The 57,671-nt window shown below is 50.8% G+C and carries 50 protein-coding genes and 3 pseudogenes (1 of these 53 running past the window's edge); 22 read left to right on the top strand and 31 right to left on the bottom strand.

The annotated features are described in order from the left end of the window. The 3 genes from TY10_RS31395 to greA all read left to right on the top strand — a co-directional run. Positions 1 to 321: hypothetical protein (locus TY10_RS31395; protein ID WP_042162275.1), on the top strand; the 321-nt coding region annotated here is incomplete at its 5' end. 75 nt (positions 322 to 396) lie between these two features. After that, the gene (locus TY10_RS07745) at positions 397 to 822 is read left to right on the top strand and encodes a VOC family protein (protein ID WP_042162277.1); all 426 of its coding nucleotides are present in this window, start codon (positions 397 to 399) and stop codon (positions 820 to 822) included. Positions 823 to 985: 163 nt separating this feature from the next. After that, positions 986 to 1,453, top strand: coding sequence for a transcription elongation factor GreA (gene greA / locus TY10_RS07750; protein WP_042162279.1), 468 nt, complete (start codon positions 986 to 988; stop codon positions 1,451 to 1,453). A gap of 101 nt (positions 1,454 to 1,554) precedes the next feature. Here greA and TY10_RS07755 read toward each other — a convergent pair whose 3' ends face one another. Continuing rightward, positions 1,555 to 2,445: a LysR family transcriptional regulator gene (locus tag TY10_RS07755; protein ID WP_042162281.1), complete on the bottom strand. Its 891-nt coding sequence runs from the start codon at positions 2,443 to 2,445 to the stop codon at positions 1,555 to 1,557. A 114-nt stretch (positions 2,446 to 2,559) separates the two neighbouring features. Between TY10_RS07755 and TY10_RS07760 the strand changes: the two genes are divergently transcribed. Next, positions 2,560 to 3,678: a branched-chain amino acid aminotransferase gene (locus TY10_RS07760; protein ID WP_042162283.1), complete on the top strand. Its 1,119-nt coding sequence runs from the start codon at positions 2,560 to 2,562 to the stop codon at positions 3,676 to 3,678. Here the strand turns inward: TY10_RS07760 and pdaA are convergent. After that, entirely contained in the window at positions 3,653 to 4,390 is a 738-nt protein-coding gene (gene pdaA / locus TY10_RS07765; protein WP_238327509.1) for a delta-lactam-biosynthetic de-N-acetylase, read from the bottom strand. The two genes, TY10_RS07760 and pdaA, sit on opposite strands and share 26 nt — an antisense overlap. Positions 4,391 to 4,588: 198 nt before the next feature. Here pdaA and TY10_RS07770 point away from each other — a divergent pair, with 198 nt between their 5' ends. Next, entirely contained in the window at positions 4,589 to 5,041 is a 453-nt protein-coding gene (locus tag TY10_RS07770; protein ID WP_042162288.1) for a MarR family winged helix-turn-helix transcriptional regulator, read from the top strand. Positions 5,042 to 5,045: 4 nt separating this feature from the next. Beyond that, positions 5,046 to 6,281, top strand: coding sequence for an MFS transporter (locus tag TY10_RS07775; protein ID WP_238327506.1), 1,236 nt, complete (start codon positions 5,046 to 5,048; stop codon positions 6,279 to 6,281). 62 nt (positions 6,282 to 6,343) lie between these two features. Here the strand turns inward: TY10_RS07775 and TY10_RS07780 are convergent, their stop codons facing one another. Then, on the bottom strand, positions 6,344 to 6,535 hold the full coding sequence (locus tag TY10_RS07780) for a hypothetical protein (protein ID WP_042162290.1): 192 nt from the start codon (positions 6,533 to 6,535) through the stop codon (positions 6,344 to 6,346). A 113-nt stretch (positions 6,536 to 6,648) separates the two neighbouring features. Between TY10_RS07780 and TY10_RS07785 the strand changes: the two genes are divergently transcribed. The 4 genes from TY10_RS07785 to TY10_RS07800 all read left to right on the top strand — a co-directional run bounded on the left by TY10_RS07785 (position 6,649) and on the right by TY10_RS07800 (position 10,213). Beyond that, positions 6,649 to 6,978, top strand: a complete 330-nt coding sequence (locus tag TY10_RS07785; RefSeq protein WP_042162292.1) for a helix-turn-helix domain-containing protein — start codon at positions 6,649 to 6,651, stop codon at positions 6,976 to 6,978. A gap of 268 nt (positions 6,979 to 7,246) precedes the next feature. After that, positions 7,247 to 8,113: a class I SAM-dependent methyltransferase gene (locus TY10_RS07790; RefSeq protein WP_042162295.1), complete on the top strand. Its 867-nt coding sequence runs from the start codon at positions 7,247 to 7,249 to the stop codon at positions 8,111 to 8,113. Further along, complete coding sequence (locus TY10_RS07795; RefSeq protein WP_042162297.1) at positions 8,113 to 8,853, top strand: RluA family pseudouridine synthase; 741 nt, start codon at positions 8,113 to 8,115, stop codon at positions 8,851 to 8,853. Before TY10_RS07790 ends, TY10_RS07795 begins: the two co-directional genes overlap by 1 nt. A gap of 7 nt (positions 8,854 to 8,860) precedes the next feature. Beyond that, positions 8,861 to 10,213 (top strand): CapA family protein, encoded by a 1,353-nt coding sequence (locus TY10_RS07800; RefSeq protein ID WP_042162299.1) that lies wholly within the window; start codon positions 8,861 to 8,863, stop codon positions 10,211 to 10,213. A 304-nt stretch (positions 10,214 to 10,517) separates the two neighbouring features. On the opposite strand, the pseudogene TY10_RS32210 reads toward TY10_RS07800, so the two are convergent. Further along, a pseudogene (locus TY10_RS32210) lies at positions 10,518 to 10,715 on the bottom strand (MarR family transcriptional regulator); the annotation flags it as partial. A gap of 210 nt (positions 10,716 to 10,925) precedes the next feature. Between TY10_RS32210 and TY10_RS30980 the strand changes: the two are divergent. After that, entirely contained in the window at positions 10,926 to 11,093 is a 168-nt protein-coding gene (locus tag TY10_RS30980; protein ID WP_188887772.1) for a hypothetical protein, read from the top strand. Here the strand turns inward: TY10_RS30980 and gyrA are convergent. Further along, on the bottom strand, positions 11,084 to 13,540 hold the full coding sequence (gene gyrA, locus TY10_RS07810) for a DNA gyrase subunit A (RefSeq protein WP_042162303.1): 2,457 nt from the start codon (positions 13,538 to 13,540) through the stop codon (positions 11,084 to 11,086). The two genes, TY10_RS30980 and gyrA, sit on opposite strands and share 10 nt — an antisense overlap. An 11-nt stretch (positions 13,541 to 13,551) precedes the next feature. Next, entirely contained in the window at positions 13,552 to 15,522 is a 1,971-nt protein-coding gene (parE, locus tag TY10_RS07815; RefSeq protein WP_042162305.1) for a DNA topoisomerase IV subunit B, read from the bottom strand. A gap of 363 nt (positions 15,523 to 15,885) precedes the next feature. Here parE and TY10_RS07820 point away from each other — a divergent pair, with 363 nt between their 5' ends. Next, a complete protein-coding gene (locus TY10_RS07820; RefSeq protein WP_042162307.1) occupies positions 15,886 to 16,617 on the top strand; it encodes a TylF/MycF family methyltransferase in 732 nt (243 codons plus the stop codon). A 120-nt stretch (positions 16,618 to 16,737) separates the two neighbouring features. Here the strand turns inward: TY10_RS07820 and purT are convergent, their stop codons facing one another. The 12 genes from purT to leuC all read right to left on the bottom strand — a co-directional run bounded on the left by purT (position 16,738) and on the right by leuC (position 33,530). After that, positions 16,738 to 17,919, bottom strand: coding sequence for a formate-dependent phosphoribosylglycinamide formyltransferase (gene purT / locus TY10_RS07825; protein ID WP_042162310.1), 1,182 nt, complete (start codon positions 17,917 to 17,919; stop codon positions 16,738 to 16,740). Positions 17,920 to 17,984: 65 nt separating this feature from the next. Further along, on the bottom strand, positions 17,985 to 19,817 hold the full coding sequence (locus TY10_RS07830) for an ABC transporter ATP-binding protein (RefSeq protein WP_042162312.1): 1,833 nt from the start codon (positions 19,815 to 19,817) through the stop codon (positions 17,985 to 17,987). Continuing rightward, positions 19,817 to 21,598, bottom strand: coding sequence for an ABC transporter ATP-binding protein (locus TY10_RS07835; RefSeq protein WP_042162314.1), 1,782 nt, complete (start codon positions 21,596 to 21,598; stop codon positions 19,817 to 19,819). The genes TY10_RS07830 and TY10_RS07835 overlap by 1 nt, the downstream gene beginning before the upstream one ends. A gap of 291 nt (positions 21,599 to 21,889) precedes the next feature. After that, complete coding sequence (locus TY10_RS31400; protein ID WP_238327507.1) at positions 21,890 to 22,996, bottom strand: P-loop NTPase family protein; 1,107 nt, start codon at positions 22,994 to 22,996, stop codon at positions 21,890 to 21,892. Further along, on the bottom strand, positions 22,941 to 25,568 hold the full coding sequence (locus TY10_RS07840) for a dynamin family protein (RefSeq protein WP_238327508.1): 2,628 nt from the start codon (positions 25,566 to 25,568) through the stop codon (positions 22,941 to 22,943). The genes TY10_RS31400 and TY10_RS07840 overlap by 56 nt, the downstream gene beginning before the upstream one ends. A 3-nt stretch (positions 25,569 to 25,571) precedes the next feature. After that, positions 25,572 to 25,841 (bottom strand): NAD/NADP transhydrogenase subunit alpha, encoded by a 270-nt coding sequence (locus TY10_RS07845; protein ID WP_042162316.1) that lies wholly within the window; start codon positions 25,839 to 25,841, stop codon positions 25,572 to 25,574. Positions 25,842 to 25,846: 5 nt separating this feature from the next. Continuing rightward, complete coding sequence (gene nth, locus TY10_RS07850) at positions 25,847 to 26,548, bottom strand: endonuclease III (protein WP_042162318.1); 702 nt, start codon at positions 26,546 to 26,548, stop codon at positions 25,847 to 25,849. 133 nt (positions 26,549 to 26,681) lie between these two features. Beyond that, positions 26,682 to 29,177, bottom strand: a complete 2,496-nt coding sequence (locus TY10_RS07855; RefSeq protein ID WP_042162320.1) for an S-layer homology domain-containing protein — start codon at positions 29,175 to 29,177, stop codon at positions 26,682 to 26,684. A 56-nt stretch (positions 29,178 to 29,233) separates the two neighbouring features. Next, positions 29,234 to 29,788: a GerMN domain-containing protein gene (locus TY10_RS07860; RefSeq protein WP_042162322.1), complete on the bottom strand. Its 555-nt coding sequence runs from the start codon at positions 29,786 to 29,788 to the stop codon at positions 29,234 to 29,236. A gap of 20 nt (positions 29,789 to 29,808) precedes the next feature. Then, positions 29,809 to 31,257, bottom strand: a complete 1,449-nt coding sequence (locus TY10_RS07865; protein WP_042162323.1) for an N-acetylmuramoyl-L-alanine amidase family protein — start codon at positions 31,255 to 31,257, stop codon at positions 29,809 to 29,811. Between the two features lie 227 nt (positions 31,258 to 31,484). Further along, positions 31,485 to 32,084, bottom strand: coding sequence for a 3-isopropylmalate dehydratase small subunit (gene leuD, locus TY10_RS07870; protein ID WP_042162326.1), 600 nt, complete (start codon positions 32,082 to 32,084; stop codon positions 31,485 to 31,487). A 30-nt stretch (positions 32,085 to 32,114) separates the two neighbouring features. Beyond that, entirely contained in the window at positions 32,115 to 33,530 is a 1,416-nt protein-coding gene (gene leuC, locus TY10_RS07875) for a 3-isopropylmalate dehydratase large subunit (RefSeq protein ID WP_042162329.1), read from the bottom strand. Between the two features lie 212 nt (positions 33,531 to 33,742). Here leuC and TY10_RS07880 point away from each other — a divergent pair, with 212 nt between their 5' ends. Next, a complete protein-coding gene (locus TY10_RS07880; RefSeq protein WP_042162331.1) occupies positions 33,743 to 34,633 on the top strand; it encodes a LysR family transcriptional regulator in 891 nt (296 codons plus the stop codon). Between the two features lie 276 nt (positions 34,634 to 34,909). On the opposite strand, the gene TY10_RS07885 is transcribed toward TY10_RS07880, so the two are convergent. After that, entirely contained in the window at positions 34,910 to 35,704 is a 795-nt protein-coding gene (locus TY10_RS07885) for a carbon-nitrogen family hydrolase (RefSeq protein ID WP_042162333.1), read from the bottom strand. A gap of 132 nt (positions 35,705 to 35,836) precedes the next feature. On the opposite strand from TY10_RS07885, the gene TY10_RS07890 reads away from it, so the two are divergent. The 9 genes from TY10_RS07890 (at position 35,837) to TY10_RS07930 (ending at position 45,080) form a co-directional block, all read left to right on the top strand. Continuing rightward, positions 35,837 to 36,277 (top strand): hypothetical protein, encoded by a 441-nt coding sequence (locus TY10_RS07890; protein ID WP_042162335.1) that lies wholly within the window; start codon positions 35,837 to 35,839, stop codon positions 36,275 to 36,277. Positions 36,278 to 36,428: 151 nt separating this feature from the next. Further along, positions 36,429 to 37,619: a pyridoxal phosphate-dependent aminotransferase gene (locus TY10_RS07895; RefSeq protein WP_042162337.1), complete on the top strand. Its 1,191-nt coding sequence runs from the start codon at positions 36,429 to 36,431 to the stop codon at positions 37,617 to 37,619. Positions 37,620 to 38,005: 386 nt separating this feature from the next. Continuing rightward, a complete protein-coding gene (gene proB / locus TY10_RS07900) occupies positions 38,006 to 39,112 on the top strand; it encodes a glutamate 5-kinase (RefSeq protein ID WP_042162418.1) in 1,107 nt (368 codons plus the stop codon). Positions 39,113 to 39,160: 48 nt separating this feature from the next. Further along, the gene (locus TY10_RS07905; RefSeq protein ID WP_042162339.1) at positions 39,161 to 40,411 is read left to right on the top strand and encodes a glutamate-5-semialdehyde dehydrogenase; all 1,251 of its coding nucleotides are present in this window, start codon (positions 39,161 to 39,163) and stop codon (positions 40,409 to 40,411) included. Between the two features lie 52 nt (positions 40,412 to 40,463). After that, entirely contained in the window at positions 40,464 to 41,345 is an 882-nt protein-coding gene (gene proC, locus TY10_RS07910; RefSeq protein ID WP_042162341.1) for a pyrroline-5-carboxylate reductase, read from the top strand. A 2-nt stretch (positions 41,346 to 41,347) separates the two neighbouring features. Continuing rightward, on the top strand, positions 41,348 to 42,568 hold the full coding sequence (locus TY10_RS07915) for a 2,3-diketo-5-methylthiopentyl-1-phosphate enolase (protein ID WP_042162420.1): 1,221 nt from the start codon (positions 41,348 to 41,350) through the stop codon (positions 42,566 to 42,568). After that, complete coding sequence (locus TY10_RS07920) at positions 42,568 to 43,227, top strand: 2-hydroxy-3-keto-5-methylthiopentenyl-1-phosphate phosphatase (RefSeq protein ID WP_042162344.1); 660 nt, start codon at positions 42,568 to 42,570, stop codon at positions 43,225 to 43,227. Before TY10_RS07915 ends, TY10_RS07920 begins: the two co-directional genes overlap by 1 nt. Before the next feature lie 69 nt (positions 43,228 to 43,296). Continuing rightward, positions 43,297 to 43,947: a methylthioribulose 1-phosphate dehydratase gene (gene mtnB, locus TY10_RS07925; protein ID WP_042162346.1), complete on the top strand. Its 651-nt coding sequence runs from the start codon at positions 43,297 to 43,299 to the stop codon at positions 43,945 to 43,947. A gap of 146 nt (positions 43,948 to 44,093) precedes the next feature. Further along, positions 44,094 to 45,080: a MerR family transcriptional regulator gene (locus TY10_RS07930; RefSeq protein WP_052350432.1), complete on the top strand. Its 987-nt coding sequence runs from the start codon at positions 44,094 to 44,096 to the stop codon at positions 45,078 to 45,080. Between the two features lie 54 nt (positions 45,081 to 45,134). Here TY10_RS07930 and TY10_RS07935 read toward each other — a convergent pair whose 3' ends face one another. The 12 genes and pseudogenes from TY10_RS07935 to panC all read right to left on the bottom strand — a co-directional run. Next, positions 45,135 to 45,815 carry a DnaD domain-containing protein gene (locus TY10_RS07935; protein WP_081735158.1) on the bottom strand — a complete coding sequence of 227 codons (681 nt, stop codon included), beginning with the start codon at positions 45,813 to 45,815 and terminating at the stop codon, positions 45,135 to 45,137. A gap of 22 nt (positions 45,816 to 45,837) precedes the next feature. Further along, on the bottom strand, positions 45,838 to 47,043 hold the full coding sequence (locus TY10_RS07940) for an acetate/propionate family kinase (RefSeq protein ID WP_042162425.1): 1,206 nt from the start codon (positions 47,041 to 47,043) through the stop codon (positions 45,838 to 45,840). Next, positions 47,043 to 47,920: pseudogene (locus tag TY10_RS07945) on the bottom strand (3-hydroxyacyl-CoA dehydrogenase family protein). Before TY10_RS07945 ends, TY10_RS07940 begins: the two are co-directional and overlap by 1 nt. Positions 47,921 to 48,091: 171 nt before the next feature. Next, positions 48,092 to 49,589, bottom strand: a pseudogene (locus TY10_RS07950) (AAA family ATPase). After that, the gene (locus TY10_RS07955) at positions 49,582 to 50,127 is read right to left on the bottom strand and encodes a hypothetical protein (protein WP_052350433.1); all 546 of its coding nucleotides are present in this window, start codon (positions 50,125 to 50,127) and stop codon (positions 49,582 to 49,584) included. The pseudogene TY10_RS07950 and the gene TY10_RS07955 overlap by 8 nt, the downstream one beginning before the upstream one ends. Before the next feature lie 117 nt (positions 50,128 to 50,244). Then, a complete protein-coding gene (locus TY10_RS07960) occupies positions 50,245 to 50,835 on the bottom strand; it encodes a cell wall elongation regulator TseB-like domain-containing protein (protein ID WP_042162348.1) in 591 nt (196 codons plus the stop codon). After that, complete coding sequence (locus TY10_RS07965) at positions 50,836 to 52,143, bottom strand: amidohydrolase (RefSeq protein WP_081735159.1); 1,308 nt, start codon at positions 52,141 to 52,143, stop codon at positions 50,836 to 50,838. Next, the gene (locus TY10_RS07970; protein WP_042162349.1) at positions 52,124 to 52,780 is read right to left on the bottom strand and encodes a redox-sensing transcriptional repressor Rex; all 657 of its coding nucleotides are present in this window, start codon (positions 52,778 to 52,780) and stop codon (positions 52,124 to 52,126) included. Before TY10_RS07970 ends, TY10_RS07965 begins: the two co-directional genes overlap by 20 nt. Then, positions 52,777 to 55,653 (bottom strand): ATP-dependent DNA helicase DinG, encoded by a 2,877-nt coding sequence (dinG, locus tag TY10_RS07975; protein ID WP_042162351.1) that lies wholly within the window; start codon positions 55,651 to 55,653, stop codon positions 52,777 to 52,779. The genes TY10_RS07970 and dinG overlap by 4 nt, the downstream gene beginning before the upstream one ends. 292 nt (positions 55,654 to 55,945) lie before the next feature. Then, entirely contained in the window at positions 55,946 to 56,446 is a 501-nt protein-coding gene (locus TY10_RS07985; RefSeq protein ID WP_042162355.1) for a hypothetical protein, read from the bottom strand. Between the two features lie 129 nt (positions 56,447 to 56,575). Continuing rightward, positions 56,576 to 56,959: an aspartate 1-decarboxylase gene (gene panD, locus TY10_RS07990; RefSeq protein WP_042162357.1), complete on the bottom strand. Its 384-nt coding sequence runs from the start codon at positions 56,957 to 56,959 to the stop codon at positions 56,576 to 56,578. Next, on the bottom strand, positions 56,952 to 57,671 hold the 3' portion of the coding sequence (gene panC / locus TY10_RS07995; RefSeq protein WP_042162359.1) for a pantoate--beta-alanine ligase. It continues 177 nt past the right edge of the window; only the last 720 of its 897 coding nucleotides appear in the window; its start codon lies beyond the right edge, outside the window; its stop codon occupies positions 56,952 to 56,954. Before panC ends, panD begins: the two co-directional genes overlap by 8 nt.

Below are 57,671 nucleotides of genomic sequence, written 5' to 3' on the forward strand. Positions count from 1 at the left end.
AAGTTGATCCCTGTTCGTATAATAATATTGACGATAACGGCAATCCTTTCAGTCGGGGTTTATCATTTATTGGAGGGTTCGATTATTTGGGTTGGCATGATAAATGTGTTGATTACCATTATTCTTTGTAAGTTATTTAAAACTTCTGTTCCTGTTGCATTTGGAATTTCGTTAATGCCTCTTATTTCTACACCCTGGGCGAGCTGGTGGTTTCCAATCGGTGTTTTTGTTACTACAGGTGCTCTAATGTGTATCTCGGTAACCTATCGTCAGTACAAAAGAACATTGGACATAAAACAGAGCTCAACAACAACTCGTTAATCAGACACTCGATATACGCATTAGAACATGCTACAATAGGCGTGCCAGTCCAATTAACGACAGGGAGTGAATGGAATGTCAATTGACGTTTATCTGAATTTCAACGGAAATACCCGTCAAGCGGTCGAGTTTTATGCAGAGGTGTTCGAGACGGAATCTCCTTCGATCATGACTTTCGGAGAAACGCCTCCAGATCCGAACTATCCGCTTCCAGAGGAAGCGAAAAACTTGGTTATGCATACGAGATTGAACATTATGGGCAGCAATGTCATGTTCTCCGATGTATTCCCGGGCATGCCCTATACGGCTGGCACCAACATCAGCTTGTCTATCGTCAACAAAGATATCGAGCTGCTGAAGTCGCTGTTCCATAAGCTGAAAGAAGGCGGAACGGTCGGAATGGAGCTGCAAGAAACGTTCTGGTCTAAACTGTACGGGAACTTAACGGACAAGTTTGGAATTCAGTGGCAAATCAATCATGAAGACAACGGAAACGGCTAAACAATAACCCCAGCGATTGGTCGGAACCCCCGATTGATCGCTTTTTTTATCCCCCTTGCCCTTCTTTCCAGAATGGTTAATAACTTTTTTCAATCTTTTTCGCATCCCCGGACTTTTTAGTGTAGAATTGATCTATTAAAACGTTAGGGGCTGTTTGGAACATATGTCTAATGAAGTTTTATTGACCGCGGAAGGCTTGAACAAGCTGGAGTTAGAACTTGAGGAACTCAAAACAGTCAAACGGGCGGAGCTCGCGCAGCGTCTTAAAGTAGCGATCAGCTATGGCGACCTGAAGGAAAACAGTGAATACCACTCGGCCAAGGACGATCAGGCTTTTATGGAGACGAGAATTCAGACGATTGAACGGATGCTGAAAAAAGTCCGTGTCGTCGAAAGCTCCAGCACGTCCAAGGTACAGATTGGCTCCATCGTCGTGTTGAATGACATTGAGATGGCGGAAAAAATTGAATACCGAGTCGTCGGCCCTGCAGAAGCTGATGTATTGGATAATAAAATATCGTATGAAAGCCCCCTTGGCGTTGCCTTGATCGGGAAATCGGTCGGTGATGAGATTAATGTCTCGGCTCCGGTGGGCACGATTAAATACGAATTACTCGAAATTAAAGTTTAATTCCTACAGCAGCACAGAAAGAAAGCGAAGCCGGTTATTTACCTGAACCCGGCTTCGCTTTTTCGTATTTCTATGATTGACGCCTCGATCTTGATCCTTAATCAATTCATAAACAACTCAATAAAATGCCGGGCGCTTTTGGATAAATACCGGTCCTTAAGCCACAATATACCGACATCTGATTCAAAGTCGGCATCGGCGATGGTGAGCATCTTAATCGTAGGCAGCGGGAAAGAAGCCATAACCGATTTCGGGAAGACAGTCGCGCCGATACCAGCCGCTACGAGCGCCATAATAACGGCAACACTAGAGCATTCGCATATGACATTCGGCTCGAAACCATGCGACCTGGCTTCTACCATAACCTGATGATGCATACCGGTTGTCCGGTCTGTTTTCAAGGTAAGAAACGGCAGCCCATCCAGCTCTCTCATATTCATCGTCTGCTTTGAAGGATCGTCCACCCAAGACGTCGGCATAACGGCTACGTAGGGGTCGGATGGCAGCTTTAGCACGGACAACGGCTTCATCTCCGGAGATGATTCCAGAGGCAGCCGCGCAACGATCAGCTCAATGCTGCGTCGTTCCAGCTGAGAGCCAAGCAAGTAATGATCGCCTTCGGCGATTTTGAACGTAACTTGCGGGTACAGCTTGCGGAAACGCTCGATCGTCGGCGGCAGCAAGGAGATGCAAGAAACGACGGAGCCTATGGCGAGCACACCCTGCACGCCTTCGTCCAGCTCCTTCACTTCTTTAAGCGTCTCACCAAACTGGTGAAGCAGTTGCTCGGCCTTGTCTCTCAGCAGCTCGCCCGCATGTGTCAGCAGCAGACCTTTCCCGCTCCGGTCGAACAGCGTGACGCCAAGCTCTTCCTCCATTAGCTTCAATTGCCTACTAAGCGGAGGCTGCTCCATGTTCAGCGCTTTGGCTGCTCTCGTAATTTGTCCCTCATTTGCAATTGCCAAAAAGTAACGCAGCTGCCTTATATCCATCTCTACCTCCACCCCATACCTATAAGGTATGGCTCTCCGATAAAACTGATATTTTTAATATACCTAATGTAATGTTACGATTCAACTAAGTATCTGCAGAGGAGATGTTTTGGAATGAATGCAAACATCCGTATCGAACTGTCCACGAATAAAAAGCAAAAGCCGGAAGTGTCAGAGCTAGGCTTCGGCAAATACTATACCGATCATATGGTGATGCTAGATTATGACGCATCCATCGGCTGGCATGACGCTCGCGTCGTTCCTTACCAACCGATCACCCTTGACCCTGCCGCTAAAGTTTTTCATTACGGACAAACTGTATTCGAAGGACTTAAAGCTTATTTAACGTCAGACGGCGCTATCCGCTTGTTCCGTCCGCGTAAAAACTTCGAGCGGTTGAACCGCTCCAACGAACGACTCAGCATTCCGCATCTCGACGAAGAGCTTGCACTGGAAGCGCTTAAGCAGCTCATCTTGACCGACCGGGAATGGATTCCATCCGCAGAAGGCACTTCGCTGTACATTCGTCCTTTCATTATTGCAACGGAAGCTGCGCTTGGCGTAAATCCTTCCACGCAATACAAATTTATGATCATCATGTCGCCTGTTGGTTCGTATTATGCTGAAGGTATTCATCCGGTTAAAATTTTCGTCGAATCCGAATATGTACGAGCTGTAAAAGGCGGCGTAGGCAACGCAAAAACCGCCGGCAATTACGCGGCGGGATTGAAAGCGCAAGAGAACGCTACGAAGCATGGCAGCTCGCAAGTGCTATGGCTCGACGGCGTTCACCGGAAATATATCGAAGAGGTCGGCAGCATGAATGTCTTCTTCAATATTAACGGAACAATTGTAACACCAGCGCTGAACGGCAGCATTTTGGACGGTATCACTCGCGACTCCATCATTCAACTGCTGAAGCATTGGAACATTCCGGTTGAGGAACGTACCGTTTCCATCGATGAGATTGTTGAAGCGCATAGCAACGGCTCCCTTATTGAAGCATTCGGAACGGGAACCGCTGCCGTTATTTCGCCAATCGGCGAATTGCTCTGGCTTGGTCATAAGCTGTCGATCAACAACGGCCAGACCGGTGAGCTTTCTGCCAAACTGTATAACAATTTAACGGGCATTCAAAAAGGGACGGTAGAGGATCCATTCGGCTGGATTACTGTACTCGATGACCGGGAAGCAACCGGCGTATCCGCTAACGCTCAGTCCCATAAGTCTTAGTCTCCATCTGATCTAAGCTTTTGAACACATAGCCTTGCTTTTTGGCCTCTTCTATAATCGCACCGAGCGCTCCGGCATTATCCTTCGATACCGTGTGCAGTAAAATAACTGCGCCAGGATGAAGCTGCTTCATGACTTGCTCGTAGGCGTAGGAGGGGCCTTTTTGGCTATTCACATCCCAATCCTTGTAGGCGACGGACCAGAATACGTTCGTATACCCCGAATCCTTGCTCACCGCAAGCACATTGTCGTTAAAAATACCTCTCGGAGGCCTTAAGTACGACATCATCGGCTGACCGGTCAATGCGGTTACCCCCTCCTTCACCTTTTCTAATTCACTTCGAATCTGCTCCGCTGACAATTGCGTCATATCCGGGTGGCTCCAGGAATGGTTGCCAACCAAGTGGCCTTCAGCCGCCATCCGTTTCACCAAATCCGGCTGATCCTTCACATAATGTCCCGTTACGAAAAACACGGCAGGCACCTGCTTTTCTTTCAGCACATCAAGCACTTGAGACGTAAATCCATTCTCATATCCGTTGTCAAACGTTAAATACAGCTCTTTTTGCTCCGTATTTCCCAGAAAGATAGCACCATGCTTCATGACGATGTCTTTGAATCCTTCTTCATTAATCGAAGGCAATTGTCCGCCGACACTTTTTTTGAAGCCGAAATGAAAGGCGCCAGAAGCGCCAAACGCCGTTCCCACCATTAATACAAATACAAACGCTGCAATCCAGAAGGAACGGAGCATCGTGTTTGCCATCTTGATCTTCCCCTTTACCATGAATGTGTTTCCTTTACTTTTCCCCACGCCGGCTCTTTGTATAAATGGCTGATGTCATTGACAAATAAAGTTGCCTCACTTATAGTTGTTTAAACAACTAAATTAGAGGTGGAGATAAATCAGATGCGGCAACAAGGGCTAGACCATTCCCTCGGATTTGTAATGGGCATATCGTACCGCAGAATGAACCAATTGTTCATGACGCGCATTAAATCCTTTGACCTCACACCGGAGCAATGGTCGGTGCTTTATCGAATTAGAGAGCAGGACGGCATGATTCAGAAGGATATTGCTGAGAAATCGGGCAAAGACAAGCCTACTACGACCCGAATTTTGGATTCGCTCGAAGCGAAAGGTTATGTGACGAAAAAAATCGGCAAAAACGACCGGCGTTCCTATCATGTGCATATTACCGAAGCCGGTATACAAGCTGCTGACGAAATTGCGCCAATTGAGTATCAAGTACTGCGTGATGTATCCGGTGTGTTAACCGATGAGGAGTATGCGCTCATGATCAGCATGTTGAACAAGCTAAGCATTCAGGCAGCAAGCTTGCTTGAACAGGAAAAGGAGTAAAAGAATGAATGACATCATGAACACACATCAAGAAAAACTGTGGACGAAAAGCTTCATTGTGCTGACTGTCAGCTACTTATTATTGTTTCTGAGCTTGCAGATGCTGCTGTCGCCTTTTCCCGCTTATGCCAAAGAGCAGTTTCATCCCGGAAACTTCACACTCAGCCTCGTGACCAGCTTATTCGCTTTGTCCGCTATTGCAACCCGTTTTGCGACGGCCAGCCTGCTTCGTTTCGTACATCGCAATACGATTTTGCTCGCTGGCATCGTACTGGCGGCATTGACTACATTTCTGTATCCCTATGCATCTACGATGACGCAGCTCCTTGTGCTGCGCGTGCTTTTCGGCATCGGCTTTGGGATGACTAGTACGGTGCTTCCAACGCTCGTCTCGCAAATCATCCCGCGTAAACGGCTTGGCGAAGGTGTCGGCTACTTCGGCCTATCAACAAGCATAGCCATGTCCATCGGTCCGATGATTGGCTTATCAGTCATTAGAGACTACGGATTTGAGACCCTTTCAGCAATGGGCACCATCGCAGCCTTTGCGATTATCCCCTTGCTGCTTCTTACAAGAAGTATTCCTGCGCAATCGGAAAATCCAAAGCAGCAGATGCAGAGCATAGTTACGGCATCAATAAGCAGCAGCGGCAAGGCGAAGAAAGGCAAGATGCTCATTCCGGCTTTGCTGAACATGCTCATGTCTGTTTCCTATGGCGGTCTGCTTGGTTTTTTGGCGCTGTTCGGCCAGGAGAAGCATCTAGACGGGATTGGCTTGTTTTTTCTGTTCATTGCCTGTACCGTACTTATCATCCGGCCAATTTCAGGCCGTATATTCGACCGCAGAGGTCCAGCTCTCGTGCTGATACCTGGTGCAATCATCATTATCGCAAGCATGCTTATTCTTTCCTATGCCAATTCGATGCCGCTTGTTATTGTATCCGCCCTGCTCTACGGACTTGGCTTCGGCGCCATCCAGCCGACTACACAGGCCTGGATGCTTCGTGAAGCTTCACCGGAGCGTCACGGTACGGTTAACAGTCTCTACTATAATTCAACGGACTTTGGCGTTGCCGCTGGTTCCATGCTGCTCGGCATTATTGCATCGGCTTCCAGCTATTCGATTATGTACAGATACGCCGCTTGCGTGATGGTTTTGTTCCTTATCGTCTACTCTATCCAGCATATAGTGAGCCGGAGAAGCAACAACAGCAGCCATTCTGCTGCAGTTGGCAAATAAACGAAAAAGGCTTGAGAACAGATCAATGAAGATCCAGCTCAAGCCTTTTTTGCTTCTGTTGTCTATTCCAGCTTGTCCAACCGATAGGTATAGCCGCAAAATTTACATTTGAACAGAACACTATTTTCCCAAATAATATAGGTCATTCTGTCGTCGTCTTCAAGCTCTATATACTCTCTTCCGCTTTCATCGCTGTCTCCCGTTGCGAACAAAGCGGTTTGATTGCCGCATTCACATTCAAACTTCATTACCATTAAAAAAACCTCATTTCTTAATCATAATTTTAGATAAGGCTTGACAACGATACAATTCGTATCATAAATTACTAATAGTAGGTGTATTTATAAACGTAAGGAGCTATGGGAAAATGACGACGATGGGAGATCGCTTAAGGGAGCTTCGCATTCGCAATTGCTTGTCGCAAGAAGCCGTTGCCCGCATTATCGGTATTACCCGTTCCGCCTACAGTCATTACGAGATCAACAATCGGCAGCCCGTATACGATACGTTGATCAAACTCGCCGGCTTTTTCCATGTGACGACAGACTATATTATACATGGCGATTCCCGCGAGAACCAGCATCATGACGCTCCGGCGGATACGATTGAAATCATTCGTCTATTGAACAACATGGACCATACGAAACGCAAGCAGTCAATTGATAAAATGATGGATGTCATCCGCGAGGCCGAATAGCCGTTGTCGCCAGTCGACGCGGCTTCCTGGGCTTTCCTCGTAGAACACCCTCGCCCCTTTAGATACATATTGTATCAAATTGATTTTCCTCTTCTTTCTCAACCTTCCTTTATCCAATCCGTACCTGTCATTTTCTTTCAAAAAAAGGCTATGTAATTTGCGAATAAATGCCTGCTTTCAATTGATTCATCCTTCCACCTTCGCTATAATTATCTGATGACCTCATTATAATACAAAAAAATTGCATTTAGGAAGGATTGCTATATCCATGTACGTTGCAGATAAATGGAATGACTATGAGCTGATCGATACAGGGGCGGGGGACAAGCTTGAGCGTTGGGGCTCCCATATTTTACGCAGGCCTGACCCGCAAATTATTTGGCCAATCAGCAATGAAAGCGGCTTGTGGAAGCAAGCAGACGGCCACTATCACCGCAGCTCCTCCGGCGGCGGCCAGTGGCAGATGAAGCCAAGCCTGCCGGAACGCTGGACCATCGCTTACGGCGATCTGAAATTCCACATTAAACCGACCAACTTCAAGCATACCGGCTTATTCCCTGAGCAGGCCGTCAACTGGAGCTGGATGATGGACAAAATTAAAAACGCAGGACGGCCAATTCGCGTCCTTAACCTGTTCGCATATTCGGGCGGAGCGACCGTAGCCGCTGCGGCAGCAGGCGCCGAAGTCGTTCACGTTGACGCTGCTAAAGGCATGGTTCAGTGGGCCAAGGAAAACGCCCAGCTATCCGGCCTGGAGAACGCTCCGATCCGGTACATTACCGATGACGTCTTCAAATTCGTTCAGCGCGAGCAGCGCCGCGGACGCCAATATGACGCCATCATTATGGACCCTCCTTCATACGGCCGCGGACCTAACGGCGAGACGTGGAAGCTGGAAGAGAATCTATACCCGTTCGTTGAGTTTTGTACATCGATTTTGTCGGACAATCCTCTGTTCCTGCTTATCAACTCCTATACGACAGGCCTCTCTCCATCCGTGCTTCACAACCTGCTTCATATGACGATGAAGGGCAAATACGGCGGAGAAATTAACTGTGGCGAAATCGGCTTGCCGATCACAGCATCCGGACTGAATCTGCCATGCGGCATTCTGGGCCGCTGGGAGTCGAAGTAATGGCAGCCGCTAAAGCGCCTTTGCCATCCATAGAGGTTCTTTACGAGGATAACCATATGCTTGCGGTCGTCAAGCCGCCCGGCATCCCTTCTCAAGAGGACGAGTCGGGCGACCCGGACATGCTGACGCTAATTAAGGAAGACTTGAAAGAACGCCATAACAAGCCGGGGAATGTGTTTCTCGGCCTTGTTCATCGGCTGGACCGGCAAGTTGGCGGTGTCATGGTTTTTGCCAAAACATCCAAAGGCGCTTCCCGGTTGTCGGAATCGGTGCGCAACCGCAGCTTTGGCAAAACCTATATGTGCGTCGTGCATGGTTCTCCTGCTGCCGCCAAGGCACAGCTGCGCCATTATATCCGCAAAGACGCGAAGCGCAATCAGGTGACGGTATTTAACGCTCCTGCCGCTGAAGCAAAAGAAGCAATTCTCGATTACGCTGTCATCGCCAGTCAAGGCAGCCGCTCACTCGTTGCAATCAGACTGCATACAGGCAGACCGCATCAAATCCGCGCCCAGATGGCGCATATCGGCTGTCCGCTCCTTGCAGACCGCAAATACGGCGCTCCGGCTACCAGCGGAGTATCAGACCCGGCACTATGGTCAACCTCTATTTCCGTGCCTCATCCGGTCAGCAAAGAAAGCATGCTTTTCCGCTCGCTTCCTTTCGGCTCGGCAGCATGGACGTGGTGGACACCTTCCCAATTGGAGCAAGCGGCCAATTGGTTCATACAGGAAGGATGAATTGTTGATGCGCCGAAAGCGACAACGAAAACCTGTTTTTCTCAGCTTTATCCTCCTGCTCCTTGCGGCAGCAGGAGTTTCTTTTATCATCATCGCTACACTGATGGACGATACACCTGCAAAGCCTGCGAGCGGCCAAATAGCCGACTCCGCATCTCCGGGCGACAGACAGCCAGATGCCACTTCAACGATAGGGATACAGGAGCCTGAAGCTACCGCAACCCCTTCGCCCGCCATTACACCATCTCCATCACCATCACTACCCCCATCACCAACAGTTTCGCCTTCTCCGTCGCCTCCGCCAAAACCAGAATTTGCAGAAGCGGAATGGATTGCAGTGGGCGACGTGATGATGCATAAACCGCAAGTTCCCGGAGCTTATGACGAGAAGACCAAAACTTACAATTTTAATTCTTATTTCACATTAGTGAAACCGATTCTATCGCAGGGTGACTGGGTGCTGGCCAATCTGGAGACTCCGGTGGCAGGAAGCTCTTACGGCTATACCGGGTATCCAAGCTTTAATGCACCGGTCGAGCTGCTGGAAGCACTGGAATACGCAGGCTTTAACATCTTGACGACAGCAAACAATCACTCGCTCGATAAGGGCGGCAAAGGGCTGCTGCGCACGCTGGACAACTTGAAGAAATACAAGTTCGCGATTAAAGGAACAGCAGCCTCACAAGCAGAAGCTAATAAGAATGTGATCATCGAAAAAAACGGTATTAAGATGGGGCTGCTCTCTTATACTTACGGAACGAACGGCATCCCGCTTCCGCAAGGGAAACCCTATATGGTATCTCTAATTGATGAGAAGAAGATGATAGCGGATATTGCCAAAACAAAAGCAGCCGGCGCCGATTTCGTTACGATTGCTCTCCACTTCGGAATTGAGTATCAGACGCAGCCTAACGATGAGCAGAAAAGGCTGGCTCGCAAGCTCGTAGCTGCTGGGGCGGACATAATAGCGGGTTCCCACCCCCATGTCATACAGCCTTACGAGGTGCTGGAGACGACGGATGAAGAAGGCAAGACCAGACAAGGACTCATCATTTATTCTATGGGCAATTTCATCTCCAACCAACGCGAAGAGACGAAGGATTATGGCATTATCTATAAAGTACTTATTCGTAAAAATATCGCGGATCACACGATCCAGTTTGGCGAGATTGAAACCATTCCTACGTGGGTTCATCGCTACCAGCCGGACAACAACTATCGCTACCGTATTCTGCCGGTCGAGCAGACATTAGAGGCATTCGCCACCGGTACGAAAGACGAGCTGCTCTCTGCTGCTGATTATAATGCGATGGAGAGTACGCTGAAGCAGCTGCGTAAACGAATGTCCGCCATGAAATAATAGCTGTAAACAAAAGCCGGCCCTCCGGATACAACCCAACAGGGTTGATCCGGAGGGCCGGCTTTTGTTTCGGGCAGCTTTTACAGGCTGCTGCCTTTATGCGTTTGCCACTTTCGCCCAGCAAATAAACGAGCAGCTGCTGATTGTGGGCCGATATCCGGTCCAGCGACTCCTCAAACAGCTTGGAGCGGATTTCTCTGCCCCTCTCTGCCTCAGCTCGTCCCTTATCCGATACGGACACCCACACGATCCTGCGGTCATTGTCGTCGCGCGTACGCACAATCAGCTCATTGCGTTCCATCCGGTCCAGCAGCGTCGTAATCGCCGCTGGCGTCGTGGATAAATGCTGCAGCAAATCGGATGGCTTCATCGGCTCAAATTGCAGCATCAGTTCGAGCACGTTAAGCTGGCCTTCTGTCAAAGGGGCCAACCCTTCTTCCAGACTCATCTTCCACTCTCTCGTCAACTTCGTCCATAATCGAGTAAATTCTTCAGAAACCATACCGACACCCGCTTCCTGTCCGATTTTCTCCTTATTCCCAATTATACCAAACGCCAATGTCGAATAAAAGGTTAACCCGATTAATAATTTGAGTCATTAATCGCGATAGTTCCGAACGTTTTGACAAGACTAGACATACAATGAGCATAGGCGATCTCCCTATTTGTCAATGTATTGTATACCCCAACGCCGGATTAAAGGAGTGATCCCATGGAAGAGCACAAAGCGGAAATCATTCGGAAAATAAAAGCTTACGGCATAATAAAAGACCCGCAATGGCTGGACCGCCCGGATGAGCTGGTGCCATTGTGGGTCATGCTTGATGCGATGGTCAAATTGATCGAGCGCTTCGATCCGCCGAACCGTCCTTACGATTGATGGGACGAGAGCGCCGGACGAATAATGATCGAATCGATCGTGTCATTCTTCTCTACCGGTACCAGCAGCTTGCCGATTGACTTGCGGTCTTCGATCGGTGCTTTCTCCGTCGAGGCCGACAGATGTGCACCAGACGCCGTAAGCGCAATGATATCGGAGGCTTCCTTGCAGTACAATGCGGCAACGAGCACATCGCCGTTTGGCTTCACTCGTTTGCCTTCTTTGAATTCGAAGGTCTGTACACCTTTTCCGCCCCGGCCCTGGACTGGATAATCAAGCAGCAGCGTCCGTTTGGCGTAGCCAATATCGGTTACGACGAGCAGCTCGCCTTCATCATCTGCGACCCATTCGGCTGCAACAAGCTCATCATCATCCTTGAGCTGCATACCGCGAACGCCTGCCGCCACGCGTCCCATCGGGTTCACTTCGCTCTCTGTGAAGCGTATGCTCATCCCCTGCTTGCTGACTAGCAGCAGTTGCTGTGCACCGTCACTCACCTGCACGCGTATAATTTCGTCGCCGTCCGCCACCTTACAGGCTGTAATGGCCGTAGAACGCGTCGTCATATATTCCTTCAACTCTGTACGCTTAACCTGCCCGCGCTTCGTTACGAAGACGAGAGACACCTCAGAGGCGTTGAAATCCTTCACCGGGATAATGCTAATAACAGAATCATCCTTCGGAATCGGTACGATATTGACAATCGCCGTACCGGTATCCTTCCATTTGAACTCTGGAATTTGATGGACAGGCAGCATATAGTATTGGCCTTTCCGGGTGAACAGCAGCAGGTTGTCAATCGTATTGACTTCGTACAAGCTGCTGATCATATCGCCTTCCTTGACGCCGGCATTCTCCAGATCGCCGCCGGAGCGTGTGAAGGACAGCATGCTCGTCCGCTTCATGTAACCCTCGCGGCTAAGCGTTACCAGCACATCCTCTGGTGTAACGAGTACTTCCAGATTAACTTTAAGCTCTTCAACCTCACCGCGAATTTCGCTGCGGCGGTCGATGCCGTATTTATCGCGGATTTCAATAAGCTCTTCCTTGATGACGGACAACAGCTTCTTCTCACTATCGAGTATCGAACGGAAGTAAGCGATGCGCTTCATCATTTCCTTAAGCTCTTTCTCCAGCGATGTAATCTCAAGATTGGTCAGGCGATAGAGCTGCAAGGTAAGAATCGCGTCAGCCTGACGCTCACTGAACCCGAATTTCTCGACCAGATTGTTTTGTGCGTCCGCCCGGTTTTTCGATGCTTTGATCGTCGCAATAACTTCATCAAGCAGATTCAGCGCTTTAACAAGACCTTCAACGACATGCGCACGGTCTTCCGCCTTCTCCAAATCGTATTGCGTCCGGAACGTTACAACTTCCTTCTGATGCTCAATATAAGCGCTTAATATTTGCTTAATGCCAAGCTGCAGAGGCGCCTTGTTAACGATTGCAACCATGTTAAAGTTATATGTCACCTGCAAATCAGTCTTCTTCAGCAAGTAAGCCAGTATGCCGTTCGCATCCGCTTCTTTCTTCAACTCGACTACGATTCTGAGGCCGTTGCGTCCGCTTTCGTCACGAACCTCGGCAATGCCCTCTACCTTCTTCTCCAAGCGGATATTTTCCATGGCAGTAACGAGCCTGGATTTCACGACCTGATACGGAATTTCCGTAATCGTAATCTGCTGGCGTCCGCCGCGCATATCTTCGATTTTCACTTGGGAACGAATATAGATCCGGCCTTTTCCCGTCGCATAAGCGTCGCGAATGCCTTCTTCGCCCATAATAACGCCGCCCGTAGGAAAATCCGGCGCCTTTATAATCGTCATCAGCTCTTCCAGTTGAAGGTCGGGACGATTCATAATTGCGATACAGCCATCGATAACCTCGCGCAAATTATGCGGCGGAATCTCCGTAGCAAAGCCGGCGGAAATGCCGGATACGCCGTTCACGAGCAAGTTCGGATAACGCGACGGCAGCACGACAGGCTCTTTGGTCGTGTTATCGAAGTTGTCCTTGAACTGGACGGTTCGTTTCTCAATATCGCGCAGCAGCTCCATTGCGATCGGCGACAAGCGAGCTTCTGTATAACGCATAGCTGCAGCCGGATCATCGTCCATCGAGCCCCAGTTGCCATGGCCGTCTACGAGGACATGGCCCATTTTCCAAGGCTGCGCCATCCGTACCATACCTTCATAGATCGAAGAATCGCCATGCGGATGATAGTTGCCCATTACGTCGCCGACCGTTTTCGCTGACTTGCGGTATGGCTTGTCCGGCGTGTTGCTGGAATCGTACATTGCGTATAAAATCCGGCGTTGAACCGGCTTGAGGCCATCCCGAACGTCAGGAATGGCGCGGTCTTGAATAATATATTTCGAATAGCGTCCGAATCGGTCACCGACGACCTCTTCCAAATACGCCGGTAAAAACTGTTCGAGCATACCCATGTCGTTGCCCCCTATTCCTCATACTCCGTGAAGTCGACATTTTCCAATATCCACCGTTTGCGCGGATCGACCTTATCGCCCATCAAGGCGGAAACCCGGCGCTCCGCTTTCGCTGCATCTTCAATCTGCACCTGCAGCAGCGTGCGCGTCTCGGGATTCATCGTCGTCTCCCACAGTTGATCCGGATTCATCTCACCAAGTCCTTTATAGCGCTGGAGCTCAAAGCTTTTGCCAAATTCCTTCAAGTAATTTTGCAGCTGCTCGTCCGTCCAGGCATAACGCACCGTTTCCAGCTTCCCGGACTTGCGGGAAATTTTGTACAATGGCGGCTGCGCGATGTAGATCCGGCCTGTATCAATAAGCGGCTTCATATAGCGGTAAAAGAACGTCAGCAAGAGCACTTGGATATGCGCGCCATCCGTATCCGCGTCGGTCATAATGATAATCTTGTTGTAGTTGCATTCCTCGACGTCAAATTCCGGACCAACTCCTGCTCCGATCGACGCGATAATGGCTTTGTACTCGTCATTCTTCAAGATGTCGAGCAGCTTCGCTTTCTCCGGATTCATCGGCTTGCCCTTAAGCGGCAGAATCGCCTGATATTTCGAATCACGGCCTTGCTTCGCTGAACCGCCAGCCGAATCGCCTTCGACGATAAACAGCTCATTACGGGTAAAATCCTTCGATTGCGCCGGAGTGAGCTTACCGTTCAAGTTGGAGCTTTCGCTCTTTTTCTTCCCGCTGCGAATTTCCTCACGGGCTTTACGAGCCGCCTCACGCGCCTTTGAAGCCTGTACAGCCTTCTTGAGCAGCGATTGGGCTACCTGCGGATTTTCCTCCAGGAAAACCTGCATTTTGTCCGTTACAACCGCATCTACCGCACTTCTCGCGGAAGCGCTGCCGAGCTGATCCTTCGTCTGTCCGACGAATTCGACTTCGCCCATCTTGATGTTGATGACAGACATCATCCCTTCGCGCAAATCATTGCCCTCCAGGTTTTTATCCTTTTCCTTCAGCAGCCCTGCTTTGCGGGCATAATCGTTCATGACGCGCGTATACGCCGTCTTGAATCCGGTCTCATGCGTACCGCCGCCGCGTGTCGGAATGGAGTTGACGAAGGAAGCGATCGTTTCCGTATAGCCGTCGTTGTACTGCAATGCGACTTCGACCTCAATGTCATCCCGCTCGCCTGCGAAATGAATGACGTCATGAAGCACGGTTTTGTCTTCATTCAAATATTCGACGAATTGTTTGGCGCCGCCCTCGTAATGAAACACGTCCTGTTTGCCGCTCCGGTCGTCTTTAATCGTCACCTTCAAGCCAGAGTTGAGGAAGGCGATCTCCTGCAGACGTTCTGCCAGCGTATCGTAGTTGAGGGAAATCCCATTTTGAAACACGCGCACGTCGGGCTTGAACGTTACCTTCGTCCCGGTCCGGTTAGTTGAACCGACAACTTCAAGTCCGGTTACAGGCTCGCCGACATGCTCCTTGCCTTTTTTATCAACCCAATACTCGAAACGCATTTTATGTATTTTGCCGTCACGGAAAATTTCAACCTCCAGCCACTCCGACAACGCATTCGTTACAGATGCGCCTACGCCGTGAAGACCGCCGGACTTCTTATAGCCCGAACCGCCGAACTTTCCGCCTGCATGAAGAATCGTATAAACGACCTGCGGGGTTGGAATGCCTGTTTTGTGCATGCCTGTAGGAATGCCCCTGCCATTGTCGTGAACCGTTATAGAACCGTTTTTATGTAAGGTGACGTCAATAGCCGAACAAAATTTGGCTAAATGCTCGTCCACCGCATTATCGACAATTTCCCAAACGAGATGATGCAAGCCTGAACTGCTGGTGCTTCCGATATACATGCCCGGCCGTTTGCGCACAGCCGTTAATCCTTCCAGAACCTGTATATCATCAGCCTCATAATTGCGATCAGCCGCTGTAGAATTCGGGGAAAAATCAAGTTGTTCTGCCATAGGGCCTGGCCCTCCTTATTTATTGCGTTTCCATACTTCAAGTATTTTAATGCAAATTGTCCTGATTAGTAAAGACATCTTCGCGGACAAAGCAGGTAAGAATCGCCCGAATCCTAAGCCCGGTAAGGGATAGAAAGATTGATAAATTCAAAGGCAGCCCTTAGGAACGCCCGTAATCGGCGGGATTCAACCTGCTGTAAGCATCAGTTTTTCCGTAAAATCAAATTATAAGCATGCCTTCCTTCACGCTGCTCCTTCATTTGGATGATTTTGGGTATCGCCTCCTGTGGCGGATGCACACACCACCCTGCTCGCCCCTCAATATATTAGGTCTAATAAGACAATGTGAGGAGCAAGCGATCAATGACGAGTGATGCGGGAACGCAATTATATTTGGAACTGCTGAAAAAAACAATCTTATTCGAAATCTGGCTGGAACATGAAGGCGGCAATGCAACCCCTACGAACCGCTGGGAAGGATTGGATTGGCCTAAGATTGCACATAGTATGATCGGCAGACTGCGGATGAATCAGCTTCATGATGCGATGAATACAGTTTTGCGGGAAGGCATTCCAGGCGATTTCATCGAAACGGGTGTATGGCGTGGCGGCGCTTGCATCTTTATGCGCGGTTTTCTGAAGGCGCATGGCATGAATGACCGTCGCGTATTCGTCGCTGATTCGTTCGAAGGGCTGCCAGCGCCTGATCCGCAATATCCGATTGACGCCACCTCTACCTTTCATACCGAAGACTTCCTCCGTGTATCCTTGCCGGAAGTAAAGAACAATTTCCGCAAATACGGCTTGCTTGACCGGCAAGTGACATTTCTGAAAGGCTGGTTCAAGGATACTTTACCTGTCGCTCCGATCACCCGGCTGGCGATCGCAAGGCTTGACGGCGATATGTATTCCTCTACAATGGACAGCTTGAATAATTTGTATCCTAAGCTCTCTATCGGCGGATTCCTCATCGTTGATGACTACTCAATCGGATACTGCGCTGCGGCCGTCCATGATTTCCGTGCCATTCACAACATTACCGATCCCATTATCCCGATTGACATTACCGGTGTCTACTGGCGTAAGACCAAATAAATACCCGTTATGGCCTGACGAACCCCAAACTTAAACAGCAGAAAAGCCTTCCTTCCACGCCTTATGCGCGGATGTGAAGGCTTCTTGTTTGTGTAGCTGGGACAGCAGCGGGCCGCTGCTTTATTCCTTGTATTCAATCCGCAGCGATTCCGCTGCCTGGCGTGCAACGTCACGTGCTTGATCGGTGTCTTCCGCTGTACTCAAAGCAACCGCCATCCGGCGGCCGACCTTCGTCTCCGGCTTGCCGAACACGCGGACCTGTGTATTTGGCAAAGCCAATGCTTGTTCTATTCCGCCGATACGGAAATCGGTATGCTCCCGGTTGGCTTTAAGCGTATGGGAAGCACCCGGCGACAGCAGCCGGATGGTCGGGATCGGAAAGCCGAGAATGGCCCGGACATGCAGCGCAAATTCCGACAAATCCTGCGTTGCCATCGTCACCATTCCGGTATCATGCGGACGAGGCGACACTTCGCTAAACAGGACGCCCTCTCCGGTAATAAACAGCTCAACGCCATACAGGCCATGGCCTCCCAGCTCATCCGTAATGCGCTGTGCGATTTGTTCCGCTTCTTCTATCTGCTGGGTCGTCATGGCATGCGGCTGCCAGGATTCGATATAATCCCCGTCTTTCTGCACATGGCCAATTGGGGCGCAAAAGCTTGTACCAGATACCGAACGAATCGTAAGCAGCGTAATTTCCGATTCGAACGTAACAAAGCCTTCAACGATAATCCGCTGCTTTTTGGCACGTCCGCCTTCCATTGCATACTGCCAGCAAGCGTCAATATCTTCCTCTGTCCGGCAGACGCTTTGGCCTTTGCCGGAGGAGCTCATAATCGGCTTAATCACGCAAGGCAAACCGAGCTCCTTCACTGCTGTCCTCAGCTCGTCCAAGGAATCGGCAAAGCGATACGGCGCTGTTGGCAGACCCAGTGTCTCCGCCGCAAGCCTGCGAATGCCTTCGCGGTCCATCGTCAGTCTCGCCGCGCGGGCTGTAGGAACAACACGGAAGCCTTCCTGCTCCAATTCCAGCAGCGTTTCCGTTGCAATAGCTTCAATCTCCGGCACAATATAATCCGGACGCTCCTCTTCGATAATGCGTCTAATAGCTGCCCCGTCAAGCATATCGGCGACATGATACCGATGCGCAGCCTGCATAGCCGGTGCATTCGCATACCGGTCGACCGCGATCGTCTCGACGCCTAACCGCTGCGCCTCCAGAATGACTTCCTTACCTAGTTCTCCTGAGCCTAACAGCAGCATTTTACGAGCTTGCGATGACAATGGTGATCCATACATAACGAAAAAGAACCTCCCGGAAGTTTTAGTTCCATTGTGGAGGTTCTTTTTGCAAAAATCAATAGTTATGCCGACAAGAATCGATATTGCGCTTCGATCAAACCGTTATATACGCCGCCTTTGGCGATCAGCTGATCATGCGTGCCTTGCTCAACGATACGGCCGTGATCCAGTACAACAATTTCATCAGCGTTGCGGATCGTAGACAACCGGTGAGCGATCATGAAGGACGTACGTCCGGCCAGAAGCGTCTTGAGCGCCTCCTGGATATGAAGCTCCGTTTCTGTATCGATGCTGGCCGTTGCTTCATCGAGAATGAGGACGCGCGGATCGGAGAGCAGCGCCCGTGCGAAGGACAGCAGCTGTCTTTGCCCCATGGACAATACGTTGCCGCGTTCTTCAACTTCGGTGTCATAGCCATCCGGCAGACTCATAATGAAATCATGGGCGTGAACCGCTTTGGCTGCTTCTACAATTTCGCTGTCCGTTGCATCCAGCCGTCCATAGCGGATGTTATCACGAATTGTTCCAGCGAAGATGAATGTATCCTGCAATACAATACCAACCTGCGAGCGCAAGCTGTCGATGGTCACGTCACGAATATCTTTGCCATCAATAAGTACGCGCCCTTCCACCGGATCATAGAACCGGCAGAGCAGATTGATAATGGTACTTTTACCCGAGCCTGTATGGCCGACAAGCGCAATGGACTGACCCGCTTTCACGTCGAGGCTGATACCTTTAAGTGCCGGCCTTCCCTTCTCATACTCGAACAGGATGTTGTCGAACTTCACGTCGCCGCGAATACTGAGCAGCGGCTTCGCTGTACCCTGCTCGCCTACGGTCGGCTCCTCATCGATAAATTCGAAAATCCGCTCCGAGGAAGCCATCGCAATCAGCAATTGGTTGTACATTTGCCCCAGACGGTTGATCGGATCCCAGAAGTTGCCGATATAGTTGGCGAAACCGACGAGCACACCGATTGTAATTTCATTCGATTGAATGAGATGCGCACCGTACCAGAACAAGATAAGCGTACCGATCGCAGAGGTCACCTCAATAACCGGACCGAACATCTGGTTAAGCGCCGATGCTTTGTTCCATGATTTTAAATTGTCTTCATTCATATTTTCGAAAAAGCTCATATTGTCTTTCTCTTGCACGTAAGCCTGTGTAATCTTCATGCCTTGAATACTCTCATTAAGGTGAGCATTAATACGGGACTGCTTCATCCGCACCGTCTGCCAGGCAAAACGGATTCGTTTGCGGAGTGCTGTCGACACAATGAACATGAGCGGCACTGTAATCATAATCGCCAGCCCCAGCTTAAAGTTCCATACGAGCAGGATGATGACGATACCGACGAGCTGAACACAGTCCATAAGCAGGTTGACAACGCCGTTAGTGAACAAATCCTGCAGCGCATTAACGTCATTCGTTACCCGGACGAGGACAGACCCGGCAGGACGCTTGTCGTAGAAGCGGAATGAAAGCTTCTGAATATGCTGGAATAAATGATGACGCAGGTCATAAATGACCTTCTGTCCGATAATGTTCGTGTACTTGATCCGATACGTATTCGAAGCCCATTGCACGACGAACAGCAAGAGCATAATCCCGGCAATCCAATAAAGCTTCGGAAAGCTTGTCGGCCCATTGCCGTTGTCAGGCGCGATCGCTTGATCGATCGCCAGAATGACGAGCGCTGGAATGCCAAGACGGGTAAGTGTACCCAGAATCATCATTATAATGACGGGAATAAGCTCTTTCTTATAAGGGCTCATATAGACGAGCAGGCGGCGAACCTGCGCCCAGTTAAACGGCTTTTCAATCGCATCATCGTCTTTGTAAATAAATCTGGCGTTTTTATCGTTTACATTCGATTTATTGGCACTCATTATACGCTGCTCCTGTTCCGCTCCGACTCTGAGAGCTGCTGATCGATATAAGGATGATCCGCATATTGAATATTGTAAGTATCACGGTATGGCCCTGCTTGCTTCAGCAGCTGCTCATGCGTGCCGCGCTGTACAATATGGCCTTCATCGAGAACGATGATCTCATCGGCATGGCGCAAGGAGGATATCCGGTGGGCGATAATAAACGTCGTGCGTCCCTCCATCAATTCCTTGAAGCCTGCTTGAATTTCATGCTCCGTTTCCATATCGACTGCGCTTGTCGCGTCGTCGAGGATCAGGATGCGCGGGTTTTTAATCAAAGCGCGGGCGATGGCGATCCGCTGCTTCTGGCCGCCGGATAAGCCCATGCCGCGTTCGCCTACGACGGTGTCGTAGCCAAGCGGAAGCTCCATAATGAAATCATGCGCTTTCGCCATTTTCGCCGCTTTAATGATTTGCTCCTCGGTCACATCGCGAACGCCGTAGGCGATGTTGGCGCGAATGGAAGCCGAGAACAGGAATGTTTCCTGGAATACGGGTGCTATCTGGCTGCGCAGGCTTTCCGTATCCATATTGCGAATGTCGATTCCGTCAAGCGTGATGGTGCCGTTCTTCACATTATAAGCACGCATCAGCAGCTGAATAATTGTCGATTTCCCGGAGCCCGTAGCACCAAGAAAGCCAATAACCGAGCCTGCTGGCGCATCAATCGATACATCTGTAAGAGCTGGTGATTTATCCGGATAATTGAACGTTACACGGTCAAACCGGACATGTCCTTTAACGGCTTCACTTTCAAGCACGATAGCATGCTCGATGTTTTTCACATGGACATGCTCGTTCAGCAGACCAAGCACCCGCTCGCCGGAAGCTTTCGATTGCGTGTAGTTGTTAATATGGAAGCCAATGCCCCACATCGGTCCGATAATGTACCAGATCAAGCTAAAGAAGGCTACAAGCTCGCCGAGCTTCAGGTCGCCTCTCATTACGTAGGAGCCGCCTACGATGAGCAGAATCACAACGCTCAGGTTGGCGAACAGCTCCATGTAAGGGAAGAACTTCGCCCATATCGTCGCTGCGCCAATCTGGTTCGTCTTGTAAGCTTCGTTGCGTACCGCAAACTTCGTTACTTCATGCGGCTCTCTTGCAAAAGATTTAACCGTACGAACGCCGGTGATATTTTCCTGCACCGCGGTCGTCAGGTTACTCATCGCTTTCCGCATTTCACGGAAGGCAGGATGAATGTTCTTCTCAAACCGGATGGCCGAGAAGGCAAGCAGCGGAATCGTCACTAGCGTAATCAGTGTCAGCTGCCAGTGAATGGACATCATCATGGCTCCGCCGAACAGCACCATTAGTACTACGTTCAAAATTTGTGCAAAGCCAAAACCGATAAAGTTGCGGATGGCCTCCAGATCGGCTGTCAGTCTCGACATCAAATCGCCTGTTTTCGCTTTATCATAATATTGGAAAGAAAGCGTTTGTAATTTGTCGTAACAGGCGTTTCGAAGACGAAGCGCAACCCGGTTGCCCAGCCGGCCGCCAAAAAATCCGTGCAAAAATTGCATAAAGCCTTTGAAGGCAACGACGGCAACGACGGTTAAAGCCAGAGCCGGCACCTTTTCAAACTTGCTTTCCTTGATGACATCGTCGATAAGAATGCGAAGCATATTCGGATAGACTAGACCGAGCGCAGTCGCACACATCAGACAGATGATGGAAGTCAGCAGAAACTTTCGTTCTACCCAATAAAATCGCTTTAGCTGTCTAAAGACGTCCAAGTAAATCCATCTCCCCGTTCTATTTTTGATAAGTATGAGTTGAATATTATCAGCATCATCTGGGAGGAGCAAACTGTAGAAATTTCCGAATATTTGACTATATGAGCCCAATTTGGCGAATAAGAACAGTGATAGGGGTAATGCTCCCAAATCGTCCAAAATCGTCCCTTAGGTGTGTGTATTGCTCCATTTTTGCACAGGATCACACTGTCTACAAAAAAATGAATCCGGCTGCTCTCGCGAGCAGCCGGATTCATTAAGCGAATAACGATATAGATATTGAAAGATCGTTTACATTTGGATATCAATTAATTGTTGATGCAGCGTCTGCAGCTCTTCGACGTTCGCATTATCCGCCAGCGATTTTTGCATGCCCGCTGCAAAACTGGACAAATCGGATAACAGAGCGTTACCTGCGGCGGTGGCCGCTTGCGACCACCACTCGCCATAAAGCTCCGTCCAGCTCTCACTGTGAGCATTCATCCACGCTTGAAGAGCTGGCGTTACGAAAGGCTCCAGCTCCTTGCGGAGCGTCGCTTTGCCTTCGCCTTCAAAAAACTGGCGAGGTGATTTGAAACGGCTCCACAGCCATTTGGCGTCAATAGCAGCCGAAGGCGTCCATTCTGCAACCGCATCCGGCGTCGGCAGGGTCGCTGTTTCATATGGAATGCCGGAATAGCCGTTGATGAGCGACTCCAGCTTTTCCGAGCAGCCCGCATATTGTTTCTGCAGCAGGCTGTTCAGATTGCGTTCCATACGAAGGGTAGTCGCCTGCAGCTCCTGCGACAGCTCCATTTGTACAAGACGCTGGAGCTCCAGCCATGACGTCCATATCATTTTACGCAAATCGCGGCCGTCATCCTGCAGTGTCGAGGGGTTGAACGCATAGTTGTAAAACTCCCCAAAGCGCAGCTGGATACGCTGCACGACGTAGTACAGCAGCTCGTTCAGCTCTTGCGTCAGCTGAGCAGGCGCCGCTGCTGTCTGGAACGCATCGACGGTTGCTCCCGCTTCGGTCTGTCTCTCTGCAAGCAGCGCGCTTTCCCGCTGACGGGAAGCTGCATCCCCTGCCGCACTGTTCAACCAGCCTTGCACCGTCGCAGCAGCTCTGGCAATTTCCTGCTCAGCTGCGTCGACGGCCAGCTTCCCGAGATCATTTTGTACAAAATGAAGGAATGATTGCTCGAATGCGGCAACGCCGGATTGCTCCAGCTTGCCTTCGTCTCCCGCTTGTTTTGCGTCCAAGGCATCCAGACTGGATACCGGGAAGAGACGCGGATTGCGGATGCCATGCTGCAGCAGGTTTTGTCCCACATGCTTCAGCACGCCCTGCAGCTCTTCCTCATCTGCAGCCAAGTCGGCGGCGTTGACGAGGGAAAAACATTTTATCCAATTCAAATTGATCCTTCACGCGGCCAAGCTGCATCAAAAACTGCCGGTCCGCTTGTGAGAAGGCATGATTATAATAGGTCACGAACAATACCGCGTCCGCATTTTTAATATAATTGAAGGCTACACCGGTATGTCGGGCATTGACGGAATCCGCTCCCGGCGTATCAACGAGTACAATCCCCTGCCGTGTCAGCGGGCAATCGTAATAGAGCTCGATCTCGCTTACAAAGCAGGAACGGGATTCCTCCGCTACGAACAGCTCGTATTCCGCCTGCGATACTGTCAACGACTGGCCAAGCTGCCCTTCGTGACGTTCCCAGCCAGTTCGAGCAGCACGCAGGAAGCTGTAGTGCGGTCTGCCGCCAGCATGAATAGCGTCAGGCGACAACTTGTCGATCGCACGCATAATCGCCGAAGCATCCGGCAGCGCGCCGGACGACGCATCCTCGCCAAGCAAGTTGAGCGAGTAGCGCAAATCCTCGATGATAGCGTCGCGCGACTTCATCACGACAGTTGCGGTGCCATGCTCGTGCTCCGCCGTAGGCGGCACGAGCCGGTTGATCGCCGCGGTCGTCGGATTCGGCGAGACCGGCAGCGCCGGCTCGCCGATCAGCGCATTCGCGAGCGAGGATTTGCCCGCGCTGAATGCGCCGAACAGCGCAATGGTGAACCGGCTTTGCTGCAGCCGGTTCGCTTTGTCGCGCATAGCGCTGCCTGCAGCTGCGAGCAGCGCATGCGGCTCCAGCAGCGCAGCCGCGCGCTGAAGCCGCTCTGCGGCGCCGCGCTGCTGCGCAAGCGCCGCTCCGCCGGCGAGCGCTGCGCCTGCGCTGGCGCGTGCAGCAGCGCTTGGCTGCGCGTGCACAGCTGCCGGCTTAGTCAGCGGCGCTTGCGCAGCCGCTGCTTCTGCGGCTGGCGCCTGCACTGACGCGGCGGCAGCACTGCGGGCTGCGCTTGGCGCCGGCAGCGCCGGGCGTGGCGCCTGCGGCGGCAGCGCCTCAGCAAGACGCGCTGCGTGCGAGGCAGCAAGCGCGTCCAGCGCATCCAGCTGCGCCAAGGCATCCGCTTGCGAGCCTAGCGCGGCAAGCTGCTCCTGTGCAGCGGCAGCTGCTGTCTCACTCGACGTTGCCGCATACTGGATTAACTCATCGACCAGTTCAAATGCGCGTTTGCGGTATAAGCCCTTCACTTGGCTCTCCAGCTCACGGGAATAGGTCATCGTATATTCATTGCCGAATACCGCGCCAGTATTAACAAGATCAATCAGCCATTGCGGCTGAGGCTGCCAATCGAACTTTTGTTCAAGCAGCGGCTCCAGCCGTTCAGCAGCAAAACCAATTCCTTCGGCTGCCTTGCGCAAATAGTCCTTCACATGCCAATCGATAGCTGCGTTCACCTGTCCGCTGAAATCGGTGCGGAAAGCTTCCAGCCGCCGCTCCTGCTCTGCAGCGGTTTTCGCGCCTGCAAACAACAGGCCGGCTTTAAAGCCCGGCTTGCGGCTCTCTAGAAACGCATGCGCTTTGTCACGAATCGGCGCTGGTGTAATGATCGCGCTATCGATCAGCGCTTGCAGTTCACGCCGGAACTCTACGCGAACATTGTCCGGTTCGGCTTTAAGCCGCACCATTTCAGCCCGAAGCCCGGCAATTTCCGATTGCACAAGTGCTGCCGCTTCTTCGCCTCCGGCCTCTTCAAGCAGACGCTCACGCTCCGGCTCCGCTTTCAGCTCCAGCGTCTTGGCATGCTGACCCAGCAGATGCCGCAGCGAGGCATCTACACTATATGCGGCCAGGGGCTCGCGAAGCTCAGCCAAGCGGCTCAGCAGCGTCAAGAGCTCATCCCATTGCTGATGAGGATGATCCGGCTGGCGCAACGACAAATAAACGATCCCTGCCGGCTCAAGATGCCAAGCCTGGAACGCTTCTGCTACGCTGCTTCGATACTGTTCGAAAGAAAGCTCCTGTTCACGATGCTTGTCAATCTGATTCACGATAAAGTATAAGGGCTTGCCCCAGTCTTTCAACTGTTTGGCAAATGCGAAATTAATCTCTGATTGGACATGGTTATAGTCCATCACATAGAACACAACATCGGCCAAATGAAGCGCCGATTCCGTAGCCATCCGATGTGCGTCATCCGTCGAGTCGATACCCGGCGTATCAAGCAGCACGGTATGATTGCCTAAGCGTTCCGTCGGATAGGTTATCGCAACAGAAGCGATGCCTTCCCCGTCCTTGCAGTAAGCGTCAAGCTCATGCAGCGGGACTTCTACCTGCTTGCTGGTTCCATTTTGAATTTGTACGATACTGGCCTGCGCCTTTTCCCCTCCACGAATCGAGACGACATTCGCGCTCGTCGGAATCGGGCTTGAAGGCAGCAGCTGCGCACCGCACAGCCTGTTGATCAGCGTTGACTTGCCGGCGGAGAAATGGCCGCAAAAAGCAACAGTAAGCCGACCCTCGGTCAGCTTACTGTTTAGCTCCAACGCTTGGCTGGCATGAAGCGCATCTCCAGCTGCAGCCATCTGGTCTGCTGCAAAGTCGATAGCATCTGCCATGCTTTTGAGCGTCGTTTCTACCATGGCTTATACAGCTTCCTCTTCGGCAGGCAGGCAAATTTCGAAGACATTGCCATGCTGCAAAATCATAATGTTACGTTCTTTCTCCTTCATTACAACTACTTCAGGTTTTTGGCGCATGCGCTCAATATATTGGTCTGGCACGTCGCCGGAGCCGCTAACCGTAATTCCTTCTACAAGAATATCTTCGTTCTCTTGAGGCGGGGATTCCAGTACCTGCTCGTAAATATCGGAGAACAGCTCAAAATTGTTCGTGTAAACGGAAATGCATTTCATCGTCATCATCCTTCATTGGCTATTTTCGGTTTCATTGCCTTATTTTTAGTTTTCTTCACGATGCCCGGCTTCATACGTTTCTGGCCTTCCTTGCATAAATCCAGCAGCGGGCAAATCGGGCATTGCGGATTTTGCGCTTTGCAGTGGTATCGGCCGAAGAAGATCAACCGATGATGCGTTAGCGTCCATTCGTCCATCGGCACCAGCTTCATCAGCTTCTTTTCCACTTCCAGCACTGTATCATCCGGTTTAGCCAAAGCAAGCCGTTTTGATACCCGTTCCACATGGGTGTCGACTGCAATAGCCGGTACGCCGAATGCATTGGAGACGACCACATTGGCTGTCTTCCGGCCTACGCCCGGAAGCTCGGTCAGTTGTTCGTGCTTGGATGGCACGTCGCCGTCATACTTGTCAATTACAATGCGGCATAGCTTCTGTATGTTGGAGGCCTTGCTGCGGAATAGGCCAATTCTCCTAATATCCTGCTCTAGCTCCTCCAACGGTACAGCCAAATAATCTTCCGGTTTTTTATACTTTTCGAACAGAGATACAGTCACCTTATTAACGGTTTCATCCGTACACTGCGCGGAGAGCAATACCGCAATCGTAAGCTCGAATGGATTGCTATGACGCAATTCGCAATGCGCATCGGGGAACATCTCTGCCAATGTATCCAGTATATGGCGCATCTTCTGCTTCGCATTCATCGTCCTTCGCTCCCCCATCCAAACACTATCGTTCAAAGTGTAGCGAAATTTGTCACGGTGCGCAACCATTATAAGCGTTAAATAAAGAAAAAAACTGCCCAAATGGGCAGTTTTTTCACATAACCTTACGATTTTACACTTTTTTAATTTCATAGGCCTTATTGCGGAACCCATAAACGACGATGGTATCCCCGCTTTTCAGCGTACTGATTGCGATGTTATCGCCTTTATAGGTCACCTTTGTTTCCTCTGTTACCCGGAAGAAGTTGGCATTGTCAGCCGAGGATGTCATTAGAGTCCACAGCGTGCTGTCTGCAGCACTATACGAAGTGAATGTACGCTGCTCGCCTACCGCAACGTTCACAATAACAGTGTCGCCTGCATCCAAGTACACTTCAACGATGTCTCCCGCTTGCAACAGCGACAGATTCGCAGCCGAGCTTGTTCCCTTGTTTACTTTGAAGCTGGCGCCTACCGAAACAGACTTCGTCGTACCGTTCTTAAAGCCAACAACGAAGCCTGTTGTGTTGACGGATTGAATCGTTCCATACGTATATTCAATTGCTTTCACGTATTGAATCGCTTTTCCGATATACGCAACGTTAATATTCGTGCCAAGCGAAAGCTTGTCCACAGTCAGCTTCGTGCCCTTTTCATCGGTAATATCAATACCGGACAGGTCGAGATCGCGAGTTGCAGAACCAACACCCGTCGATACAGTTACTCTCTTATTTTGGCTGTTAATCGAAGTAACTGTATATTGGTACGTTTTATGCAATTGAATCGTCGACGCCCTCGTTTGGTTAGAATCCAGAAGCGCTGTTACCGTGTCTCCAACTTTTAGATCAGTCAGTGTACCGTAGGACTGGCCGCCAAGTTCAACTGTAGGACCACTAACGTAAGGTACGCTTACAATTGACTTGCCGTCATTCAAACTGAGCGTGCTGCTGGACGTATTAATGGAAGTAATAACGCCAGTCTGCTTATAAATAAATTGAACAGAAATTGCAGCTTGTCCCGATGCGTTAATGTTGAGCTTCCGCCCTTTAGTCAAATATTCAGCTGCATCGGCTACCGAGATCGCTTTGCCGTTATAATCGATTTTCGTTTTGTCATTCAAGTAAATAATAGAAGCATTTTTGCCGGTAGCATCAATGATAACCATCATCTTCTTGTCCGGCGAATAGCTTTCTACCGTTGCGCCGTTCAACGTTTCTACATTCCGGTTCACGACCTTCACAGCTGTAACGCGGTCATTGTCATTGATCGTTAGCTCGATTTCATCGGCTTCCTTCACCAGATCATCGAGCGTCGCTGAGCTAATGCCAGGGATCGTCACATCGACCTTGCTGGCCAAAAACTTAGTGACGGGCTGTTTGTTGGCGTCCACATACGTAATAATCGTATTGTCCGCGATGAAAAACTGGCCCTTTACCGTTCCAGCTCCAGTCTGCTGATCGGCAACCAGCTTCACGGCCAGACGTTGATCACGGAATTTATCGAGCGTAATCGTCAGGCTGCTGTCGCGTTTCAGATCAGCAAGCTTAATCGTATTGCCTGATACGTCGAGAATCGTCAGATCGTCGCCAAAATTGATTTTAACCGGCTCGTCATTGATCCATACGTAAATATATTTGCCCGCCGCGTTCACGCGATCCAGCTTGGCTGTAATCGTCTCGATTTGCTGCTCATCGCTGAGAGACTCCAAATAAAGTGCTTTGCCAGATTTCGCAATCACAGACACTTTCGTATAAAGCTTAACTGCGGAAGCAGCTATCGCTGTATCACTATCTGCACGGTAGAACAACGTATCCGAACCAACCGTATAGGTCTGCTCAGTTCCTCCGTTATATACGGTAACAGAGCTGCTGCTCAGCTTCGTCACGATACCGCTGATTTGTCCTTCGTATTGTACAGGGAATAGAGCTTCAGCGCGGCTGAACAATGCTGCCAGACTCATCCGGTTGACAGGTGCCTTCGGATCAAATTTATCGGCAGTTACACCCTTTACCAGCCCTAAAGATACGCTTGCATTCACATAACCGCGATAGTTCGAAGCGATTTGACCATCATCATTGAACGAGGATTTCGTATTGGCCAGTTGAAGCGCTTTGTTGTTCTCTCCGATAGCGCGGACAAGCAGCTTCGTTATCCATTCTCTGGAAGCAGCAATGTCGCCCCAGCCTTTGCCACCGTTGCCAGCAGCGATAGCAAACTCTTCTTTCTCGTCCAAAATGCCTTTATCCAATGCTAGCTTTACATACGGCTTGAAATAAGCGCCGACTTTAAAAGTATCGGGGAACGTCACCGTGCCTCCGACCTGCACTTCGTTCTGAAGTCCGGCAAACCGCAGTGCCATTACAATGGCTTCCTCTTGCGTCACGCTTTTGGCCGGACGGAACTCCGAAGTACCATTTACCGTCACATAACCGTTAACGATGCCTTGCAGCGCAAGCTTGGCAATATGCTTCTCTGCCCAGTGACCGGCACTTACGTCTGTGAAAGGAGTATTCCCGACCGCTGCGGCATACGCCGATTGAGCGGGAAGAATGGCCGGTACACCGCCGGCAAGCAATGTGAAGGCTAACGCGCTAGCTACTAATTTTGTACGGGAAGATTGCGATGGCATGAATAAATTTCCTCCTTATAATATTCCTGTTTCTATAAACGATTGCTCTATTTTATCTACTCTTGTGCAGAACGAACAGTTGGATGCTCCAGCTCGATATGCCCCATAAGACTCTCGGCAGGCTGGCCGTCTACCAGCAAATCATAGGATTGGACAAAATCAAACTGGAACAGCGTTTGCTCCAAGTTGTCGAGCACCATAGCTTCGCCTGGCGCTCCTAGTCTTGCCTCATCCGGTAAGTGGATGTCGACGGTTACCAAGCCGTTCTCCAGCTTAACCGACAATAACTCGATCGGCTTCCATAACGATTGGGCTTCGCCTTCACCTTCCGCTTGCAAGGCTTTAACGGCTTGTTCCACTAAGTCGGCATCATCGCTATAAGCAATATCCGCTTGCTGCTTAATCGCAGCGTTAAATTCTTTATCGGCAAAATAGACATCAATCTTTGCCTCTTTTTTAGCCGGTTCCGTAGGCTCAGGCGTTACGGTTGGTGTTGCCGTCGGCGCTTCTGTCGCAGCCGAACCGCCTTTTGTAGCGGAATTGCCGCCGCATGCCGTTGTAATAGCTGCCAGCAGCAGCAGTGGCAGTACCCATTTGATCGGTTTACGCATGATGTTGCTCACTCGCTTTCTTATGAAAGTTTCAAGTACTCTTTAATGCCCGCTACGATCGCCTGCGCCATTTTAGTCTGGGCAGCATCGCTGAACAATGTGTTAGAGTCCGACAGATTGGAGAGGAAGCCTGCTTCCAGCAGCACGGCCGGCATTGTGGTCTCCCGGATTACATGGAAACTTTCCTTCTTCACACCTCTGTCCTTGAGGCCTGTCCCTTTCGCGAAATGCTTGTGAATAACGTTTGCGAATGCTTTGCTGTCTTCGCGATAATAATAGGTTTCCGAGCCTGTAACATCCGATTTCGGATTGCTGTTCGCATGAATGGATAAGAATAAGTCCGCTTTATTGGTTTTTGCAAACGTTACTCGATTCGCAAGGGTAACAAAATTGTCATCCGGGCGGCTGAGCAGCGGCTTAATATTTTTCTCTTTATCGAGCAGCGCTTTCACCTTCAACGATAAAGCCAAATTGAATTCTTTCTCCCATTTGCCGGTCAAAATACTTTTCGCACCTGGATCGGTACCGCCATGGCCAGCGTCTATAACGACGTTGTATACCTTGTTCGTTGGAGGATTCGGGTCCACTGGCGTTGTTGGATCGGTAGGTGTTGTCGGATCAGTAGGCGTTGTTGTCGTACCATCCGTCATGCTAATGCGCAGTTCATTGGTACCCGGCGTCAGCTCAACACCTGCATCGGCTGACAAATCGAGCACAATACGCGCTGTTGTAGGACTGTTGGAGAATACAGAATATCTGATTTGCGTCAGTGTGGCATGTCCCGTTACCGGAATTTTACCTTCAGCACCGCTAAATTGTGCGGCTAGCTCATCTGAATACCCTACATTAGGAAAATCAATAACGATCCGCTTAGGATTGTCCAGCTTGAACGGCGTCTTTGCCGTTGCCGTTCCTTCATAGTTCACTACGATACCGTTCATTCCATCATACAAGACGGAAGTCAGCTTGCCTGTAGTGCCAGGCGGCGGATCTGTTGGCGGCGTAGAAGGATCCGTAGGATCAACCGGCTTATCGTCCTTGTACAAGTACACGGACTTCGAGTCGTTGTTCCATACGACCTTAATGCCAAGATTATCCCCGATGAAGCGGAGAGGGATAAGGGTATTCCCTTTCAGCACGACTGCAGGCGTATCCATTTGCACTTTTTCGTTGTTTACCAATGCGATGCTGTCGTTGATCTTCAAGATGATTTCGTCAGTTTCACTATGTATGATGACTGTCTGCGACTCTTCCATCCAGGTTACCTTGTAACCAATGCTTTCGGATACAAGTCTGATCGGAACAATCGTATACCCTTTTTGAACGATCTGTGGATCTACTGTAGGCTTCAACAGCTGATCATTCAAATACAGCTTCGGTACTACAGCCGCGCTAGCGGCTTGTCCGACGCCGGCAAATAAAGTGAACAATACCGACATAAACAACAAAACGGGTACAAACTTCTTCATTTTCCACCTCGATGACTGAAATTGCCCGCATCGAATGTGATCATTCGACTTAACCAGACAATTTTTAGACGCATGGCGACAGAAAAAGTTGCGTACTTGGCCAATGTTTTAGGTTTTTCTTTCCTGTATCGGAAATCGCTGCGCACACTGGTTCCTTACCCAGTATTTAACGATTATAAACAAAAACGGCCCCCTAATTGGGGGGACCGTCTTCTCATAGCTGCGTATTAACCAAGCTTAGCGGCACGTTTTTGCTCATAGGCCGTAATTTTATCTTCATGCTTCAGCGTCAGGCCGATGTCGTCCAAGCCTTGCAGCAGAAACTGGCGGCGATGCTCATCAAGCTCAAACGGAAGCTCCAGACCGTAGTCGTCAGTCAGACGTTTGTTTTCCAGATCGACAGTCAGCTTGTAGCCGTCGTTTTTCGCTGTGCGCTGGAACAGGTCTTCGACTTGCTCTTCGCTCAGCTTGATTGGCAGAATGCCGTTTTTAAAGCAGTTGTTGTAGAAAATATCCGCGTACGAAGGCGCGATTACAACTTGATAGCCGTAGTCCAAAATCGCCCAAGGCGCATGCTCACGGGAAGATCCGCAACCGAAGTTAGCGCGGGAAATCAAGACGGAAGCGCCTTGATAGCGCGGTTTGTTCGGTTCGAAGTCAGCGTTTACTTCACCGTTTTCGTGAAAGCGCCACTCGAAGAACAGATATTGGCCGAAGCCGCTGCGCTCGATGCGTTTCAGAAATTGTTTAGGAATGATAGCGTCCGTGTCGACATTCACGCGGTCGACCGGGGCAACGATGCCCGTTAGTTGTTTGAATGGTTCCATATCGGTAATACCCCTCTCTCACACGTTCAATTAGTTCAACACTTCGGATTTAACGTTCCAATCGCGCACATCAGTAAAGCGTCCGTTAACCGCTGCAGCTACTGCCATTGCCGGCGATACAAGGTGCGTACGTCCGCCGCGGCCTTGACGGCCTTCAAAGTTACGGTTGGATGTCGATGCACAGCGTTGGCCCGGTTGAAGCACGTCCGGGTTCATCGCAAGGCACATGGAGCAGCCCGCTTCACGCCATTCAAATCCAGCTTCGACAAATACTTTGTCGAGGCCTTCTTTTTCCGCTTGGATCTTAACGCGGCCAGAACCTGGAACGACGATAGCCGTTACACGGTCGCTGACTTTGTAGCCTCTAGCGATTTCGGCTGCAGCGCGAAGGTCTTCGATCCGGCCATTCGTACAAGAACCAATAAAGACATAATCGATTTCGATTTCAGTCATTGGCGTGCCTGGTTTCAGATCCATATATTCAAGCGCTTTTTCTGCAGCTTTGCGCTCGTTTTCCGTAGGCAGATCTTGAGGGAATGGAACTTTGGACGTGATGTCCGTACCCATGCCCGGGCTTGTGCCCCAAGTTACTTGCGGGATCAGTGAGTCAACGTCGAAGTCTACGATTGTATCGTAGGATGCGCCCTCGTCAGTCGTCAGCTGCTTCCACTCTGCAACTGCCTCATCATAGTTAGCCGGCGAGTACTCGCGGCCTTTCAGATAATTGAAAGTCGTCTCGTCCGGTGCGATCAGACCAGCGCGCGCGCCGCCTTCGATCGACATGTTGCAGACTGTCATACGCTCTTCCATTGTCAAAGTGCGGATTGCTTCGCCTGTATACTCGATTACGTAGCCAGTAGCAAAGTCAGTACCGTATTGTGCGATAACGCCCAAGATCAAGTCTTTTGCCGTTACGCCTGGTTTCCGGCTGCCTTTGAAGCGGACTTCCATCGTTTTTGGCTTCGATTGCTGCAAGCATTGCGTAGCCATAACATGTTCAACTTCGGAAGTGCCGATACCGAAAGCAAGAGCGCCAAATGCGCCGTGTGTCGAAGTGTGGCTGTCGCCGCAAACGATCGTTTTGCCCGGGTGTGTCAGGCCGATTTCTGGGCCCATAACGTGAACGACACCTTGGTCGATGTTGTCAAGGTCAAACAGCTTTACGCCAAAATCTTTACAGTTTTGCGTAAGCGTGTCGATTTGTTGCTTGGAGATCGGATCTGTAATATTGTAACGATCTTTCGTCGGTACATTGTGATCCATCGTTGCGAAAGTCAGGTCCGGGCGGCGCACTTTGCGGCCCGACATCCGAAGTCCTTCGAAAGCTTGCGGCGAAGTTACTTCGTGCACCAGCTGCAAGTCGATATAAATGATGCTTGGCTGGCCTTCCTCTTGATGAATGACGTGATTGTCCCAAATTTTCTCAAACAGTGTTCTTTTCGTCATTATGTTCACCCCGTCTTATCAATGTTTCTCTTTAGCTTTTATTAAGATGGAACTAGCATAGCATTTCTTTCTTGATTGATCTAAGATATAATATCTATAACGTTTATAGGTATCAACTATAGCAGTTGTGTAAGCACGTATGGATGAGAATACCCCATCTATCAGTGAGAATAGAGAGAAAACTTATTTTTGAAAGGGAGAATATTTCCACCATGGAACTTAGACAACTTCAGTACGTCAAACAGATTGCACTCGAAAAAAACTTCTCCCGCGCCGCCGAAAAGCTGCATATCGCCCAGCCCTCTCTGAGCCAGCAGCTATCCAAGCTTGAGCAGGAGCTCGGCGTGCTTCTATTCCGACGCACCACCAATTCCGTCGAACTTACCCAGGCAGGCGAGGTTTTCATTACCAAATCGCAGACCATTCTCGATGCTGTCGAGCAATTAAAGCAGGAAATGGACGATATGGCGCAAATGCGTCGCGGCCGGCTGGTCGTTGGCACGATGCCTATTACAGGTGCGCATATTTTGCCGCTCGTGCTGCCTGTGTTTGGCGAGCTGTATCCGCAAATTGAGGTCGTGCTGATGGAGGAGACCTCAGCGCGGCTCGAACAGCTCACCGCAAGCGGAGGCACCGACATCAGCCTGCTCTCCTTGCCATTGGAGGACTCCTCCCTGGCCTGGGAAGTATTAATGGAAGAAGAAATATGTCTGGCTGTACCGCCTCAGCATCGTCTTGCTGGAACTAGCGCACCTCTGAAAATTAAAGAGCTGAAGGAAGAATCGTTCATCGGCCTCAAAAAGGGGCAAGGCTTCCGGCAAATTACGGTCGAGCTCTGCCAGCGCTCTGGTTTTACGCCAAATATCGTTTTCGAAAGCAGTAACATGGAGACGATTCAATCATTAGTCGCCGGCGGCATGGGCGTCGCCTTCGTGCCCCGCATGCTGACCCGCTACCGGGGGAGCGAGTTCGCCCCCGTCTACTTGCCGCTGGCTGACAACCCTTCACGTACGCTAGTCATCGCTTACCGGAAGGGCCGCTACCTCTCGAAAGCAGCCGACGCCTTCATCCGGACGATGAACAGTACGATGAGCCAGTATTAGAGAGCTGCAAGTAACACTTAATGTAACTTGCTCCAGCTAGGAAAATAACGAATCAGCTTCGCTAAATAGCGGAGCACCGCTCGCACCCAAACTATCATCACTACCGGCCAACTGCACACGAATGAAATAACCAACTGTTTGTTACCCAACACACCTATTGAGCCAACTAACTTTCTACTATCTCCTCCCCCACTCCCCAAAAACACAAACGAGGTTCTCCCTATACTGGAGAACCTCGCAACCTCGCTCAGAACGAACTTCAAGCCAAACAACAACTTAATAAAGCTTCGGACGGCGATCCTCGAACACTGGAATTTTCGCTCTCACGGAATCGACTAGCGACAGGTCAATATCGGCGTAAAGGATCGCCTCTTCCTCGCCGCCCTCTACGATCGTTTCGCCCCATGGGTCAAGCACCATGGAATGGCCGAAAAACGACGTTTCGCCGCTGGTTCCTGTACGATTGCAGGCGATAACGTACATCTGATTCTCAATGGCTCTGGCCGTAAGCAAAGTACGCCAATGATGAAGTCGCGGATGCGGCCATTCCGCTGGAACGAACAGCAGCTTGGCGCCCTCCAGCGCAAGCTTGCGGGACAGCTCAGGGAAACGAATATCGTAGCAAATCATCATGCCGGCTTGATGGCCTTCAATTTGCAGCTGGCCAAGCTTGTCGCCTGCAGCCAAATACTTTTCTTCCTCCATAAGACGGAACAGATGGATTTTGGAATAGTCGCCAATTTCCCGGCCTTCCCGGTCAAAGGCAAAAATCGTATTGTACACGCCATCAGCCTTCTGCTCCGCAATAGAGCCGGCAACAACGTAGACGCCATGTTTTAGGCTGAATGCCGAAATATACGCTTTAGTCCGCTCTCCCTCTGGATCTGCTAGTTCATTGATTTCTGTCAACGCATAGCCGGTATTCCACATTTCTGGAAATACGATCACATCAGGCTTGCCCGGACCGGCAACCGCCTCCTCCAGCATTCTTGAAAGCTTCGCGAAGTTGGCTTCCGGCTGTCCAACCTCGATATGCATTTGCAGAAGCGCGATCCGCAATGATGATGTCATGGGTAAAAACTTCCCTTCACAAAACATTATTATTTTTCCCTAATGATACCCTCTCATGGTTCTCTGTCAAGTTGGGAAATCTAACTTTTGATGCCCGACCCGAATCCCCCACTTAAAAAAGGAGAGATGTTCATGCCGTTCAAACGTTTGGCAGCGATGCTGCTTGCAGTAAGCATGATGTTTGGCTTTGCAATGTCTGTATCTGCGGAGGCTGCGAATGAAGAACCGTTCAAGCCTGTTCAAGTATTTGATGTCAAAGCAGGTAAAGTTGTAAAAAGCGTACCGAATGACAAGCAGTTCCAAAGCTTTGCTCATAGCTGGATTGCTTCGGTAACGGGTCTGGCCCCGCAGCTCAAAAATGATGATACCTGCAGCTATGTATACCGGATACCGCTGGAGAAGCCGGTCACGATTAAAGTAAACGGCATTAAAGTTGCCGCGGAAGATGTTTTCCTCTTTTATTGCGATGATAAACCGCCGCTGTTGCTCGTATTTGACGAGCAGCGCAGACCGTATTTGCTGCTGTTCAGCGCAGACATTAAACCTTTTATCCAAAAAATCGGGCTGCCTTAAGCTGGATTGATCTAACAGCGAGATTGCGGATACCGCTGATGCCATTCCCTCTCATGCCGACTAATATACTCGACATAAAAGGTTTTCGCATGCTACATTAAATTCAATGTCGATCTTATGAGAGAAGCAACTATTTGTGGAGTGTGAGGGAATGGAAACGCAAATCGGACAACATACAATTAAACCCGCGGAGCGGATGACGGGATTGCCGACGCAATTTTTCGCCAAGCTCGTAGCTAAAGCTAATGCCCAAGTCGCGAAAGGCCGCGACGTCATTAATCTGGGCCAAGGCAATCCGGATCAGCCGACTCCCCCGCATATTGTGGCAAAGCTGCAGGAGGCAGCAACTAATCCGTTATATCATCGCTATCCGCCGTTTAGCGGTTTTCCTTTTCTTAAGGAAGCTGTAGCAAAGCGTTATAAAGAAGATTACAACGTAGATGTAGATCCGGCGACTGAAGTCGCTATCCTATTCGGGGGTAAAACAGGACTGGTCGAAATTAGCCAATGCCTGCTTAATCCCGGTGACGTCTGCCTCGTGCCCGATCCCGGCTATCCCGACTACTGGTCTGGTGTCGCATTGGCAGGAGCGGAAATGCGCTTCATGCCGCTGACTGCTGACCGGGACTTCCTTCCGGATTACAACGCCATAGATGAAGAAACGTTGAACCGGGCTAAGCTGATGTTCATGAATTATCCGAACAACCCGACTGGTGCAGTTGCTACCCCGGCTTTTTACGAAGAAACGGTTGCTTTCGCCCGCCGGACCGGCGTCGTTGTCGCAAGCGACTTCGCTTACGGCGCAATTGGCTTTGACGGCAAACGGCCGATCAGCTTCCTGCAGACACCGGGCGCCAAAGAGGTTGGGGTCGAGTTCTATACGCTGTCTAAGTCGTATAACATGGCTGGCTGGCGAGTAGGCTTTGCTATCGGAAATCCGCAAATCGTCTCCCTGATCAATTTGATTCAAGATCATTACTATTGCAGCCTGTTCGGCGGTATTCAAGAAGCAGCGGCCGAAGCACTTACCGGCCCGCAGCAGTGCGTAACAGAACTCAATGCGACGTACGAAAGCCGACGCGAAGCGCTGTTTGGCGCACTTGACCGTATCGGCTGGAAAGCGGAGCGCCCAGGCGGCTCCTTCTTCTGCTGGCTTCCGGTTCCGGAAGGCCATACTTCGGAATCCTTCGCTGATCTTGTGCTGCAAGAAGCCGATGTCGTCGTTGCGCCTGGCGTCGGCTTTGGCACAAATGGCGAAGGTTATGTCCGCCTTGGCCTCTTGACCAGCGAAGAAAGAATCGTCGAAGCCGTCGAGCGGATCGGCAGGCTTGGACTGTTCTAAACGCCTTGTTTTACTAGTAAATATCGCGTAATTGCTTCATCTGCCTTGCTTTACAGCAATGCCGGATCATGATATGCTATTCCTTAATTAAACATGTAACGTGATGACGGGAATAGTAAGCTTGAATAGGTCGTGAACAGAGAGTAAATTCCTTAGGCTGCAAGAATTTACCCCGATCGCTCGCCGAACCAGCCCCTGAACGGTCGGCGATGAGCCGGACAGCGCCTCCTGTTACGAGGCATTAAGCAGGACTGCACATCTATGCCTATCGCAAGCCGATAGCTGCATAACGGCAGTCAACAAAGGTGGTACCGCGGAAGCACAGGCTTTCGTCCTTTATGGACGAGAGCCTTTTTATTTTGTCAGGAAATGGGATGAGACAGATGATGCCGGAACGAATTGTTGTAAAAATCGGAAGCAGCTCGCTTACTTCCGATGAAGGCGGCTTGAACCGCGAACGTATTGCTTACTTCGCCTCAGAGCTTGCTGCCCTGCATGCGCGAGGCACAAGCGTCATATTGGTAACGTCCGGCGCCGTAGCCGCTGGCTTCCGTCAGGTCGGGTACCCTGCCAGACCGAAGGCTGTTCATGAAAAACAAGCTGCCGCAGCAGTCGGTCAAGCGCTCCTGATGCAAGCCTATCAGGAGGCAATGAGTCAATATGGCATCGTTGCCGCGCAAATCCTGCTGACGCGCGCGGACTTCTCCAACCGCAAGCGCATCTCTAATGCGTTAATGACGATTGAAGAGCTGCTCCGGCTGCGGACGATACCGATCATCAACGAGAACGATACGGTATCCACTCATGAAATTGTGCTGAAGTTTGGCGACAACGACTACTTGTCTTCTCTTGTTGCTGCGATGACCAAAGCCGGCCAGCTCGTCATGATAACCGACATGGACGGCCTGTACACGGAAGACCCGCGTAAAAATCCGGAGGCCGTCAAGATCGAGCGGGTCGATCAGATCTCCGAGGAGATCATGAAGCTGGCCGGAGACTCCGGCTCCTCCGTCGGCACCGGCGGCATGCGCTCCAAGATCGAAGCGGCGAGAATCGCGATGCGCGGCGGCGTACATGCCTTTATCGGCAAAGTGCAGCAGCCCGGAGATTTGGCGCTTGCCGTTGCAGGAAACGGCAGAGGCACCTACTTCGATACGCAGCTTGACAGCTTGCCGATGAAGAAGCAATGGCTGGGCTTCCACTCCATGCCGAAGGGTAAAATCATCGTCGACAACGGCGCTGAGCACGCGCTTCTAAGCGGCGGCAAAAGCCTCCTCCCTGCCGGCATCCGCGACATTGAAGGAGAGTTCCACCCCGGTGATGTAGTCGAGGTGGTTGGCGAAAGCGGCGAGACGATCGGACGCGGCGTCGTCAGCTATGCGGCTTGGCAAGTGCAAGCGGCTGCTGGACTAAGCACCGAGGAAGTACGGCGCCGGGTGGATGTCGCCCGCATCGAGGTCATCCACCGGGATGAATGGATTTCATTGCGATAGTTATTATGAATACTTACGAATTCAACATAAAGAGCGGAGGTTTTCGATATGATAAGCGAAGTTAGACAAAAAGCGACGTTAGCCCAGAATGCAACAGGACTCATGAACAAAGCAACCACCGAACAGAAAAATGCAGCGCTGAACGCAATGGCTGATGCTCTAGTAGCGAATCAGGCGTCCATCATCGAGGCAAACGGCTTGGACCTTCAAAGAGGACGGGAGCAAGGCACAAGCTCCTCCCTGCTTGACCGTCTTTCCTTGAATGAACAGCGGGTAGCCGCTATTGCAGAGGGATTGCGGGAAGTGGTGGAGCTGCCAGATCCAGTCGGAGAGCTGTTGGAGCAATTTGACCGTCCAAACGGTTTGCGCGTGGAGAAAAAAAGAGTACCGCTCGGCGTTATCGGCATGATCTATGAGGCTCGCCCTAACGTTACGGTAGACGCAGTTGGCCTATGTCTCAAAACCGGCAACACCGTTGTACTTCGCGGCGGCTCGGCAGCACTGGAATCCAATCGTGAAATTGTAAGAGTGCTGCGTGAAGCTTTGACTCAGACGGCCCTCCCATCTGACGCGATTCAATTAATTGAGGATTCCGACCGCGCTTCAGTCAATGAGATGCTGAAGCTCAACGGCTTGCTTGACGTCGTTATTCCACGCGGCGGCGCTTCGCTGATCCGCAATGTGGTCGACAATGCAACGGTTCCTGTCATCGAGACGGGTGCGGGCATCTGCCACACCTACGCCGACAGCAGCGCCGACTATGGAATGACAGCTAATATCGCATACAACGCTAAGGTGCAGCGCCCTTCTGTCTGCAACTCCATGGAGACGCTTATCCTTCATGAAGCATTTGCCGAGCGCCACCTCGTTCAGCTTGCCGATAAATTTACGGCAGCTAACGTCGAACTCCGGGGCTGTGACCGGACGCTAAAGCTGCTTCCACAGGCAGTACTGGCTACCGAGCAGGATTACGCGACCGAATACAGCGACTATATTATGAATATTCGAATCGTCTCGAATCTGGACGAAGCTCTGGATCATATCCGTAAGTACGGGACGAAGCACTCGGAATGTATCGTGACGGAAGATGTGAAAAATGCTGAACGCTTTCTGGAGGAAGTAGATGCGGCAGCGGTCTATCACAACGCCTCCACCCGCTTCACGGACGGATTTGAATTCGGCTTCGGCGCAGAGATCGGCATCAGTACGCAAAAGCTTCATGCACGGGGTCCAATGGGACTGCCTGCCCTTACTTCAACTAAATACCGCATTTACGGCAACGGACAAATACGCGGTTAACCTGATGCGGACATGACATACACACCTGAATAATCAGATGGAGGTTGCCACCATGGCAGAATCAGCAACAAACGGCGCAGCGGCTGCGATCCAGTCGCTGCAGCTCAGCTTCTATGGAGCCGGCTCGATGGCCGAGGCCATTATGCGCGGCATTTTGAATCAAAACTTAACTTCGCCTTCCCAAATCTCGATGCTTAACCGTTCCAACACCGAAAGATTGCGCGAGCTGTCGCAGCGTTACGGCATCGCAACGACGCTGGAAGGTTCGACGAACGAAAACTATTTGCAGCAAGCAGACGTTATCTTTCTGGCGATGAAGCCTAAGGACGCTGTCGCAGCTATCGAAGGAATCCGCCCTTACGTCAACGAGAAACAGCTTATCGTTTCCGTTATTGCCGGCATATCGATCACATCGATTGAAAAGCTGCTCGGCGGGCAAATTCCGATCGTCCGCACCATGCCGAATACATCCAGCACTATCGGCCTTGGCGCGACTGGAATCAGCTTCTCCAGCACTGTATCTGAAGAACAGCGCCAGCTCGCGGAAACGATTTTCCAATCGGTTGGCATTACTGCTGTTGTTGAAGAGCCGCTGCAAGATTCGATTACAGGCGTGTCAGGCAGCGGTCCGGCTTATGTCTATTACTTCATGGAAGCTATGCTCGCTGCTGCTGAGAAGCTTGGACTCGCGCCGGAAGCCGCTAAAGATCTGGTTATACAAACGGTGCTTGGCGCCGCTGAGATGGTCCGGACGACTGGCGAGGAGCCAGCGGAGCTGAGACGCAAAGTAACGTCGCCTAACGGCACGACGCAAGCCGCCATTGAGACGATGGCTGCCGGCCAATTAGCCGAGACAATCATTAAAGGCATGCTCCGCTCTTCAGAACGCGCTGCAGAATTGGGTGCTGAAATCGAAAGGAGCATCATGAAATGAGTATGAGTCAAGTATGTATCGCGACTTACCGAAGCTTTGATGACAAAGCGGATTTTCATAAAAAAGCGCAATCCATTGCCGTTGGCCTGACGGTAGGCAGCTGGACGGATTTACCGGAAGCCCGCAAAGCGGAAATGGAAAAACACTTGGGCAAAGTGCTGTCGGTCGATGTTCATGAACCAGCCGGCGGTGAACGTTATGCCGACATTCGCATCGCCTACCCTGACATTAACTTCAGCCGCGATATCCCTGCGCTGCTCGTTACGATCTTCGGCAAGCTTTCCATGGACGGCAAGATTAAGCTGATCGATCTGGACGTATCGGAGCAATTTCAATCGGCATTCCCGGGCCCGGCCTACGGCTTGCAAGGTGTCCGTGATTTGCTTAGTGTACATGACCGCCCGCTGCTGATGAGTATTTTCAAATCGGTAGTCGGCCATGATCTGGCCAATCTGGAGGATCAGTTCTTCAAACAGGCTCTCGGCGGCGTCGATTTGATCAAGGACGATGAAATTTTGTTCGAAAATCCGCTGACCCCGCTGGAGAAACGCGTTGAAGTCTGTATGGCAGCTGCACAGCGCGCGCAGCAGGAAACAGGACAAAAGCTTCTCTATGCCGTAAACCTTACGGGGCCAACCTCACAGCTCGCGGACAATGCCCGCAAAGCGATCAATGCAGGCGCCAACGCCTTGTTGTTCAACGTGCTGGCCTACGGCTATGATGTATTGCATGAGCTGAGCAAAGACAGCTCTATCAACGTTCCGATCGCCGCGCATCCGGCTATGGCAGGCGCCTTCTACCCATCGCCGCATTACGGCATCGGTGCGTCGGTGCTGCTTGGCAAGCTGATGCGCCTAGCAGGCGCTGATCTCGTTCTCTTCCCTTCCCCTTACGGCTCGGTTGTAATGCCGAAGGAAGAGAATCTTGCAGTCAAGGATGCACTGCTCGCACCGTCGGACAAGCTGCGCACAAGCTTCCCTGTTCCGTCGGCAGGCATTCATCCGGGGCTCGTTCCGCTTATTTTACGCGACTTCGGCACCGACGTTGTCGTAAACGCTGGCGGCGGCATTCACGGCCATCCGATGGGCACAGCAGCCGGCGGTCAAGCGTTCCGCATCGCGATCGACGCTTCGCTTAACGGTACGCCGCTGCGCGAGGCAGCGGCAAAGCCGGGCAATGAGCCGCTGCAGGCGGCAATTGACGCATGGGGAGTAAAAGAATAATGACAGCAACCAAGAAACGCATCATCTTCTGCGACTTTGACGGTACCATTACGGTGAACGACAATATCATAGCTATCATCCGCCACTTCAACCCGCCGGGCTGGGAAGCGATCGCTACTAAAGTCATTGGTCAAGAAATTTCCATCCGCGACGGAGTCGGGCAAATGTTCCGGCTGCTGCCCTCTTCGATGCAGAAGGAAGTTGTGGAATTCGGCATTACGAATGCCAAAATCCGCGAAGGCTTCGCTGATCTGCTGGCTTACTGCAAAGAAGCGGATATCGAGTTTTATGTGACCAGCGGCGGCATCGAGTTTTTCGTCTATCCGATTCTGGAGCCGTTTGGCATTCCACAGGATCATATCTATTGCAATGGCAGCGACTTCAGCGGCGAGCACATCGAAATTACATGGCCGCATCCTTGCGACGGCAACTGTACCAATGATTGCGGCATGTGCAAGACGACGATCATGCGCCGTTTCCCGGATAGCGATTACGAGCGAATTCTCATCGGAGACAGCGTTACCGATTTTGAAGGAGCAAAGCTGGCAGATACGGTATTCTCCCGTTCTATTCTGACTGAGAAATGCCGTGAGCTTGGCTTGCCGCACTTCGAATTTCAAGATTTTCATGACGTGATTAAGCAGTTGAAGCAAGCCTAGCATTCTGCCTCTCTGCAGCGGAGAGGCATACACATAGAGTTGGATTTCAGGAAGGACGGTCATTCTAACATGGCTTATCAGAACGTAACTTTGGAACAGAAGCAACAAGCATTCGCGGAGCTGCGCGACGTGAAGGGACTATTCGCTTCACGCGGCTGGTTTCCGGGTACAAGCGGCAATCTCTCCGTTCGAGTCGGCGACTTTGCGGCTGATGATTTTCAATTCGCTGTAACCGCCAGCGGCAAGGACAAAACCGTCCATACGCCAGAGGATTATTTGATCGTTGATCAAAACGGCAAGCCGGTCGAAGCGACGATTCTGCGCCCTTCGGCTGAAACCCTTATTCATACAGAAATTTACCGTTTGACGGGTGCAGGAGCTATTTTCCACATTCATTCCGTCTATAATAGCATCGTCTCCGAATGGTTCTGGGACCGCAAAGCGGTTCCGGTCAAAGCGGTAGAGCTGATTAAAGGGTTGAATATCTGGGAAGAAGACGCTGAAATCGACATTCCGATCGTTTCCAACTTCGCAGAAATTCCGCGAATCGTTCCGGAAGTGACGGAGCGTCTCAATGCGAAGATTCCCGGCATTCTGCTCCGCAACCACGGTATCTATGCTTGGGGCGCCAATGCGTTCGAAGCAAAACGCCACTTGGAATCTTTCGAGTTCCTCTTTGAATACGTATACCGCCTAGAGCTTCTTAAAGGCAATAAATAAAACGACTCGGCCCCTATCGCATTCCTGCGTTAGGGGCCGAGTTCGTTCTTTGCACGGCAGTGCTCCCTCCAATCAAAACATTCAACCATTGACCTTGACGCTGCGTTAATGTATATAGTGAAGGAAAGAAAAGGCGGTGAGCTGGAATGAAAGTACATGTAGCGGCCAAACAGCTTGGCGTCACGCCTCGCGCATTGCGCTTTTACGAAGAAAAAGGGCTGCTGAAGCCGAGAAAAGAAGAAGAAAACGGCTACCGCGACTATAGCGAGGACAATATCAATCAGCTGCGCTGGATCATTGCACTGCGGGAGCTGGGTCTTCCCGTTACAGCCATCGGCAAAGTGCTCGAAGCCTTGGCTCTGGACGTCGAACAGACTGATCCGGCTGGCAGTGACAACTTTATTCGCCAAGCCGATGAGGTGCGGGCCGAGCTGTATGCCGAATGGATCGAGCAAGGACGGCGGCTGCAAGCGCTCGACAGATCGATAGCGGTCTGGCGTTCACAGCAGTCCGCCCCAGATCTTGAGGCAGCTGAATCAAGCACGCTGCAGCTCAAACAATCCCGAATCGAGCGGATGACCTGGAGCGACCGGTGGCATTATGATGAGCTGGCTCTTGTTCATGGCCAAGACGCTCCTCTCGCAGCGCTGGCCAGTGAGCTTACTCTAAAGCAATACGAAAACGCGCTGCTCCAAATTGTCGAATGGCTCGATCCCAGGCCGCAGGAGTCAGGTTTGGAGCTGGGGGCGGGAACTGGCAACCTGACAGCGCTCCTAATCGCTCAGGGAGCTGTTGTGACGGCTATAGAGCAATCACAGGAAATGCTCGCCGTGCTGCGCGCACGGCTTCCAGCAGCAGAGCCTCGTCTTGGCAATCTGCTCACGCTGCCGGTCTCTGGTCCCTCTTACCGCTTCATCGCCTCCAGCTTCGCTTTCCGCCATCTGGAGCCTAATCAGCTGCTTCTTGCCCTAATAGAAGCCGACCGCGTTCTGCTGCCCGCAGGGAGACTCGCCATAGCCGACCGCCACGATACAGTCTCCCCGCTTCGACGCTGGCTGGAAGAGCATAACTACTCCATCGTTACCGAAATATTGGATGGCGGCCTTATGCTGTTATACGCAGTAAAACCCTAGCCAATAGGCCAGGGCTTTACTGCAGTGTTACTATTATACTTGTGTTGATTATTACTAACCGCGACCGCCTCTGAATTTCTGGGTGAACGCTCTCGCCTCATCCACATTCGTTACGCGATTACGGCCCCATTCGAACAAAATCCGGTCTATATAGCGTAAGTTAAGCTTGCCCGCAAAAACGGCTTCCTTCAGGGCAAAGCGGATTAGCTCGTCCGGATACCGGTCCTGATCGAGCCAAGTGCTGATCGTCTCGCATTCCATCGGCGACAGCAGCCGTCCGAATTCCTGCTCATAGACGGAGAACAAATTTTTCGGATCAACAGACCGCTTTGGCGTCTTGCGCTCCGCCCGTCTCGTGTCCCGCTTCTCGCCTGCAGCCCATTCCGCTGCCTTCAGCAGCCAGCCGCTCCAGTTGTATTGCTCGGATTGAATGCCGGTCTCCGCATCGATCTGATCGTCGATTGCCAGAAACCCTTCCTTCATCAATTTCCCCAAATGCTGCTCCGCCTTCTGACCCGTTATGCCAAGCCTGTCAGCGAGTTGGACAGGTGTCGGGAATTCGATGCCTTCATTGTCCCTGAACAGCATCAGCTGAAGAAGAAGCATCGCCTCCGTGTCGGACAGTCCCAACTGGCGATAGGAACGCAGCAAAAGCGCCGACACCTGAATGCCGCCTTCATTCAATACGGCAGCCATTCCCCTCGAGTACGCTTTCCACATATCGTCATTGCTCACTGTCCTCAGATCCTCTCTATTCCTATACTGTTGCTTGCACGATCCGGTACGTGTCACGCGCAATGATCAGCTCTTCATTCGTCGGAACGACCAGAACCTTGATGCGCGAGCTATCTGTCGAGATGTAACGGGGATGCTTGCTCCGTTCTGCATTGCGGTTTTCATCCAACTCTACGCCAAGGAACGTTAGACCTTCACAAACCGCCTTCCGCAATACAGCGGAATTCTCGCCTACACCTGCAGTGAAAATCAGCGTATCCAAGCCATTCATAGCCGCAGCGTAAGCTCCGATATATTTGCGCATGCGATATGTGTACATGTCAAAAGCAAGCTGGGCGTTACGATCGCCGTCTGCTATAGCCTCCTGCACCTCGCGCATGTCGCTGCTGACGCCCGAAATCGCCAGCATGCCGCTATGCTTGTTCAACATGGAATTCACTTCGTTCAGCGTCAGCTCTTCCTTATTCATAACATAAGGAACGATAGCCGGATCAAGGTCGCCGCTTCGTGTGCCCATCATCAGACCTTCAAGCGGTGTCATCCCCATGCTTGTATCGAATGATTTGCCGTCTTTAATAGCCGTACAGCTTGCGCCGTTGCCGATATGACAGGATACGATCTTAAGCGATTCAAGCGGTGCACCAAGAAACTCGGCAGCCTGCTCGCTTACATACTGATGCGATGTGCCGTGGAAGCCGTAACGGCGCACTTTATGGCGGCGATACAGCACCTTCGGAATCGGGTACAGATACGATGTTTCCGGCATCGTCTGATGGAAGGCCGTATCGAAGACAACGACCTGCGGGATATTCGGCATATTCGTCTCCACTGCCAAAATCCCCATCATATGAGCCGGATTGTGAAGCGGCGCCAGATCGAACAGCTTGCGGATCTCCAGCTTCACTTCATTTGTAACGAGTACGGAAGATTTGAACACTTCGCCTCCGTGTACAACGCGATGGCCTACAGCCTGAATCTCGCTCATCGATTTGAGTGCGCCGTATTCCGGATGCATAAGAGCCGCCAGCACTTTTTTAACCGCGGAGACATGGTCCAGAATTTCATCAACAGTGCGTACCTCCGGCTTGTCAGCCGGCTCATGCGTCACAATGGAGGAGTCCATTCCGATTCGCTCGACACGGCCGCTTGCCAGTACCGATTCATCTTCCATATTGTACAGCTGATATTTCAACGAGGAGCTCCCGGCATTAATTACGAGTACTTTCATCATAGCAGTCGGTCTCCATCCTTATCGTATTTGAAAAAGCCTACGCCTGATTTAGCGCCCAGATGTCCTGCGCGGACCATTTTCTTCAGCACGATGGACGGACGGTATTTCAGCTCGCCGTATTCGCGGAACATGCGCTCAAGCGCTGCCAGCACCGAATCGAGACCGAAACGGTCAGCCATTTCGAACGGTCCGTGCTGGAAGGAATAACCGATGCGCATCGCGCTGTCGATATCCTCTGCTGAGGCGACCCCTTCTTCCAGAACGTGAAGCGCTTCATTGATGAAGAGGCAGATCAGTCTGGAGGTGACGAAACCTGGTGACTCAAATACCATAACGCCATTTTTTGTTAATAACGTTCTCCACGAAAAAACTTTGTACGGGCAAACGTATCCTCAGAAGTTTTCAATCCACGTACAATCTCAACCATATTGATCTTGAATACCGGATATATGAAATGCAAGCCAATGACCCGTTCCGGGCGGCTGGCTACGCTTGCGAGCTCCGTCAAACTGAGCGTTGATGTGTTGCTGGCCAGAATGACATCAGGACCGCAAATGCGGTCAAGCTGTTCAAACACCGCTTTTTTGCTATCCAAGTCTTCTGTAATGGTCTCGATGACCAGCTCGCAATCCGTTAAGCCGTCGTAGCTCTCGCCAAACTGGATACGATTGAAGATGGACTTTTTCTCCGCTTGTGTGAGGGCCCATTTCTCGATCTGCTTGTCCAAGCTTAGTTCGATCATTTCCTTGCCGTATATTAATCGTTCGGATGATATTTCGATCAGGTAAACATCCAACCCGTTTGATGCGAGCATCTCGGCAATGCCTTGGCCCATTGTGCCGGCACCGATTACTCCAACTTTTTTAATTGACATAGTTCTCTCCTTGTTTGGCTTTATCCTCTCGCAGCTGCTTTCGTCCGCAGCTGTGGGGTAGCCTTTATCTTCATCTTCTTTCCCGGCATATATATGCCACCTTTCATTATAACGAATTTTAGTAAAAAAAGAAGGCAGACGGGGCGTCTGCCTTCAAATTGTTGAAAATAGTTACGCGCTTTGCGACAGTTTGGTGAGCAAGCTCCGGAAATCGTCACCGCTTATCGTTTCTTCACGTATAACCACATCTAACGCATCAACAAAAACCTGCCGTTTAGCTGTTAGCATTTCCTTCGTACGGGCCATCAACTCGTCCAGAATCGAGCGGTTAACTTTCGCCCAGCTTTCCGGCGTCATCATCTGTGCATCGATAATGCCAAGCTCCGTCAAGCCCGATTCCACAAGCGTCCGCACAATGCTCATGGCCTGTTCGAAATCGTTACGAGAACCCGTGCTTCGTCCGCCGTAAAAAATCTCTTCCGCGGCAGCCCCGCCTAGGGCGATCATAATTTGACTGTCCAAAAAATCTCGCGTATACAAATATTTATCCTGCTGCGGATTATGCCTTACATAGCCAAGCGCCTGTCCGCGCGGCGACAATGCCACCTGCGATACGCTGCCCGGGCGTACAAGCTCCGCTGCAATGGCATGTCCAAGCTCATGCAGGGCGACGCGCTCACGCTCTTCTTTTGTCGCTTCGCGGTCGGTCTTCTCGCCCATCATCACCTTATCGATCGCCATCGCCAAGTGCTGCTCGCCAATAAGCGCGCTGTCTTCGCGCATCGCATAGATCGCGCCTTCATTCATGACGCTCTCCAGCTGCGCGCCAGAAAATCCGAAGGATTCGGAAGCTATGCGCTCCAGATCAATAGCCGAATCAAGCGGCTTGTTCGCTGCGTGCAGCTTCAGAATATGAAGCCGGCCTTTCTTATCTGGCAGCTCTACGCCGATATGGCGGTCGAACCGGCCCGGGCGAAGCAAAGCGCTGTCAAGCATTTCCTTGCGGTTCGTTGCAGCGATAATTAAAATGCGCGGCGCTTCATCCGAACGAATACCGTCCATTTCTGTTAGCAGCTGATTCAGCGTCTGATCATACTCACGATGCTGCCCGCCATCCCGTTTACCGCCGATAACGTCGATCTCATCGATAAAGATTACGGCATTGCTTTTGCCTGCATTTTTTCGCCTTCTGACGCGCTTCTTTGAACATGTCGCGGATACGCCCAGCACCGACACCAACATACATTTCAACAAATTCACTGCCGGAAGCAGCCAGATAGATAGAATCCGTATACGTAGCCGCCGCTTTCGCCATCAGCGTCTTGCCTGTTCCGGGAGGACCCGTCAGCAATATGCCCTTCATTGGACGAATGCCCAGCTTCTTAATTTCCTCATGCTTAACCAGGAAGTCAAGCGCCTCGATCAGCTCCGATTTGGCGCGTTCCTGTCCGCCGATCTGTTCAAAGCTCATCGTAGACTTGGAAAGTTCCATTCTTTGCTTACCGCCCTGTGCGGCAGCCATACGGCCTCGTCCCCGATAAGCAAACGCAACGCCCGCTGCCAAAGCAGCGAGCAGCAAGAAAGGCATCACATTAACACCTGCTACAATCAAGAACACCAGCAGCACAGGCACAAAACCTATTAGCAGCTCCATCCAATATTTACGCATGAGCGGACACCTCCAGCATCACTGGCGTACGAGGCAATACGACATACTTACGGTTGGCGCCGTCCATAATCGTAATATAGACGTTATTTTCATCCATCTCCGTATTCGTAGTTATACCTGCGTGCTCCTCTGAAATCCGGTTCATCGCTTTCGGAATATCCGAGTATGCCTTCGTCTCCATCGCCTGCGCGACGTCAAACAGAACGGTCGACCACAATTTGTCCAGCTTGTCATTCGATTTCGCATTATCTATATTCAGCTTTAGCTCCTTGCTGCCGATTACGTCTTTTCCATTCTGCTGTATGGCATCATATACCTGCTTCAAGCTGGCATCCGGTTTGAGCGTCAACGAGATCGATACGCGATCCCGGTCGATAACTGGCGCTTGCGCCGATTCAATGCCCGCTACACCTTGAACCGCTTTATCCAGTGGCGCTTCCAATGCAACTTTATTATAGAGCAGCCAGCCCCCGAACAAGACGAGTGCGGTAGCCGCAGCAGTAAGCAATACGGGAATGATTTTAATTTTATGCAACAATGAAAAATCCCCCTTCCAACGCAATATGTTATACGACGCGTATATCATTTCTGCTATACGAAAGTATATCATGGTTTGACGTTGATTAGGGGGTGTAAAAACAGGAAACAGACCCTGCTAGGCGGAAATCCGCGCTGGCAATCGGTACTCCGTTAGGAATGATCCGTCACGAAAACGGTAAAATTCATAGTAATATTTCGTTGTATGCTCCTCGCGGGAAAAGTAAATCTCCCAGACAGGCTCGCCATTTAGCATACCCGGCTGCATTCGCTTGATTTCGGCATCTGGCTTGGCCTGCAGAAAGCTTTCTCTAATCGCATCTTTACTTGCCGCTTCCGAGGCTTTAATGATTAACGGCGGTACTGCATCCGTTTTAACCGAGCCCTCCGCTGCACCATTGCCGGCCCCAGCCTCTGATTTTTCTGGAACAGCCATCCATACGTACACATCAGTATCCGTTTCGTCTGTCCCTTCAACGACCCAATATGCTTGATCCCAGACATGCTTCGTTGCTTTCGTCACACTCTTCAACTGGGCAGCTTCGACTACCTCTTTGCGAATCGAAGCTTCTTGCGACCAGTAAGGAAGCTGGACCGAACGATAATAAATAAATATCGCAACAAGCAGTGCAAGTATGAGCAGACTGGAGAGAGTCAGCCACCGCTTGGCCGACATGAACGGCTTACGTTTTTTCGTTACGGCTCTCATCTATCCGTTCAGCAGCCGATCAAAGCTGGCTGCTGCCTCGTAGCGGATTTTTTCCTCATCCAGCTGAGTACATTGGCCATTTTTAACAACTTGGCGTCCATCCACCCAGACATGCTTCACATCGCGGCCAGAGCCGCTGTATACGAGGTGAGATACGATATCAGTCTGCGGGTAGAAATGCGGCTGCTCCAAATCGATCGCAATGAAATCTGCCTTCATCCCTTCTGACAGGGTGCCAAGCTGGCCTTCCTGCCAGATCGATTTCGCGCCGTATACCGTACCCATGCGCAGAGCCTCAATGGCCGGAATGACCGTCGGATCTCCGCTTACGCCTTTGTGCAGCAAGGCTGCGAATTTAATTTCTTTAAACAAATCCAAGTTGTTGTTACTCGCCACACTGTCCGTACCAAGCGACACCGTTACGCCTGCGCGCAGAAGCTCAGGAACGCGTGCCACGCCGCTTGCAAGCTTTAAGTTGCTTACAGGATTATGGGATACAGCAACGTTGCGTTCTGCAAGCAAAGCGATCTCATCATCCGTCAAATGGACGGCATGCGCGACAAGCGATGGACGGGAGAAGAAGCCGAGCTTGTCCAAGTGCTCAACCGGACGCAAGCCGTAATCACGAACATTTTGCTCCACTTCCGCAATCGTCTCCGACATATGCGTATGCAGCGGAAGATCATAGTCATGCGCGGCTTGGACAAATTTCTCGATATATTCCGGAGGGCAAGTGTAAGGAGCATGCGGCGAGATCATCGTCGTAATACGGCCGTCCGCTTTGCCGTTCCAGTCACGTGCGAACGCGATTGCTTCTGCCAGCTTCGCCTGCTGCACGTCTTCTGGACACAGACCGATAACGCCTCGCGTCAAGACGCCGCGAATACCCGACTGCTCTACCATTTGTGCAACTTGATCCATCCGGTCGTACATGTCGACGAAAGCAGTCGTTCCGCTTTTCAGCATCTCGACGATGGCAAGCGCGCTTCCCGCACGAGTATCTTTATCGACATATTTAGCTTCCATCGGCCACATCTTTTGCTCCAGCCATACCTGCAGGTTCTGGTCGTCGGAGTAGCCGCGAAGCAGCGTCATCGCTGCATGACCGTGCGTATTAATAAGGCCTGGCATAAAGGCAAGCTTGCTGCCGTCGATTCGCTCAGCGTCCGGGGACAGCTCCGCCGGGTTAGGAGCATCTGTACCGATATAGGTAATCCGGTCATCCGTCACTACCATATGACCGCGAAATTGCAAAGCGCTATCGTTCATCGGAATAAACAATCCGTTATCAATCCAAATTTGACTCATCGATCCCGTTCCTCTCTCGTTCCAAATAATAAGCAAGGCTTAACAGCTCTTGCGTGAAATCGGCATGATGAATACGTACCTCATCCGGCACCCTCAGAATAGCGGGCGCGAAGTTCAAGATGCCTTCGACGCCCGCTTCCACAAACAGGTTAGCGACGTTTTGCGCTTCGAATGCCGGTACGGTAATGATGCCGATCCGGATGCCGAGCTGCTTGACCGTCGCTTTGAGCGCATCCATCGGGAGCACCGATAAATTGTTGATTTGGCTTCCGATTTTACTCGGATGGGCATCAAAGACGGCGACGATCTTCATGTTGTCTTTCGAATATTTATTATAATTGCACAGGGCATGGCCCAAATTTCCCGCTCCAACGAGCGCGACATTAATCACTTGATCCAGCTTTAAGATTTGATTGATTTTGTCCATCAGATAGGAAACGTCATAACCGATACCCTTGCGCCCGAAATCGCCGAAGTAAGCTAAATCCTTCCGGATTTGTGCGGGATTCAAATCGAGCTTCAGACCAAGATCCTGCGAGGAAATCGTTTGGATTTCCCGGTGCTGAAGCTCTTTGAGCACCTGCAAATAGATCGGCAGCCTTCGAACGACCGCTTCCGATATTTTCGTGTGCTTCATTTGCTTGCTCCTTCCATCTCAGCTGGGGATTCAGCCAGCCATTCCCGAATTCTTGGCACCATCAAATCGGTATGCATCGTTTCGATTTTCGGTCCGGGAAGCGAATATAGAAAATGCTTTCCGTAGTACGTGTCGATGACCCTCGTATCATATAAAATGACGATGCCTTTGTCATTCGCCGTACGCACAAGACGGCCAAAGCCTTGTTTGAAACGGATGACCGCCTGTGGAATAGACAGCTTCATGAACGGATTCTGCTTTTGCTTTTGCAGCAGCTCCGATTTCGCCTCCACTAGCGGATGATTCGGCGGCTGGAACGGAAGTCTGACGATCGCCAGACAAGTAAGCGCATCCCCTGGAATGTCTACGCCTTCCCAGAAGCTGCTCGTGCCGAGCAGTACCGACTCCGGCTGCTGCGTGAATCTGCGTGTCAGCTTGGTCCGGTTGCCGCTGTCAATTCCCTGTCCAATGACTTGAATGCCTTTCCCGGCTAATGCTTCCTTCAATGGCTCATACGTTTGCTTAAGCATCCGGTAAGAGGTGAACAAGACTAACATTCTGCCTTTCGTCTCGATCGCCGTCTCCGCAAGCGACTGCACCAGCATAGATACAAATTGAGGATCGCCGGAGGCGCCTTTCATCGTAGGGAAATTACGCGGAATCATGACCAGCGCCTGTTGCCGATAATTGAATGGTGATGGCAGCTGAACGGTTTTTAGACGGTTGCTCGCTTCAAAGCCTTCCAGCCCCAGCTGCTCTTCTGCATACTGGAATGATTTTTGCACGGATAAAGTCGCCGAGGTCATGACAATGCTATCTTTAACGTTGAAGAAATATTGCTGAAGCTGACGACTCACATCGATTGGTACTGCATACAATTGAACCGACCTGTAGCGGTATTGAGCACTTGCTTCAATCCAGAAGACATCGGTCGACTGATCGATCTTCATAAATTGCTTCAAATCATCTTTAATCCGCGTCAAATCACGCAAAGCGCCGTTCAAATCGGTTACAAGACCCTGTATGCCAGTATCATCCACTTTGTCTTTGATGCTGGCGCTCATTTTCTCTCCCAAGCGAATGACACGGCTGATCTCTGAAGATACGTTGCCCTCAACAGTAACCGCATCTTCCCAGCCTGAGGGCATGTTTTCGCTGCGCAGACGGCAGACAGAGGATTGCCCGTTCTCCGTATTACCCTCGACGGACGTGCCAACAAAGCTATACATCAGTTCAAACATCTTCTCCCAATGCTCTTTAATTTCACTAAACACCGGAATAATCGTATCAATTGTCTCCACCCAAGACTCCGAATACTCATGTCCTTCCTGCTGCAGACGATGGCGCAAGGTAGGCAGCAGCCCTGTCCGGGCGTCTTTGAACAAACGTGTTGTCGTATGTGATAACGAAAAATAATTGATCTGCATGCCCAAATGCTTGCTTGCCACTTCTTCGACATGATGGGCTTCATCAATGATCAGATGATTATAAGTCGGCAGCAAACGGTGATCGGCTTGCACGTCTGTAAACAGCATGGAGTGGTTCGTGATGCATACGTCGGCAATGTTAGCCTCATGCTTGGCGCGATGATAATAGCATCGTTTGAACCACGGACAAGCCCGATTTAGACAGGAATCTGCATCGCTTGCAACAGTGGACCAGAAATCGGCGCCTTTGCCGCCGAAATTAAGCTCTTCCTGATCACCCGTTTCCGTCTCGCCGAGCCACACAACCATTTGCGATGCGGTAATGGCGTCATCCACCGGAGCCGCCATATCCTTTGTATTAATTTTACTTTCAAATTTGCGCAGACACAAATAATTGCCCCGCCCCTTGAAGATGGAAGCCCGAAATTCGAACGGCAGCACATCTTTCAGCAAAGGAACGTCGCGATGACGCAATTGTTCCTGCAAATTGATCGTATGCGTACTAATGACGATTTTCTTCTCTTCCTTCACGCCATAATAGAGAGAAGGAATTAAGTAGCCTAATGACTTGCCTGTTCCTGTCCCTGCTTCAATCAGCAGATGACGGTCGCTTTGCAATGATTCGAATACTTCGCGGAACATCGTTGTTTGCGCTTCACGCTCTTCGTAATTCGGAAATTTTTCGATAAAGCGCTGCTTGATGCTGTCCAAATATTGCTCGAATGACATATCGCTGAGCGCATCTTCAATCGAATCGGTACGAGCAGGCTGCTCCTCCGTCCACTCCCCTGCTTTCATGGCGAACTGGTTGAAATATTGATACGCATTCAAATCGATAGCGGACTGCTGCTCAGCTTGCTGAAGCGTCAAGGCGAGAAACCAGCTCAAATCAGAGCCGTTATCCACAAGAAAAGATAGCCGCTGCAAAGTAAGCAGCGGCAATTGGCGCAGCTTCCGGACCGATTCAGCGAATAGCTTCGCCGTGGCCATCGCATCGCTGTCAGCACGATGATGCTGGTCATGTGTGATGCCAAACAGTTCGGAAACCGCACCTAGCTGGTACGTCGTAATGGAAGGATATAAAATACGAAGCAGCTCTATGGTGTCCAGTCTGCGGCCAGCAAACGTATGATAACCGCAACGGTCTAATGCCTGATTAAGAAAACCTGCGTCAAAATTAACGTTATGGGCGACCAACACTGCATCATCCAAATAAGGAATCATCTGCATCAGAACCTCATCCAGTTCTGGCGCATCCGCTACAAGACCGGCATCAATGCCGGTAAGCTGTGTTATAAAAGCAGGAATTTCGATGGTCGGGCGCACGAATGAATTAAAGCTGTCTACAATGTCGAGCTCGTCATTGACAATGACGAGACCGACCTGCAGAATCTCATCGCTAATGCTATGCCCTGTCGTTTCCAAGTCCAATACTGCATATTTCATTGTAATGACCGATCTCCTCACAAGCAGCAAAGCTCGGTGCTTCCAAAAAACAAAGACAATTGCTGCGGCGTTTCTTTACAACATTTCAAGTTGGTGAGCGAATCCTTAAAGCTTGGGCATGTCTCGTGAGCCTTCAGAAAAAACTGCTCCGCATGCTCCATGTTCATGTGAACCGCTTGAATGCACCCAAGGGCATTATAGCCTAAAGCACGCCATTTGGGATAGTCCGTTAACGCAACTAACAGCTGAAAATGCCGCTGCGCTTCGCTCCATTCTTGAAGATGCATATAAGTCATCGCAAGAAACAAGCGTGCCAAATTGCATTCCGGAATTTGACTGACCACTTTTTGAAATTGCGATGCCGCGTTGGTGAACATGAAAAAAGTTTATAATAGCCTTGTCCTTTGGATAGCAGCTCCGCCGTTTCGTACGGAACCTCCATATTCAACTCCGCATCATACAGCTGCTGGTCATTCATAGTCCCGGCTTCGGGAATGACGCCAGCTTCTTCAACAGTGGCAACGGCAAGCGGCTGTGCATACACCGCCATCGCCGGGGTTACTACAGAAGCAGCAGCCTTCATAACTGCTTCTGTCAAATTCTGATCCCATTCCAGCAAACCGGATAGCTTCTCCTCGAAATCAATCCATTGCTCCACGAGCGAATCACTCATTTGCTTCAGCATCTGAATTTGTTCATCATACTGAAGCTTTTGCGCACCTACGGCATTCGGATAATTACAAATGAGCTGATCCAGCATTTCATTCATCGAATCGAATAGATGTTGAAACATGGTCGCATCCCGCCTTCACCAAAGAATTGAGGAGTGATATGCTCATTCTTTGTTTCGGGGGTGCTTTTCATACCCGGTGCCAGCCGTTACATAGCGCTGGAACTAAGCAGATTTGCCAGCCTCAAGGTATTAAATGATGGTCGCATGAATTTCCTCAGTCAAGCTTTTGAGCGGACGGTTGTCGCTGTCCAGAATCGTAACAATCGGCTTATGACTGCGGGCTTCCTCGTTGCTCATGGAAGCGTACGAAATAATGATCACCTGATCCCCAGGCTGCACTTGACGGGCTGCTGCGCCGTTCAGGCAAATAACGCCGGAGCCGCGCTTGCCGGTAATGACGTACGTCTCAAACCGGGCGCCATTATTGTTGTTAACGATTTGCACCTTTTCATTTTCCCATATATCGGCCGCATCCATCAAATTCTCATCGATCGTAATGCTTCCCACGTAATTCAAATTCGCCTCGGTTACCGTGGCGCGGTGAAGCTTAGATTTCATCATTGTTCTATACATGGTAGTCACCTCCGGAGGAACCAAACAAATGATTGTCAATTAATCGGGTAGATCCAAACTTTACGGCTAACGCCAAAATATAACGTTCCGATTCCAAGCGGATCGGCTCAGATGAGTCCATTGGCTGAAGACTTGGATACCGCAGCCACTCGACATAATCGATATCGGCTAGCGGTGCTTGTTGAATCCGGTCTGTAACGCGCTTTACGAGCTCCTCAGCGTTCATATCCGGCTTGCTAACCCATTCCGCGGCCTGATCAAGCGATTGCGACAATACGATCGCTTGCTGACGCTGCTCGGCCGTCAAATAGACATTGCGCGAGCTAAGCGCAAGCCCGTCCGGTTCGCGAAGCGTTGGACAAGGAACGATAGTAACTGGAAAATTCAAATCATCGGTCATTTGCTGAATGACAGCAACCTGCTGTGCATCCTTCATTCCGAAATAAGCGCGATTCGGCTGTGCCAGATGGAACAGCTTGCTGACAACGGTGCCTACTCCGTCGAAATGTCCTGGTCTGGAAGCACCACAGAGCCGGTCCGTTAGCTGGTTCACAAGGACAGTTGTCAGAGGCTTCGTCGGATACATCACATCGACCGTCGGCAGAAAGGCAATATCGATTCCGTTCTGCTCCGCCAGAGCCAGGTCCCGTTCCTCGTTGCGCGGATAACGTTCAAAGTCTTCATTGGGACCAAATTGCAGCGGATTGACAAA

This window comes from Paenibacillus gorillae, assembly GCF_000513275.1.
Classification (GTDB): domain Bacteria; phylum Bacillota; class Bacilli; order Paenibacillales; family Paenibacillaceae; genus Pristimantibacillus; species Pristimantibacillus gorillae.

Excerpts from the sequence above, each read along its gene's own strand:
- TY10_RS07745 (WP_042162277.1), top strand. The coding sequence starts at position 397 with ATGTCAATTGACGTTTATCTGAATTTCAACGGAAATACCCGTCAAGCG.
- greA (WP_042162279.1), top strand. The coding sequence starts at position 986 with ATGTCTAATGAAGTTTTATTGACCGCGGAAGGCTTGAACAAGCTGGAG.
- TY10_RS07755 (WP_042162281.1), bottom strand. The coding sequence starts at position 2,445 with ATGGATATAAGGCAGCTGCGTTACTTTTTGGCAATTGCAAATGAGGGA.
- TY10_RS07760 (WP_042162283.1), top strand. The coding sequence starts at position 2,560 with ATGAATGCAAACATCCGTATCGAACTGTCCACGAATAAAAAGCAAAAG.
- pdaA (WP_238327509.1), bottom strand. The coding sequence starts at position 4,390 with ATGGTGGGAACGGCGTTTGGCGCTTCTGGCGCCTTTCATTTCGGCTTC.
- TY10_RS07770 (WP_042162288.1), top strand. The coding sequence starts at position 4,589 with ATGCGGCAACAAGGGCTAGACCATTCCCTCGGATTTGTAATGGGCATA.
- TY10_RS07775 (WP_238327506.1), top strand. The coding sequence starts at position 5,046 with ATGAATGACATCATGAACACACATCAAGAAAAACTGTGGACGAAAAGC.
- TY10_RS07780 (WP_042162290.1), bottom strand. The coding sequence starts at position 6,535 with ATGGTAATGAAGTTTGAATGTGAATGCGGCAATCAAACCGCTTTGTTC.
- TY10_RS07785 (WP_042162292.1), top strand. The coding sequence starts at position 6,649 with ATGACGACGATGGGAGATCGCTTAAGGGAGCTTCGCATTCGCAATTGC.
- TY10_RS07790 (WP_042162295.1), top strand. The coding sequence starts at position 7,247 with ATGTACGTTGCAGATAAATGGAATGACTATGAGCTGATCGATACAGGG.
- TY10_RS07795 (WP_042162297.1), top strand. The coding sequence starts at position 8,113 with ATGGCAGCCGCTAAAGCGCCTTTGCCATCCATAGAGGTTCTTTACGAG.
- TY10_RS07800 (WP_042162299.1), top strand. The coding sequence starts at position 8,861 with ATGCGCCGAAAGCGACAACGAAAACCTGTTTTTCTCAGCTTTATCCTC.
- TY10_RS30980 (WP_188887772.1), top strand. The coding sequence starts at position 10,926 with ATGGAAGAGCACAAAGCGGAAATCATTCGGAAAATAAAAGCTTACGGC.
- gyrA (WP_042162303.1), bottom strand. The coding sequence starts at position 13,540 with ATGGGTATGCTCGAACAGTTTTTACCGGCGTATTTGGAAGAGGTCGTC.
- parE (WP_042162305.1), bottom strand. The coding sequence starts at position 15,522 with ATGGCAGAACAACTTGATTTTTCCCCGAATTCTACAGCGGCTGATCGC.
- TY10_RS07820 (WP_042162307.1), top strand. The coding sequence starts at position 15,886 with ATGACGAGTGATGCGGGAACGCAATTATATTTGGAACTGCTGAAAAAA.
- purT (WP_042162310.1), bottom strand. The coding sequence starts at position 17,919 with ATGTATGGATCACCATTGTCATCGCAAGCTCGTAAAATGCTGCTGTTA.
- TY10_RS07830 (WP_042162312.1), bottom strand. The coding sequence starts at position 19,817 with ATGAGTGCCAATAAATCGAATGTAAACGATAAAAACGCCAGATTTATT.
- TY10_RS07840 (WP_238327508.1), bottom strand. The coding sequence starts at position 25,568 with ATGGTAGAAACGACGCTCAAAAGCATGGCAGATGCTATCGACTTTGCA.
- TY10_RS07845 (WP_042162316.1), bottom strand. The coding sequence starts at position 25,841 with ATGAAATGCATTTCCGTTTACACGAACAATTTTGAGCTGTTCTCCGAT.
- nth (WP_042162318.1), bottom strand. The coding sequence starts at position 26,548 with ATGAATGCGAAGCAGAAGATGCGCCATATACTGGATACATTGGCAGAG.
- TY10_RS07855 (WP_042162320.1), bottom strand. The coding sequence starts at position 29,177 with ATGCCATCGCAATCTTCCCGTACAAAATTAGTAGCTAGCGCGTTAGCC.
- TY10_RS07860 (WP_042162322.1), bottom strand. The coding sequence starts at position 29,788 with ATGCGTAAACCGATCAAATGGGTACTGCCACTGCTGCTGCTGGCAGCT.
- TY10_RS07865 (WP_042162323.1), bottom strand. The coding sequence starts at position 31,257 with ATGAAGAAGTTTGTACCCGTTTTGTTGTTTATGTCGGTATTGTTCACT.
- leuD (WP_042162326.1), bottom strand. The coding sequence starts at position 32,084 with ATGGAACCATTCAAACAACTAACGGGCATCGTTGCCCCGGTCGACCGC.
- leuC (WP_042162329.1), bottom strand. The coding sequence starts at position 33,530 with ATGACGAAAAGAACACTGTTTGAGAAAATTTGGGACAATCACGTCATT.
- TY10_RS07880 (WP_042162331.1), top strand. The coding sequence starts at position 33,743 with ATGGAACTTAGACAACTTCAGTACGTCAAACAGATTGCACTCGAAAAA.
- TY10_RS07885 (WP_042162333.1), bottom strand. The coding sequence starts at position 35,704 with ATGACATCATCATTGCGGATCGCGCTTCTGCAAATGCATATCGAGGTT.
- TY10_RS07890 (WP_042162335.1), top strand. The coding sequence starts at position 35,837 with ATGCCGTTCAAACGTTTGGCAGCGATGCTGCTTGCAGTAAGCATGATG.
- TY10_RS07895 (WP_042162337.1), top strand. The coding sequence starts at position 36,429 with ATGGAAACGCAAATCGGACAACATACAATTAAACCCGCGGAGCGGATG.
- proB (WP_042162418.1), top strand. The coding sequence starts at position 38,006 with ATGCCGGAACGAATTGTTGTAAAAATCGGAAGCAGCTCGCTTACTTCC.
- TY10_RS07905 (WP_042162339.1), top strand. The coding sequence starts at position 39,161 with ATGATAAGCGAAGTTAGACAAAAAGCGACGTTAGCCCAGAATGCAACA.
- proC (WP_042162341.1), top strand. The coding sequence starts at position 40,464 with ATGGCAGAATCAGCAACAAACGGCGCAGCGGCTGCGATCCAGTCGCTG.
- TY10_RS07915 (WP_042162420.1), top strand. The coding sequence starts at position 41,348 with ATGAGTCAAGTATGTATCGCGACTTACCGAAGCTTTGATGACAAAGCG.
- TY10_RS07920 (WP_042162344.1), top strand. The coding sequence starts at position 42,568 with ATGACAGCAACCAAGAAACGCATCATCTTCTGCGACTTTGACGGTACC.
- mtnB (WP_042162346.1), top strand. The coding sequence starts at position 43,297 with ATGGCTTATCAGAACGTAACTTTGGAACAGAAGCAACAAGCATTCGCG.
- TY10_RS07930 (WP_052350432.1), top strand. The coding sequence starts at position 44,094 with ATGAAAGTACATGTAGCGGCCAAACAGCTTGGCGTCACGCCTCGCGCA.
- TY10_RS07940 (WP_042162425.1), bottom strand. The coding sequence starts at position 47,043 with ATGAAAGTACTCGTAATTAATGCCGGGAGCTCCTCGTTGAAATATCAG.
- TY10_RS07960 (WP_042162348.1), bottom strand. The coding sequence starts at position 50,835 with ATGAGAGCCGTAACGAAAAAACGTAAGCCGTTCATGTCGGCCAAGCGG.
- TY10_RS07965 (WP_081735159.1), bottom strand. The coding sequence starts at position 52,143 with ATGAGTCAAATTTGGATTGATAACGGATTGTTTATTCCGATGAACGAT.
- TY10_RS07970 (WP_042162349.1), bottom strand. The coding sequence starts at position 52,780 with ATGAAGCACACGAAAATATCGGAAGCGGTCGTTCGAAGGCTGCCGATC.
- dinG (WP_042162351.1), bottom strand. The coding sequence starts at position 55,653 with ATGAAATATGCAGTATTGGACTTGGAAACGACAGGGCATAGCATTAGC.
- TY10_RS07985 (WP_042162355.1), bottom strand. The coding sequence starts at position 56,446 with ATGTTTCAACATCTATTCGATTCGATGAATGAAATGCTGGATCAGCTC.
- panD (WP_042162357.1), bottom strand. The coding sequence starts at position 56,959 with ATGTATAGAACAATGATGAAATCTAAGCTTCACCGCGCCACGGTAACC.